The 56858-nt window shown below is 72.1% G+C and carries 53 protein-coding genes (1 of these 53 running past the window's edge); 29 read left to right on the top strand and 24 right to left on the bottom strand.

The window, feature by feature from the left end:
* Window positions 1–718: the end of an acyl-CoA synthetase gene (locus ACWD0F_RS01420; RefSeq protein ID WP_449871635.1), read on the top strand. The gene continues 878 nt to the left of window position 1, outside the view; the window shows 718 of its 1596 coding nt (coding positions 879–1596); the start codon falls outside the window, past its left edge; its stop codon occupies window positions 716–718.
* Window positions 719–768: 50 nt separating this feature from the next.
* On the opposite strand, the gene ACWD0F_RS01415 is transcribed toward ACWD0F_RS01420, so the two are convergent.
* From ACWD0F_RS01415 to ACWD0F_RS01405, 3 genes are all read right to left on the bottom strand, one after another.
* Window positions 769–6738 carry a hypothetical protein gene (locus ACWD0F_RS01415; protein ID WP_449871633.1) on the bottom strand — a complete coding sequence of 1990 codons (5970 nt, stop codon included), beginning with the start codon at window positions 6736–6738 and terminating at the stop codon, window positions 769–771.
* An 88-nt stretch (window positions 6739–6826) separates the two neighbouring features.
* The gene (locus ACWD0F_RS01410) at window positions 6827–7453 is read right to left on the bottom strand and encodes a LysE family translocator (RefSeq protein ID WP_449871631.1); all 627 of its coding nucleotides are present in this window, start codon (window positions 7451–7453) and stop codon (window positions 6827–6829) included.
* Window positions 7454–7462: 9 nt separating this feature from the next.
* Window positions 7463–8440: a LysR family transcriptional regulator gene (locus tag ACWD0F_RS01405; protein WP_449871629.1), complete on the bottom strand. Its 978-nt coding sequence runs from the start codon at window positions 8438–8440 to the stop codon at window positions 7463–7465.
* A 125-nt stretch (window positions 8441–8565) separates the two neighbouring features.
* Between ACWD0F_RS01405 and ACWD0F_RS01400 the strand changes: the two genes are divergently transcribed.
* Window positions 8566–9078, top strand: coding sequence for a cysteine dioxygenase (locus ACWD0F_RS01400; RefSeq protein ID WP_449871627.1), 513 nt, complete (start codon window positions 8566–8568; stop codon window positions 9076–9078).
* Window positions 9079–9103: 25 nt separating this feature from the next.
* Here ACWD0F_RS01400 and ACWD0F_RS01395 read toward each other — a convergent pair whose 3' ends face one another.
* Window positions 9104–9742, bottom strand: coding sequence for an alpha/beta fold hydrolase (locus ACWD0F_RS01395; protein WP_449871625.1), 639 nt, complete (start codon window positions 9740–9742; stop codon window positions 9104–9106).
* A gap of 145 nt (window positions 9743–9887) precedes the next feature.
* On the opposite strand from ACWD0F_RS01395, the gene ACWD0F_RS01390 reads away from it, so the two are divergent.
* The 3 genes from ACWD0F_RS01390 to ACWD0F_RS01380 are packed head-to-tail and all read left to right on the top strand — an operon-like array spanning window position 9888 to window position 11231.
* Window positions 9888–10403, top strand: a complete 516-nt coding sequence (locus ACWD0F_RS01390; RefSeq protein WP_449871623.1) for a pyridoxamine 5'-phosphate oxidase family protein — start codon at window positions 9888–9890, stop codon at window positions 10401–10403.
* A gap of 51 nt (window positions 10404–10454) precedes the next feature.
* On the top strand, window positions 10455–11042 hold the full coding sequence (locus ACWD0F_RS01385; protein WP_449871622.1) for an ArsR/SmtB family transcription factor: 588 nt from the start codon (window positions 10455–10457) through the stop codon (window positions 11040–11042).
* 9 nt (window positions 11043–11051) lie between these two features.
* On the top strand, window positions 11052–11231 hold the full coding sequence (locus ACWD0F_RS01380; protein ID WP_449871620.1) for a hypothetical protein: 180 nt from the start codon (window positions 11052–11054) through the stop codon (window positions 11229–11231).
* Here the strand turns inward: ACWD0F_RS01380 and ACWD0F_RS01375 are convergent.
* Window positions 11228–11668: an ester cyclase gene (locus ACWD0F_RS01375; RefSeq protein ID WP_449871618.1), complete on the bottom strand. Its 441-nt coding sequence runs from the start codon at window positions 11666–11668 to the stop codon at window positions 11228–11230. The genes ACWD0F_RS01380 and ACWD0F_RS01375 overlap by 4 nt on opposite strands.
* A gap of 44 nt (window positions 11669–11712) precedes the next feature.
* Between ACWD0F_RS01375 and ACWD0F_RS01370 the strand changes: the two genes are divergently transcribed.
* Both ACWD0F_RS01370 and ACWD0F_RS01365 read left to right on the top strand, forming a co-directional pair.
* Window positions 11713–12255 (top strand): TetR/AcrR family transcriptional regulator, encoded by a 543-nt coding sequence (locus tag ACWD0F_RS01370; protein ID WP_449871616.1) that lies wholly within the window; start codon window positions 11713–11715, stop codon window positions 12253–12255.
* Window positions 12256–12262: 7 nt separating this feature from the next.
* Window positions 12263–12745 (top strand): NUDIX domain-containing protein, encoded by a 483-nt coding sequence (locus tag ACWD0F_RS01365; protein ID WP_449871614.1) that lies wholly within the window; start codon window positions 12263–12265, stop codon window positions 12743–12745.
* Between the two features lie 93 nt (window positions 12746–12838).
* On the opposite strand, the gene ACWD0F_RS01360 is transcribed toward ACWD0F_RS01365, so the two are convergent.
* Window positions 12839–14194, bottom strand: coding sequence for a M20/M25/M40 family metallo-hydrolase (locus ACWD0F_RS01360; protein WP_449871612.1), 1356 nt, complete (start codon window positions 14192–14194; stop codon window positions 12839–12841).
* Window positions 14195–14434: 240 nt separating this feature from the next.
* On the opposite strand from ACWD0F_RS01360, the gene ACWD0F_RS01355 reads away from it, so the two are divergent.
* Both ACWD0F_RS01355 and ald read left to right on the top strand, forming a co-directional pair.
* Window positions 14435–15817, top strand: a complete 1383-nt coding sequence (locus ACWD0F_RS01355) for an aspartate aminotransferase family protein (RefSeq protein WP_449871611.1) — start codon at window positions 14435–14437, stop codon at window positions 15815–15817.
* Between the two features lie 48 nt (window positions 15818–15865).
* Entirely contained in the window at window positions 15866–16975 is a 1110-nt protein-coding gene (gene ald / locus ACWD0F_RS01350; RefSeq protein ID WP_449871609.1) for an alanine dehydrogenase, read from the top strand.
* Window positions 16976–17028: 53 nt separating this feature from the next.
* Here ald and ACWD0F_RS01345 read toward each other — a convergent pair whose 3' ends face one another.
* The 5 genes from ACWD0F_RS01345 to ACWD0F_RS01325 form a co-directional block, all read right to left on the bottom strand.
* On the bottom strand, window positions 17029–18414 hold the full coding sequence (locus ACWD0F_RS01345) for an SEL1-like repeat protein (RefSeq protein WP_449871607.1): 1386 nt from the start codon (window positions 18412–18414) through the stop codon (window positions 17029–17031).
* Window positions 18415–18469: 55 nt separating this feature from the next.
* A complete protein-coding gene (locus ACWD0F_RS01340) occupies window positions 18470–19312 on the bottom strand; it encodes an urease accessory protein UreH domain-containing protein (protein WP_449871605.1) in 843 nt (280 codons plus the stop codon).
* A gap of 47 nt (window positions 19313–19359) precedes the next feature.
* Window positions 19360–19560 carry a hypothetical protein gene (locus ACWD0F_RS01335; protein ID WP_449871603.1) on the bottom strand — a complete coding sequence of 67 codons (201 nt, stop codon included), beginning with the start codon at window positions 19558–19560 and terminating at the stop codon, window positions 19360–19362.
* Between the two features lie 129 nt (window positions 19561–19689).
* Window positions 19690–20163 (bottom strand): Clp protease N-terminal domain-containing protein, encoded by a 474-nt coding sequence (locus ACWD0F_RS01330; RefSeq protein WP_449871601.1) that lies wholly within the window; start codon window positions 20161–20163, stop codon window positions 19690–19692.
* The gene (locus tag ACWD0F_RS01325; RefSeq protein ID WP_449871599.1) at window positions 20160–20363 is read right to left on the bottom strand and encodes a hypothetical protein; all 204 of its coding nucleotides are present in this window, start codon (window positions 20361–20363) and stop codon (window positions 20160–20162) included. Before ACWD0F_RS01325 ends, ACWD0F_RS01330 begins: the two co-directional genes overlap by 4 nt.
* Window positions 20364–20414: 51 nt before the next feature.
* Between ACWD0F_RS01325 and ACWD0F_RS01320 the strand changes: the two genes are divergently transcribed.
* Entirely contained in the window at window positions 20415–21866 is a 1452-nt protein-coding gene (locus ACWD0F_RS01320; protein WP_449871597.1) for an FAD-dependent monooxygenase, read from the top strand.
* Here the strand turns inward: ACWD0F_RS01320 and ACWD0F_RS01315 are convergent.
* Together ACWD0F_RS01315 and ACWD0F_RS01310 are read right to left on the bottom strand one after the other, a co-directional pair.
* A complete protein-coding gene (locus ACWD0F_RS01315) occupies window positions 21847–22494 on the bottom strand; it encodes a response regulator transcription factor (protein ID WP_449871595.1) in 648 nt (215 codons plus the stop codon). The genes ACWD0F_RS01320 and ACWD0F_RS01315 overlap by 20 nt on opposite strands.
* Complete coding sequence (locus ACWD0F_RS01310) at window positions 22491–23603, bottom strand: sensor histidine kinase (RefSeq protein ID WP_449871593.1); 1113 nt, start codon at window positions 23601–23603, stop codon at window positions 22491–22493. Before ACWD0F_RS01310 ends, ACWD0F_RS01315 begins: the two co-directional genes overlap by 4 nt.
* 95 nt (window positions 23604–23698) lie before the next feature.
* On the opposite strand from ACWD0F_RS01310, the gene ACWD0F_RS01305 reads away from it, so the two are divergent.
* Window positions 23699–25426 (top strand): gamma-glutamyltransferase family protein, encoded by a 1728-nt coding sequence (locus ACWD0F_RS01305; RefSeq protein ID WP_449871591.1) that lies wholly within the window; start codon window positions 23699–23701, stop codon window positions 25424–25426.
* Here the strand turns inward: ACWD0F_RS01305 and ACWD0F_RS01300 are convergent.
* Both ACWD0F_RS01300 and ACWD0F_RS01295 read right to left on the bottom strand, forming a co-directional pair.
* Window positions 25420–26868: a flavin-containing monooxygenase gene (locus tag ACWD0F_RS01300; RefSeq protein WP_449871589.1), complete on the bottom strand. Its 1449-nt coding sequence runs from the start codon at window positions 26866–26868 to the stop codon at window positions 25420–25422. The genes ACWD0F_RS01305 and ACWD0F_RS01300 overlap by 7 nt on opposite strands.
* Window positions 26869–27008: 140 nt before the next feature.
* Entirely contained in the window at window positions 27009–27185 is a 177-nt protein-coding gene (locus tag ACWD0F_RS01295; RefSeq protein ID WP_449871587.1) for a hypothetical protein, read from the bottom strand.
* Between the two features lie 105 nt (window positions 27186–27290).
* Between ACWD0F_RS01295 and ACWD0F_RS01290 the strand changes: the two genes are divergently transcribed.
* Window positions 27291–28073, top strand: coding sequence for an SURF1 family protein (locus tag ACWD0F_RS01290; RefSeq protein ID WP_449871585.1), 783 nt, complete (start codon window positions 27291–27293; stop codon window positions 28071–28073).
* A 4-nt stretch (window positions 28074–28077) separates the two neighbouring features.
* Window positions 28078–28392 carry a DUF3817 domain-containing protein gene (locus ACWD0F_RS01285; protein WP_449871584.1) on the top strand — a complete coding sequence of 105 codons (315 nt, stop codon included), beginning with the start codon at window positions 28078–28080 and terminating at the stop codon, window positions 28390–28392.
* A gap of 22 nt (window positions 28393–28414) precedes the next feature.
* Here the strand turns inward: ACWD0F_RS01285 and ACWD0F_RS01280 are convergent, their stop codons facing one another.
* From ACWD0F_RS01280 to ACWD0F_RS01270, 3 genes are all read right to left on the bottom strand, one after another.
* Window positions 28415–28606, bottom strand: a complete 192-nt coding sequence (locus ACWD0F_RS01280; protein WP_449871582.1) for a hypothetical protein — start codon at window positions 28604–28606, stop codon at window positions 28415–28417.
* A 104-nt stretch (window positions 28607–28710) separates the two neighbouring features.
* Window positions 28711–29781, bottom strand: a complete 1071-nt coding sequence (locus ACWD0F_RS01275) for a protein kinase domain-containing protein (protein WP_449871580.1) — start codon at window positions 29779–29781, stop codon at window positions 28711–28713.
* Between the two features lie 40 nt (window positions 29782–29821).
* Entirely contained in the window at window positions 29822–30676 is an 855-nt protein-coding gene (locus tag ACWD0F_RS01270; RefSeq protein WP_449871578.1) for an arylamine N-acetyltransferase family protein, read from the bottom strand.
* 72 nt (window positions 30677–30748) lie between these two features.
* Between ACWD0F_RS01270 and ACWD0F_RS01265 the strand changes: the two genes are divergently transcribed.
* The 6 genes from ACWD0F_RS01265 (at window position 30749) to ACWD0F_RS01240 (ending at window position 39335) form a co-directional block, all read left to right on the top strand.
* Window positions 30749–31432: a response regulator transcription factor gene (locus ACWD0F_RS01265; protein ID WP_449871576.1), complete on the top strand. Its 684-nt coding sequence runs from the start codon at window positions 30749–30751 to the stop codon at window positions 31430–31432.
* A gap of 58 nt (window positions 31433–31490) precedes the next feature.
* Window positions 31491–34967 carry a DUF4153 domain-containing protein gene (locus tag ACWD0F_RS01260; protein WP_449871574.1) on the top strand — a complete coding sequence of 1159 codons (3477 nt, stop codon included), beginning with the start codon at window positions 31491–31493 and terminating at the stop codon, window positions 34965–34967.
* Between the two features lie 8 nt (window positions 34968–34975).
* Window positions 34976–36547, top strand: coding sequence for an N-acyl-D-amino-acid deacylase family protein (locus ACWD0F_RS01255; protein WP_449871573.1), 1572 nt, complete (start codon window positions 34976–34978; stop codon window positions 36545–36547).
* Window positions 36548–36668: 121 nt separating this feature from the next.
* The gene (locus ACWD0F_RS01250; protein ID WP_449871571.1) at window positions 36669–37739 is read left to right on the top strand and encodes an alanine racemase; all 1071 of its coding nucleotides are present in this window, start codon (window positions 36669–36671) and stop codon (window positions 37737–37739) included.
* A gap of 9 nt (window positions 37740–37748) precedes the next feature.
* Window positions 37749–38129, top strand: a complete 381-nt coding sequence (locus ACWD0F_RS01245; RefSeq protein ID WP_449871569.1) for a RidA family protein — start codon at window positions 37749–37751, stop codon at window positions 38127–38129.
* A gap of 9 nt (window positions 38130–38138) precedes the next feature.
* Complete coding sequence (locus tag ACWD0F_RS01240; RefSeq protein ID WP_449871567.1) at window positions 38139–39335, top strand: hypothetical protein; 1197 nt, start codon at window positions 38139–38141, stop codon at window positions 39333–39335.
* Window positions 39336–39447: 112 nt separating this feature from the next.
* On the opposite strand, the gene ACWD0F_RS01235 is transcribed toward ACWD0F_RS01240, so the two are convergent.
* Complete coding sequence (locus ACWD0F_RS01235; RefSeq protein WP_449871565.1) at window positions 39448–39987, bottom strand: TetR/AcrR family transcriptional regulator; 540 nt, start codon at window positions 39985–39987, stop codon at window positions 39448–39450.
* 5 nt (window positions 39988–39992) lie between these two features.
* Window positions 39993–40607: a LysE family translocator gene (locus ACWD0F_RS01230; protein WP_449871563.1), complete on the bottom strand. Its 615-nt coding sequence runs from the start codon at window positions 40605–40607 to the stop codon at window positions 39993–39995.
* 102 nt (window positions 40608–40709) lie between these two features.
* On the opposite strand from ACWD0F_RS01230, the gene ACWD0F_RS01225 reads away from it, so the two are divergent.
* A complete protein-coding gene (locus ACWD0F_RS01225) occupies window positions 40710–43466 on the top strand; it encodes a helix-turn-helix transcriptional regulator (RefSeq protein WP_449871561.1) in 2757 nt (918 codons plus the stop codon).
* A gap of 105 nt (window positions 43467–43571) precedes the next feature.
* Here the strand turns inward: ACWD0F_RS01225 and ACWD0F_RS01220 are convergent, their stop codons facing one another.
* Window positions 43572–44942, bottom strand: coding sequence for a hypothetical protein (locus ACWD0F_RS01220; RefSeq protein WP_449871559.1), 1371 nt, complete (start codon window positions 44940–44942; stop codon window positions 43572–43574).
* Between the two features lie 139 nt (window positions 44943–45081).
* Window positions 45082–46017 carry an AraC family transcriptional regulator gene (locus ACWD0F_RS01215; protein WP_449871557.1) on the bottom strand — a complete coding sequence of 312 codons (936 nt, stop codon included), beginning with the start codon at window positions 46015–46017 and terminating at the stop codon, window positions 45082–45084.
* A 118-nt stretch (window positions 46018–46135) separates the two neighbouring features.
* Here ACWD0F_RS01215 and ACWD0F_RS01210 point away from each other — a divergent pair, with 118 nt between their 5' ends.
* From ACWD0F_RS01210 to ACWD0F_RS01170, 9 genes are all read left to right on the top strand, one after another.
* The gene (locus ACWD0F_RS01210; RefSeq protein ID WP_449871555.1) at window positions 46136–46693 is read left to right on the top strand and encodes an NADPH-dependent FMN reductase; all 558 of its coding nucleotides are present in this window, start codon (window positions 46136–46138) and stop codon (window positions 46691–46693) included.
* Between the two features lie 125 nt (window positions 46694–46818).
* Window positions 46819–47751 (top strand): hypothetical protein, encoded by a 933-nt coding sequence (locus ACWD0F_RS01205; protein WP_449871553.1) that lies wholly within the window; start codon window positions 46819–46821, stop codon window positions 47749–47751.
* A 121-nt stretch (window positions 47752–47872) separates the two neighbouring features.
* Window positions 47873–50020, top strand: a complete 2148-nt coding sequence (locus tag ACWD0F_RS01200; RefSeq protein WP_449871552.1) for a hypothetical protein — start codon at window positions 47873–47875, stop codon at window positions 50018–50020.
* Window positions 50021–50035: 15 nt separating this feature from the next.
* Window positions 50036–50377 carry a hypothetical protein gene (locus tag ACWD0F_RS01195; protein WP_449871551.1) on the top strand — a complete coding sequence of 114 codons (342 nt, stop codon included), beginning with the start codon at window positions 50036–50038 and terminating at the stop codon, window positions 50375–50377.
* Between the two features lie 189 nt (window positions 50378–50566).
* Window positions 50567–51472, top strand: a complete 906-nt coding sequence (locus ACWD0F_RS01190; protein ID WP_449871549.1) for a hypothetical protein — start codon at window positions 50567–50569, stop codon at window positions 51470–51472.
* The gene (locus ACWD0F_RS01185) at window positions 51469–52041 is read left to right on the top strand and encodes an AAA family ATPase (RefSeq protein ID WP_449871547.1); all 573 of its coding nucleotides are present in this window, start codon (window positions 51469–51471) and stop codon (window positions 52039–52041) included. Before ACWD0F_RS01190 ends, ACWD0F_RS01185 begins: the two co-directional genes overlap by 4 nt.
* Window positions 52042–52056: 15 nt before the next feature.
* Entirely contained in the window at window positions 52057–53523 is a 1467-nt protein-coding gene (locus ACWD0F_RS01180; RefSeq protein ID WP_449871545.1) for an ASCH domain-containing protein, read from the top strand.
* 152 nt (window positions 53524–53675) lie between these two features.
* A complete protein-coding gene (locus tag ACWD0F_RS01175; RefSeq protein WP_449871543.1) occupies window positions 53676–54281 on the top strand; it encodes an Rv1733c family protein in 606 nt (201 codons plus the stop codon).
* Window positions 54282–54351: 70 nt separating this feature from the next.
* Window positions 54352–54891 (top strand): hypothetical protein, encoded by a 540-nt coding sequence (locus tag ACWD0F_RS01170; protein ID WP_449871541.1) that lies wholly within the window; start codon window positions 54352–54354, stop codon window positions 54889–54891.
* Window positions 54892–55021: 130 nt separating this feature from the next.
* Here the strand turns inward: ACWD0F_RS01170 and ACWD0F_RS01165 are convergent, their stop codons facing one another.
* Both ACWD0F_RS01165 and ACWD0F_RS01160 read right to left on the bottom strand, forming a co-directional pair.
* Window positions 55022–55996 (bottom strand): FAD-dependent monooxygenase, encoded by a 975-nt coding sequence (locus ACWD0F_RS01165; protein WP_449871539.1) that lies wholly within the window; start codon window positions 55994–55996, stop codon window positions 55022–55024.
* A gap of 76 nt (window positions 55997–56072) precedes the next feature.
* Window positions 56073–56576 (bottom strand): MarR family winged helix-turn-helix transcriptional regulator, encoded by a 504-nt coding sequence (locus ACWD0F_RS01160; protein WP_449871537.1) that lies wholly within the window; start codon window positions 56574–56576, stop codon window positions 56073–56075.
* Window positions 56577–56858 lie beyond the last annotated feature (282 nt).

The raw sequence follows: 56858 nt of genomic DNA, 5'->3' as shown, positions 1-56858 counted from the left end.
CAGCTCGACCGGGGCGATCCTGTCCGGCGCGGTCCGCGACCGCCTCCAGGAGTTACTGCCGAACGTGATGATCCTCGACAACTTCGGCTCCACCGAATCCGGCTACACCGCCTCGGGCGTGGCCGGGTCCTCGCCGGAGAAGGGCCTGCGCTACCAGCCGAACTCCGTGGTCAACCTGGCCGTCCTCGACGAGACGAACCGGCCCGTAGAGCCCGGCTCCGGGCAGCTCGGGACGGTCGCCAGGTCGGGGCGGGTGGCGTTCGGCTACTACAACGACCCGGAGAAGACGGCCAGAACGTTCGTCACCGACGCGGACGGCAAGCGGTGGCTGCTCACCGGCGACCTCGCGAGCGTGGACCTCGACGGGACCGTGAACGTGTTCGGCAGAGGGTCGCAGTGCATCAACACCGGCGGGGAGAAGGTGTTCCCCGAAGAGGTCGAGGCGGTGCTCAAGGGGCATCCCGGGGTGTTCGACGCGGTCGTGACCGGGGTGCCGGACGAACATTGGGGCAGCAGGGTCGCGGCCGTGGTCGAGCCGCGGCCGGAGGTCCCGGTGACGGCGGCGGAGCTGGACGCGCACTGCAGGACGTTGTTGTCGGGGTACAAGGTGCCCAGGTCGTACGCGTTCGTGGCGCAGATGGTGCGCTCGCCGGCCGGCAAGGCCGACTACCGGTGGGCGCGGCGGACGGTGGAGGAGAACGACGCCCGCGACTCCTGACTTCGGCCGCTGACGCTTTCAGCGGCTCCTGACTTCTGCGCCTGACGCTTTCAGCGGCTGACGAGCACGCGAAGCTCGTCCTCGACGAGCTTCGCGTCGTCGTTCCTGCCCGCCTTCTCCAGCAGCTTCAGCCTGCTCCGCAGCACGTCGCGGAGCAGGTCAGCCAGGCCCTCGTCCGGCTTCCCTGCCACCAGCTCCCGCAGCAGGCCGGCCGCGACCCGCAACGCGGCGTCGGCCGCGTCGCCCCGGCCCAGCTCCTGCTGGCAGAAGCCGAGCCGGGCGTGCGCCACCGCCCTGGAGAGCACGTCGCGCGTCACCTGCGTGCCCCGGTGGAAGACGAGGCCGGCCTCCAGCGCCCGGCCCGCCTCCATGAGCGCGTCGCCCAGCATCAGCATCGCCCTGGACAGCAGCCCGGACAGCGGCGGGTTCCCCGGCGCGTAACGCTCCAGCGCCGCGACCGCCTCGCGCAGCGGCCGGACCGCGTCCGCCGACAGGTCGCGCATCCGCAGCGCGGCGGCCAGCGTGAGGCTCGCCCCCGCGCGGCTGGTGTGCAGGGCCTCGGCGTCCATGCCGGTGGTCATGAGGTCGTCGTAGATCCCGATGGCCTCTCGCGCCCGCGCCTCGGCCTCCGTCCCGCCGTCCAGCCGCAGCAGGGGCAGCAACTCCGAGCTCTGCGCGAGCGAGTCCGCCAGGATCGCCCGGTACGTCAGATCGTCCGGCGACCGCCTGGCCAGCGGGATCAGCTCCTCCACCAGCTCGTGGGCCGCCGCCAGCTCGCCGAGCATCATGTGGCACCTGGCCAGGCGCTGCACCGCCAGCGCGTGCTTGACGGTGGCCGCGGGATGGCCGGTGGTGGCGATCCTGGCGTACTCGGCGGCCTCCTCCGGGCGCCCGGCGGCCAGCAGATCGTCGGCGATCACCGCGGCGACCTCGGCGGCGGCCTCCGGCCTGGGCAGCCGCGTGTAGATCTGGAGGGCCTCCACCAGGTGCGCCAGCGCCTCCTGCCCGCGCCCGAACGTCCGCAGCACCTGCCCACGGATCTGGATCGCCTGGGCCCGCACGGCCGGCAGCTCCTGTCCGCGCTCCCTGGCCCGCTCCAGCTCGGCCAGCGACCAGGTCACCGCCTCCAGCGCGGCCTGCGGGCGGTCCAGCAGCGCCAGACCGGCGCCGAGCTGGGCGTAGGTGAGGGCGGCGACGGCGGGGTCGTCCAGCTCGTCGCACAGGTCGGCGGCCCGCTCGCAGTGCGCCAGCGCCTCGACGGGGCGGCCGTGGTCCAGCAGCTCGACCGCGTACAGGCTGAGCGCGCCCGCCAGCTCGCGGCCGCTCTCCTCGTCGCCGAGCAGGTCGATGGCCTGCTCCAGCACGGCCGGCCCGGCATGCTCGCCTCGGCCGGTGATGGCGCCTTCGGCTCGGCCGGTGGCCCGCTCGGTGCCGGCGTGATCGAGTCTGGCCAGGGTGGCGAGTGCGCGGCCGAGCCGGCTCCGGTAGGCGCCGGAGTAGGCGGCCAGGCCCCGGTAGACGCGCACGGCCAGCCTGGCGCCCTGGACGGCGCTCCTGGTGTCGCCCGCCTGCGCGGCCGTGGTGCTGAAGCGGGCCAGGCAGCGGCCGTACCGGTCGTGCAGGTCGGGGTCGCCGCTCACCGGCGCCTGCCGTTCGAGGGCCTTGGTGAACGAGATGAGCGGCGGCAGCAGCGCGGCGGGATCCGCGTCGCCGGACATGCCGCCCAGATAGGCGGACAGCTCCTCGATGAGCGTTCTGAGCACCTCAGGACCGGGAAGGGGGCGCAGCTCCAGAATCCGGGCGTGCAGGGCGGCACCGGCGGCCGGGCCCTCGTCCAGCACGCGCAGCCTGGCCAGCCGGACCAGGGCCAGCAGGTGCACGTTCACCAGGTCGGGCGGCGCGGGGCCGTACGCGGCGAGCAGCGCGGTGCCCTCGGTCAGCTTCGCCCTGGCGGCGTCGTCGTCGTGCGACTCGGCCAGGCACAGGCCGCTGAGCTCCAGGCAGGTGGCGGTGAGCAGCCGCGTAAGCTCGGGCGGTTCCCGTGACAACACGTCGAGGGCCCGGGCGGCGGACTTGGCGGCGCCCGCCACGTTCTTGCCCGCGAAGCGGATGCCGCCCTGGAGGCGCAGCGCTCCGGCGAGGACCAGGGGAGCGGCCAGCCGCTCCGACACCAGCGCGGCGCAGAGCTCGACCAGCCGGTCGGCGGACGCCGCCGCGTCGGAGGGGCAGCCGGAGCCGGACAGCGCGAGGGTCTCCAGGATGAGCAGCTCGGCCAGCTCCAGGCCGGAGGCGGGGCTCGGCTCGTACGACTCGATGGCGGTGAGCAGGTGGGGCACCGCCTCCTTGTGGCGGCCGAGCCCGACGAGCGTGCGCCCGAGCGCCCCCGCGACCAGGCCGACGGCGACCGCGTGCGACCGGTCCGGCACGGCGTGCCGCTGGAGCAGCTCGGCCGCCCGCATCGCCAGCGCGAACCCGTCCCCGGCCCGGCCCGCGTCCGCCCAGGCGCGGGCGAGCAGGGCCTGGGCGGACAGGTAGGCGTGCAGGTCCGCCAGGGGTGGCTCGCCGGTGCTCTCGACCATCTGGCGGCGCTCGGCCAGCACCTGCTCCGCGTCGGCGGCGGCCCGCTCGGGACGCGGGGCGGCCAGCGCCAGCATCCAGTGGCGTTCCCGGCTCCGCTCCGCGGGCTGCTGAGATCTGCCGAGCCAGGCGCGAACCTCGGCGCGATGCCGCTCGTAGGAGCCGTCCCGCACGCTGAGGACGTCGTACAGCTCGGCGGCGATCTCCAGGTGCGCCAGGGCGTCGGCGGGCCTGTCCAGCTCGTGCAGGCAGAGGCCGAGCAGGCGTCTGGCCCGCGCCTGCGGCTCGGCGGCCACGCTCATGGCCTCCTGGAGCGGTTCGAGCGCCGCCGCCGGCCGGTCGTCGATCAGCAGCAGCTCACCCAGGTCGAGCAGGCCGGCCGCCAGGCGGGCGCGGTGCGCGCCGGGATCGAGGGTGACCAGGGCGCGCAGGTTCCGTACGGCCTCGGCGCCGGCACGGGTGGCGGCGTCGAGGTCGTCCAGGCGGCTGTGCAGGCGGGAGAGCAGGGCGGCGGCGTCGGCGAGCATGGACCGCAGCCCTGGCTCCTCCGGCGCGAGCGCGCGCAGGCGCGTGACCGCCGCGGCGGCCGGGACCAGCGCGTCGGCCGTCCTGCCCTGCCGGTCCAGCTCGGCGGCGAGCAGGTGCAGGCGGTGGGCCAGGTCACGGTCGGTCGGGGCCGCCCACTGCACCGCCGTCGCGACGGCGGTGGCCAGGCAGGCGCCCAGCTCCTGCGGCGTCCCGGCCTCCGGCTCCTCGAACGGCGCCAGCGGCGCGGGCATCGCCCTGGCCGTCGTGGTGGTGGCGACGGGCGGTGTGGGGGCCACCGACAGGACGTCTGCCAGGTCCGCCGCGAACCCGGCGTCACCGCCGGCCGCCTCGAACACCTCGACGGCCTCGTGCAGCCGCCCCGTCTCCAGCAGCGCGCACGCCAGGTTGTGATGCGCCCGCGCGGCCCGCTCCGCGTGCCCGGCGTCGTCCTCGGCCAGGATCCGGAACCTGGCCGCCGCCTCCTGCGCCGGCTTGAGCGCGGTGACCGGCTCGCCCGCCAGCAGCAGGCAGGCGCCCAGGTGGTACAGCGCCTCCGCCCGCCCGGCCGCCTCCTCGTACGGGGGCGCGGCGGCGAAGATCTCGACGGCCTCGGCGGCCGCGACGACGGCCTCGCCCACCCTGCCCACGGCCGCCAACCGGCCCGACAACGCCGAGAGCGCCGCCGCCAGCGCGTTCCGCCGCCCGCCGTCCCTCAGGTGCCGCACGGCCAGCTCGCCCAGCGTCACGTCGAGCGCCCGCAGCCCCAGGCGGGTGTCCCGGCGCACCGGCAGCGCCGCCACGGCCGCCGCGATCCGCCGGTCGTCGGCGAACAGGCTCACCACCCCGTTCAGCATGTCGCCGAGCCGCGTCGCGGGCGCCGCCACGGCCTGCGCCACCAGGCCGGCGATCCGCGTGACGACCAGCGACCGCAGCGCCGACCTGACCCGCTCGGCGCCGGCGGACAGCCGCAGGACGTCGAGCAGGCGCACGAGGTGCCGCGTCGTGCGGGCCTCATGGTCGTATACGGCGAGTACGAGCGCGTCCAGGCCCTCCGTTCCGGCGAGGAGCCGCTCGGCCACGGGATCGGGCCCGAGGGGCGTCAGCCGCTCCCCGCCTGCGAACACCCGGCCCAGCCAGGCGGCCACGTCCAGGACCCGGCCGCTCGGACCGGGGAGTGAGCCGGTGGCGTCCGGCAGGTCGATGCGGAGGCCGGGCACGGCCGTCAGGAGGAAGGGCAGCTCGTCGGGTGCGGGCGCGGTGAGGGTGAGGACCGCCACCGCCTGGCGGGCCGTCACGTCGTCCACCCGTTCGCGGCCGTCCACCCGTTCGCGGCCGTCCACCCGTTCCCGGCCGTCCGGCCGTTCGCGGTCGTCCACCCGTTCCCGGCCGTCCGGCCAGGCCCGCGCCCACCGGTCCCACTCGCCGGCGAGGAAGCGTTCCACCGGATCGCCGCCGGGTCCCGTGGTCTCGTCGCGCAGCCGCAGCAAGGCCGCCAGGTGGACGCGGAGCGGCAGGCCGTACTCGGGGTCGTTGAGCGGCGGCGGCGCGGGGAGCGCGGCCCGGCTGGGGGCGAACGCCTTCATGGCGGCCCGCGCGTGCTCGGTGCGCTCGGCGAGGGTGAGGGGATGGGCGTTGAGCTGGATGGTGGTGGTCGTGGTGAGCCGCCGCAACCAGCCGCCGGCCGCCGTGTCGAGGCGCCGCCACCACTCGGTGTCGCCGGGCTCACGGGCCAGCAGCAGGAGGCGTACGCGCGGGTTGTGCCGGTGCTTGGCCAGCCGCCGTATCAGGTCGCCGAGCAGCGGCGCGGACGGCTCGGGACGGTCGACGACCAGCAGGGCCGGGCCCGGCACGTCAAAGATAGCCGCGCGGTCGGCCAGCGGCCCGCAGACCGCGTCCAGCGACAGGAACCCCGTCGCCCACCCGGCCGCCGCCAGCTCCGCGCACAGCTCGCCCGCCAGCCGGGCCCGGCCGGTGCCGCTGCGGCCCGTCAGCATGGCGATCGACAGCGGGGCCGGCTCGGCGGCCCATCTGCGCAGCTCCGCCAGCTCCTCCGCCCGTCCCAGGAACGGCACCACCGCGTGCCGGGGCATCAGCAGCGTCCAGTCGGGACAGTCCGGCGGTAACTTCTCGCGGGCCGGGAAGGACAAGGACGTCAGGAGCGTCGACGGGTCGCCCTCGGCCACGGTTTCGAGGGTTCCCGGTGGCACGCCCGCCAGCTCGCGGAAACGTTCGTCGCCCAGCAGAGCGGTGACGGGGACGGCTTCCAGGCGGCGCTGGGCGTAACCGGCCGGGCCGGCGGCGATGACGCCGATGAGCTGCCCGGCGGGCTCGGCGAGCAGGGCGGCGCCCGACATGCCGTGCCAGAGGGAGATGGGGATCGAGCCGAGCTCCGGCGCGAGGACGGTCACCGCGAGCGTCTTCGACACCGCGCCGGTGGGCGGGCCGACCAGGCAGGCCAGCGTACGCGCGTCCCTGAACCCGGGCCGCTGCCCCGCCCGCGGAAAGCCCCGGGCCACGCAGCGGATGCCGGCCGCCGCGCCCAGGCTGGCGTCCGTGTCCGCGTCCGGGTCGGTGTCCGCGTCCGGGTCGGTGTCCGCGTCCGGGTCGGTGTCCGCGACCCTGGCCCAGCGGACGTGATCCACGCCGGGCAGGCCCGCCCACGGGGACCCGGCGACCCGCAGCAGCACCGCGCCCGTGCCGCCGCGCCCGCGCCACACCTGCTCGGCCTCCGTCCAGTGGGCCGACCCCGGCGCGCGGACCTGGCACGGCGCGCTGGGATCGACCACGTCCCCGGAGGTCAGCACCAGGTCGGCGCCGATCACATGACCAGAGCCCGTCACGCCGACGAGGTCGTCGTGACCGGAGAAAACCTCGACGACCCGTTCGAGCCTGAGGCGATGCGGTGGCGCGTCCATGGGTCCGCCTAGTAGCAGCTACGTCCCGACGTGTCGTCCCCTCGATCAGCTCTCACTATCGCACTCTGGGCAAGAATTTTCCGGCTTGTCAGGCCTTCTCGGTCGTGAGCCAGGCAGCCAGTCCGAGGTACACGACCCCGCTGCCGACGTCGAGGCGGCGACGGGCGAGGGCGGAGCCGCGGATCCGGCCGGCCAGGGCGGAGGCGAGCATCGCGTACGTGCCGTCGGAGGCCATCCCGAGCACGATCCAGATCAGCCCGAGCAGCAGGACCTGCGGCCCCACGGCACCGGCGGCGGGGTCGGTGAACTGGGGCAGGAACGCCAGGAAGAAGATGGCGGTCTTGGGGTTCAGCACGTTGACCACGAACCCCTGCCAGAACAGCCGGCGCTTCGACTCCACGCGCAGCTCGATCGTCTCGGCGGCGTTCTCGCGCCGGATCAGCTTGCGGACCCCGAGCCAGACGAGGTAGGCCACGCCCACGTACTTGACCACGGTGAACGCCGTGGCCGAGGCCGCCAGCAGCGCGCTGATACCCAGCGCCGCGGCGACGACGTGGACGATGGACCCCGTGTGCACGCCGAGCACGGAGATCAGGCCCGCGGAGCGGCCCTGTGTGGCGCTGCGGGTGACGATGTAGAGGACGGCCGGCCCGGGGACGAGGAGCAGTCCGAGCGTGGCCGCACAGAAGAGGGCAACTGTTGAGATGTCCGGCATGGGGCCATGCTAGACACTTTCTTCCAGCGTCTCCTCCGCGTTCTCAGCCTCTCCGGCGCGGTGCGTTCCGGGCGCTTCCGTGAGGGCGATTAGTGTTTCGGGCGCTTCCGTGCGGGTGTGCAGCGTTCCGAGCGCTTCCGTGAGGGCGCGCAGCAGTGCCTCGGTCGCCGGCGGGTGGGGCGGCTCGCCGTAGACGGCCGCGTACACGTGCCGGGTCGATCCGGGCACCACGGCCACCTCGACCGCCGGGTTGCGGTGCGCGCGCAGCGCGAGCCCCGGCAGTAACGTCAACCCCAGACCCGCCGCCACCAGCGCCTGCACGGCCACGATGTCATCGCTGGTGAACGAGATCCGCGGCTCGAACCCGGCCTTCTCGCAGATGTCCAGCAGGTGGCTGCGGCACCGGTCGCACCCGGCGATCCAGGCGGACCCGGCGTGGTCGGCCAGCGCGCCGGACGGAGTCGCGGACACCAGATAGCTGGGGTCGTCGAGCAGATGGATCATGTCGATGCCGCCGTCCTCGGGCGCTGTGTCGTCGTACCGGAACATCACCGCCACGTCCACCCGCCCGGCCCGCAGCAGCCTGAGCGCCTCGGGCGGCTCCGTCTCGGTGAGCTGCAGGCGCAGCCCGGGATGCGCCTCGGCCAGTCGCGTGGCCGCCTGAGGGACGAACGTGCCCAGCGCGGAGGGGAAGGCCGCCAGCCGCACACTTCCGGAACGCAGCCCCACGTGCGCGGCGAGCTCCTCGGCGGTGGCGTCGAGGCGGACGATGATCTCCGCGGCCCGCTCGGCGAGCAGCCTGCCCGCCTCCGTGAGCCTGATGCCGCGCCCGGCGCGCTGGATGAGCCGGGCGCCGGTCTCGGCCTCCAGCCGGGCCAGGTGGTGGCTGACCGACGGCTGGGAATAGTGCAGCTCCTTGGCCGCCGCGGTCAGCGAGCCCTTGCGGGCGACCGCGACGAGCACACGCAGGCGGGTGACGTCCAGCATTCATCAATCCCGTCTATAGGTTGCTCACAAAACTTCTGTTGGACCTATCGGTCGGAACATAGCACTGTAGAAGGGGAAGGACGATTGTCTGCATTCCCGAGGGGGACACCGTGAATATGGCCACCATGACCGCCAGGCCGGGCCTCGACACCCTCGTCTCCGGCGTCTCGGGGATCGTCGCCCGGCGGCTCGGGCGCAGCGAGACCGCGTACGCCGTCGCCGGCCTGCTCCGCGACCGGCTGCCCGGCCTCGGCCTGCTGACCTCGCGGGAAAGAGCGGGCTCACCCGACGGGTACGTCTCCCACCTCCTGCACGCCCAGGAGGACTTCTCGATCGTGGCGGTCGTGTGGCGGCCTGGACAGGACACGGTGATCCACGACCACGTGTCGTGGTGCACGTTCGGGATCCTCAGCGGGGTCGAGCACGAGACCCTCTACCGTGACCTGGGCGACCACCTGGTGGAGATCGGCCGGGCCGACAACCTGCCGGGCGAGGTGAGCGGGTTCGCCCCGCCCGGGGACATCCACAAGGTGTGCAACACGAGCGCCGAGGTCGGCGTGTCGCTGCACGTCTACGGCGCGGACGTCCGCAGGCTCGGCAGCAGCGTGCGCCGCGTCTACGACCTGCCGGTCAGATAGCGCGCGTCAATGACCCCGCGCGCGGCTACGACCTGCCGGTCAGATAGTCGGCCAGTTCGCGCGGCCTGGACAGCATGACCATGTGACCGCCGTCGATCTCGTCGGGCGTGATGCCGAGCCGGTCGCGGACGACCTGCCGCATGAACGCGGGCCGGAAGAACCGGTCGTCGCGGCAGAGCAGGAAATCGGTCGGCACGTCCGGCCACCCGTCCAGGGGCCACGGCTCCTCGTCGGCCTTACCCACCTGGGCGCGACCCCTGCTCAGGCCCTCCTTCGCCAGGTCCTCGGGCGCGTCGTGCATGAAGGTCGCGATCAGGTCGTCCATGTCGGCCCCGGGGAAGCCGGTGCCCCGCCACCACTCCGACGGCCGCTCGCCCGGGACCGGGATCATGGCCGTGACCAGCACCAGGCGCTCGGCCGGCACGCGGGCGCAGACGAGCGGGCCGACGAACCCGCCCCACGAGTGCGCCACCACGACCAGGTCACGGCGCTCCCCGACGGCCTCGACGACCGTGCCGGCGTAGTCGTCCAGGCCGGAGGACTCGTCCTCGATCGGCAGGTCCACCGCCACCACGTCGTGCCCCCGGCCGCGGAGCTCCGCGGCCACCAGGTGCCAGTCCCACGCGGAGCTGCCACCACCGTGGATCAGCGCGTACGTCGCCATGCACTCGTCTCCTCCGCCTACGGGGTCACGAACGGCTCATGGCGCAACCCTATGACCCATGGCATAGGGGTCCCGCGATGAGTTCGGGACGCCGGGCAAGTCTCCTCATGCGCAACCCGATCCGTACGACATGTGAGGAGCGACCATGGAACCGACCGCTGAGCTGGACGCCCGCTTCAGCGCCGACGATGCCCGCCCGACGCCCTGGGCCGAGGCACGCGACCAGCTCGAAGGGGCGCAGACGTACTGGCTGAGCACCGTACGCCCCGACGGTCGCCCGCACGTCACCCCGCTGCTCGCGGTCTGGCAGGACGACGCCCTCCACTTCTGCACGGGCGCGGACGAGCAGAAGGGCCGGAACCTGGAGGCCAACCGCCAGGTGGCGCTGACCACGGGCGCGAGCGCGCTGCACGAGGGCCTTGACCTGGTGGTCGAGGGCGTGGCCGAGCGTGTCACGGACGCCATAGAGCTCGAACGGCTCGCCGGCGCCTGGGAGGCCAAGTACGGCGCCGAGTGGCACTTCGAGGTCGGCGACGGCGTGTTCGTGAACGGGGCGGGCGGGCCTGCCCTGGTCTTCGAGGTGGCGCCGGTCAAGGTCCTGGGCTTCCGCAAGGGCGTGTACGGCCAGACCCGCTGGAGCTTCCAGCAGGTGCGCAGATAAATTTGCGCAACTTATATTGCGCAAATTTTCTTTCGCTTATAGGCTTGCCGTATGCCCGCCGACAGGACGAACCGCGTCAAGGACCTCGACACGCTCAAAGCGCTCGGGCACCCGCTGCGCATCAAGATCTACCGCGCCCTCTTCGTGGCGGGCACGGCCACCGCCTCCCAGCTCGCTGACCAGGTCGACGAGGCCGTCTCCCTGGTCAGCTATCACCTCCGCAAGCTCGCCACGCACGGCATCATCGAGGAGGCGCCGACAGACCGGGGCGACGCCAGGGAGCGCTGGTGGCAGCCGACCGCCACCGTCATCAGCACCAGGGACGAGGACTGGCGCGACGCGCCCGAGCGCACCGCCGTGCACACCGCGGTGTCGCGGGTCTACGCCCGCCAGCGCAGCGAGATGTACGAGAGCTATCTCGACGCGAAGCCCGGCTGGGACGAGGACTGGCGCAACGCGGCCTTCAGCTCCGAATACCTGGTCTCGCTGACGGCTGACGAGCTGAAGGTCTTCGGCCAGGAGCTCGACGAGCTGGTCACGAAGTGGCGGGCGCATGGCAACGCGGCCAAGGAAGCGGGTGACGCGGAGGGCCGCGAAAACGTCGCCGTGCACACGTACGGCTTCCCGTTCCGAATCTGAGGAGGGCTGATGTACCCCGACTTATACCTGTACGTCGAGCGAGGCCGAGCCCGCGAGCTGCGAGCCGAGGCCGAGCGCTACCGCCTGTCCCGGCCGGCCCACGCCGGCGCCTGGCGGACCCGCCTCGGCTGGGCCATGGTGGAGGCGGGCCTCCGGCTCGTGCTCCGCCGCCGCGTCGTGCACTATTAGTCCGGTTCGAGCTGGTGGCGCATGGCGACGGCGTCGCGGATGGCCCAGTGCTCGACGATCCGCCCGTCCCGTACGCGGATCATGTCCATGCTGCGCACCTCGTAGCGGCGGCCTGAGGCGGTGTGGGTGCCCCGGCTGAGGTAGACGTTGGCCGACAGGTCGTCGGTCGCGACGTTCTGCTCCACGGTGACGGACACGTCGTGGAACCCGGTCTCCCCGGAGGACATGCGCTCCCACTTGGCACGCCACGCCGCGCGCCCGTGGTGATCGCCGTCCGTGCCGCCTCGGTGGTCGATGACGTCGGGATCGATGAGCGCGAGGGCCGCGTCCATCCGCCCGGTCGCCAGCATCTCCGGATAGAGCTCCCGGATCCGCTGATGTACCTCGCCGGCGGTCGCCTTGTCCGCTCTAAGTGGGGAACTCCCCGTTTCTGTCATGCGGCTACACTAAACGGGGATATCCCCACTTGGCAAGGAGGCCGATGAGCACGCGTCCTCAGCGGGCGGATGCGCAGCGCAATCGCGACCTGCTGCTGGCGGCGGCGGCGCAGGTCTTCGCCGAACGCGGCACCGACGCGCCGCTCGACGACGTCGCCAGACGCGCCGGGGTCGGCAACGCCACCCTGTACCGCCACTTCCCGACCCGCTCCGACCTCCTGGTGGCCGTCTACGCCGACGAGGTCGCCCAGCTCTGCGCCGCCGGCGCCACGTTGCTGGCCGCCGGGCCGCCGGGGGAGGCGCTGCACGAGTGGTTGCGGCGGTTCGTCCACCACGTGACGGCCAAGCGCGACCTGGCCAGGGCCGTCACCGAGGACCGCGAGCGCACGGCCCCGCTGGCGGACTGGCACGACTCCATGCTCACGACCGCCGAGGCGCTGCTGGACGCGGCCAGGCGCGCGGGCGCCGTCCGCCCCGACCTCGACGTCCGCGACCTCCTGACCCTCGTCAACGGCATCGCCCTGGCCACCACGGATCCGGCCCAGGCCGAACGTCTCCTGACCTACATCGACTGGCGAGCGAGCTGATCACGTCATGCCGGCACGGAAGCAGAGCACGCGATTCCGGCGGATGGTGCTACGCCTGCTCACCCGGGTGTGGCGGCTGCTGGGCGGCCGAGTGCGGTGGCGGCTGGTCTGGCTGAAGCACGCCACGTTCATGGTCGGCGTCACCGGCGTCGTGCGTGACGACGCGGGCCGCGTGCTGCTGCTCAGGCACCGCCTGTGGCCCGAGGGCCGGCAGTGGGGATGCCCCACGGGCTTCGCGAACAGGGCCGAGACGTTCGAGGGCACCGTCGAGCGCGAGGTGATGGAGGAGACCGGGCTGACCGTGCGGGCCGGGCGGCTGCTCCGGCTGAAGAGCGGGTTCACCTTGCGGCTGGAGGTGGCCTACGAGGCCGTCCTGACGGGTGGCACGATGCGGATCGACCCCGTGGAGATCCTCGAAGCGCGGTGGTTCGCCCCCGACCGGCTCCCGGAGGGCCTGATGGACTCACACCGGCAACTTCTCGAACTGTGAAGGCCGGCGCGCGGCGCACCCGGTGAAGGACGGCCCGTGGCGCATCTTCCCGTGCCGGAGGGCGCGCGACGCGCGCCCTCCGCAGGAGGACCGCTAAATGCCGAGGGCGGAAGGCAGGCTCAGCTCGCGCAGGAACAGGGCCTCGGTGGTGGCCACCCGCCGCAGCTCCTCCAGGTCCACCCGCTCGTTCGGCGCGTGGATGGCCGCGTCCTCGTCCTCGGCCCCGAACAGCAGGATCTCCGCCGCGGGGAACTGCTTCAGCAACGTGTTCACCAGCGGAATCGACCCGCCGGCCCCCACATCCCTGGGCGGCCGGCCGAAGGCGCGCTCCATGGCCCTGTTGAGGGCGGCGCGGGCCTTGCCGCCCGAGTCGGCCTGGAAGCCGGAGCCCACGGTGAAGTCCCCGAACGACACCTGCACACCCCAAGGCGCCACCTGCCGCAGGAACTCCACCACGGCGTTGACCGTCGTCTTCGGGTCCCCGGCCGGAGGCACGCGCACCGTCACCCGCGCACGGGCGACCGGCTGGACCGCGTTGATGGCCCCCGACACGGACGGCACGTCCAGTCCGGTGACCGTGATCGCGTAGGAGGACCACAACCGGTCGGCCAGCGATCCCGATCCCACCAGGGAGACCCCGTCGAGCACGCCCGCCGTCTTCCTGAACTCCTCCTCCGACGCCCCCTGCCCGAGGAACGAACCCCTGGGCAGCCCCGGCACGCGGATGTCGCCGTTCTCGTCGTGCAGTGAGGTCAGCATGCGCATCAGCGCCGCCAGCGCGTCAGGGGCGGCGCCGCCGAACGAGCCGCTGTGCACGGCCTCCCGCAGGGTGCGGACCTCGATGGTGAACGCGGCCATGCCGCGCAGCGAGGTCGTGACGGCAGGGTCGCCGACGCGCGGGTTGCCGGTGTCGGCCACCACGATGGCGTCGGCCCGCAGCAGGTCCGGGTTGCGCTCGACGAACGCCTCCAGGCGCTCGCCCGCGTACTCCTCCTGGCCCTCGATGATGACCTTGATGCCCACGGGGAACCGGCCCTGGAAGGCGCGCAGCGCGGTGATGTGCGAAATGATGCCCGACTTGTCGTCCGCGCAGCCCCGCCCGTAAAGCTGCCCGTCGATCAGAGTCGGCTCGAACGGCGGCGTGCGCCACGAGTTCGGGTCGCCGGCCGGCTGCACGTCGTAGTGCGCGTACAGCAACACCGTCGGCGCGCCGGGAGGCGCGGGGGCCTCGCCGTAGACGGCCGGGAAGCTGCCCTCGACGGCGACCTGCTGGACGTGCGGCAGGCCGACGGAGCGCAGCAGCTCCTCCGTCGCCGCGGCGGCGGCGAACACGGGCTCCTGCGGGTGCCCGGGGAAGGCCACGGAGGGGATGGCGGCGAGCCGCTTCAGCTCCTCGATCGCCTGTGGCATCGAGGCGGCGACAGCGCTCTCAATCTGGTCAGGAGTCACGGACGGTCCCCCGGGATCGTTCTCTACGGAAGTTGACATTTTGCCTTCATTGCACCACACCGGGTTCCGGTCTGCGGAAACGGGCATGATGCGCGTGTCAATCTACCTGCGGATTTCGTTGCGGTTACATAGCGCTGCTGCGGATCTCGATTTTCTTGCACAATGTTGCGACCGATTCGCTTGGCAAAGCGCAGGTGAACGGGCAGACTGTGGGGAGTTCAGACACGAGGGAAGATAACCATGACGCAGCCGGAAATCGACGTCCTGAAGGCCGCGCAGGACAACCTGTGGTTGCACTTCACCAGGCACAGCGCCTACGAGGAAGCCGAGATCCCCACCATCGTGCGCGGTGAGGGGTCCTACATCTACGACATCCACGGCAAGCGTTACCTGGACGGGCTGGCGGGGCTCTTCGTGGTCCAGGTCGGCCACGGACGCCAGGAGCTGGCCGAGGCCGCCGCGAAGCAGGCCCAGGAGCTGGCGTTCTTCCCGCTCTGGTCGTACGCGCACCCGAAGGCAGCCGAGCTGGCCCAGCGCCTGGCCGCGTACGCCCCCGGCGACCTGAACCGCGTCTTCTTCACCACCGGCGGCGGCGAGGCGGTGGAGAGCGCGTGGAAGCTGGCCAAGCAGTATTACAAGCTGGTCGGCAAGCCACTCAAGCACAAGGTCATCAGCCGGCAGATCGCCTACCACGGCACCCCGCAGGGCGCCCTGTCGATCACCGGCATCCCGGCGTTCAAGCAGATGTTCGAGCCGCTCGTGCCCGGCTCCATCCGCGTGCCCAACACCAACCACTACCGCGCCGACGAGATCTCCGGCGTCAAGGGCATGACGCCCGAGCAGTTCGGCATCTGGGCCGCCGACCGGGTGGCCCAGGCCATCGAGATGGAGGGCCCCGACACGGTGGCCGCCGTCTTCGTCGAGCCCGTGCAGAACGCGGGCGGTTGTTTCCCGCCCGTGCCCGGCTACTTCCAGCGCCTGCGCGAGATCTGCGACGAGTACGACGTGCTGCTCGTCTCCGACGAGGTCATCTGCGCCTTCGGCCGGCTGGGCACCATGTTCGGCGGCCAGAAGTTCGACTACGTGCCCGACATCATCACCTGCGCCAAGGGCATGACCAGCGGCTACTCGCCCATCGGCGCCATGATCGCGCACGAGCGGCTGTTCGAGCCGTTCAAGAACGGCGACACCATGTTCGCGCACGGCTACACCTTCGGCGGCCACCCGGTCTCCGCGGCCGTCGCGCTGGCCAACCTCGACATCTTCGAGCGTGAAGACCTGCTCGGCCACGTCGCCAAGAACGAGCCGCTGTTCCAGGCCACCCTCGACGACCTTCGTGACCTGCCGATCGTCGGCGACGTGCGCGGCTCCGGCTACTTCTGGGGCATCGAGCTGGTCAAGGACAAGGTGACCAAGGAGACGTTCAACGCCGACGAGTCGGAGCGGCTGCTGCGCGGCTATCTGTCGAAGGCGCTGTTCGACGCGGGCCTCTACTGCCGGGCCGACGATCGGGGCGACCCCGTCATCCAGCTCGCGCCGCCGCTGATCGCGGGGCAGGCGGAGTTCGACGAGATCGGCCAAATCCTGCGTGGCGTGCTCGCCGAGGCGTGGGCTCGTCTGTAACCCCCTCACCGGCACGACGAAGTGCCGGTTGCCGAAAGGATCGACCAGATGAAGATCGGCGTCCCCGCCGAGGTCAAGAACCACGAGTATCGTGTCGCCGCCACCCCGGCGGGCGTGCACGAGCTGGTGCGTCACGGCCATGACGTGCTCGTCCAGCGGAGCGCGGGCCTCGGCTCGCAGATCACGGACGAGGAATACCTTTCAGCGGGCGCGAAGATCCTCGACACTGCCGACGCCGTGTGGAGCGAGTCGGACATGGTGCTCAAGGTGAAGGAGCCGATCGCCGAGGAGTACCACCGGCTGCGCGAGGGCCTGGTCCTGTTCACCTACCTGCACCTGGCGGCCTCCCGCCCGTGCACGGACGCGCTGCTCGCGGCGAAGACCACCGGCATCGCGTACGAGACCGTCCAGGTGGGCAACGCCCTGCCGCTGCTCGCCCCGATGTCCGAGGTCGCCGGGCGGCTCGCGCCGCAGGTGGGCGCGTACAACCTGATGCGGTTCAACGGCGGTCGCGGCATCCTGCCGGGCGGCGTCCCCGGCGTGGCCCCGGCGAAGGTCGTCGTGATCGGCGGCGGCGTCTCCGGGCTGAACGCCGCGCAGATCGCTGTTGGCATGGGCGCCGACGTCACCGTCCTCGACACCAACATCGACCGGCTGCGTTTCATCGACGCGATCTACCAGGGCCGGCTCAAGACGCTGGTCTCGACGTCGTACGCGATCGAGCAGGAGGTCCTCCAGGCCGACCTGGTCATCGGCGCGGTGCTGATCCCCGGCGCCAAGGCTCCGACGCTGGTCTCCAACGACCTGGTCGCGCGGATGAAGCCGGGCTCGGTGCTCGTCGACATCGCCATCGACCAGGGCGGCTGCTTCGAGGACTCGCGCCCGACCACGCACGCCGAGCCGACGTACAAGGTGCACGAGTCGGTCTTCTACTGCGTGGCCAACATGCCGGGCTCGGTGGCCAACACCTCCACCTACGCCCTGACGAACGCCACCCTGCCGTACGCCGTCAAGCTGGCCAACCTCGGCTGGCGCGAGGCGCTGAAGGCCGACCCGGCGCTCGCCGCCGGGCTCAACACGCACGACGGCCTGCTGACCAACGCGCCGGTCGCCGAGGCACTCGGCCTGCCGGTCACGCCGGTGTCCGAGCTGGTCTAGCCCGACTGGAGGGCACGGCGCTGCGGTCGTGCCCTCCATGTCGTCTGCCGGCGTCAGTGCACGCCGAGTCTGCGGCGCAGCTCGCGGGCGGTGGTCAGGACGTACTGGATCTCGCCCGAGCTGGGCCACGGGCCGCTGCCGGGGCGCAGCAGCGTGCCGCGCACCGCCGCCAGGTGCTCGATCGCGCTCGCGTGCACCCCGCTGCGCACCACCAGCCAGCCGACCACGTCGGAGTGGTCGTGCAGCGGCCTGGTCACCAGATCCCACGTGGCCAGCACCTCGGCGAGGTCGGCCACGGACAGGGAGACGTCGCCCCGGCGCCCGGTCGCGGCCGCGGCCAGCTCCGCCCTGGCGATCAGCTCCGGCTCGGCCTGGCGGCTCCAGGCCGGCGGCGGCGGGTCGGCCAGCCACTCCTGCGCCTCGCCCAGCTCGCCGGCCACCGACAACAACCCGCCCAGCTCGACCGCGGCCCGGTGGTGCCCGGCCCGCGCGGCCTGCCGGAACCAGTGTTGCCCGCCCGCCATGTCGCCGAACTCCGCGATCAGCAGCAGCCCGTAGTTGAAGGCCGACTCGGGGTCCCCACCGGCCGCCGCCCGGCCGAACCAGTGGCCGGCCGCCGCGCAGTCGCCCAGCTCCACGCAGACGAAGGCGGCCATCCGCTGGCCGTCCACCCGCCCGGCGTTCGCCGCCCGCTCGAACCAGGCGCGGGCCGTGCGCAGGTCGCCCCTGCTCAGCGCGACGCCGCCGAGCTGGAAGGCGGCTCCCGGATGCTCGCTCCTGGCGGCCAGCCGGTAGTAGGCCTCCGCGCCTTCGGGGTCGCGGCCGGCGTGCAGGTAGAGGCCCATGCAGTAGGCCGAGTCCGCGTGACCGCCCCTGGCCGCGTACTCCCACCAGCGCGCGGTCTCCGCGTCGTCGCCCGAGGAGTAGGCCAGGATGCCCAGGTCGTAGGCCGAGGCCATGTCGCCGTCGCCGGCCGCCCTGCGGTGCCACTCGCGGGCCGCCACCAGCTCGCCCGCGTCCTCGCAGAGCAGCGCCAGCCGGCGCGTGGCCGTCCGCGACCCGGCCAGGGCCGCGCTCTCGAACCACCGTCTGGCCGCCTCGACGTCGCCGCGCTGCTCCAGCAGGAGCGTCGCCAGGTTGGCCGCCGCCTCGGCGTCGCCGGTGGCGGCGGCGATCTCGTACCAGGCCACGGCGTCCTCCAGGCTGCCGTGTTTCTCGTGCCAGACCCCCAGGTTGTACGCGCTGTCGACGTTTCCGCCCGCGGCCGCCCGCTCCCACCAGAGCTTGGCGGACCCGCGGTCGCCGTGCTGGGCGTAGAGCTTGCCGAGCCGGTGCGCGGCGTGCGCGTCGCCCGCCTGCGCGGCGGCCATCAGCTCGGACTCGTCCCCCACGCGTGGCGCGGGAACGGACGGAACCGCCACCTCTCCATGCCAGGCCATGGCGACCAGACTCGCATGTGATCGCCCGATCGCGAACAGTAATCGCCGCAAGGCGCTACGAGAAGTTGATGAACCCGGTGTACATGCCCATCCCGCAGACGTAGCGCAGGGACCCGGGCCGCTGCGGCGGCAGCCGCACGGTGGCCGGCAGGGCGACGTCGTGGTCGCCGATGGAGACGGTGCCCGTGCAGCCCCGGTCGGCCACCTTGAAGATCACTTCGACGGGTACGCCCGCGCGCGCCGTCACCATGGCGGGCCGGTAACCCTCGCGGGTCGCCCAGACGACGACGGTCGTGGCCCTGGATCCGGACCCGGCCGCCGGGGCGGAGACGAGGGGGGAGAGCCAGCCGCCCAGGTTGATCCCGGCGCCGGCGGTCCAGAGCCCGGCGGCGATCGCCGCGATCCCGGCGAGCCTGGCCAGGCGGGTGCGCGAGACCCGCCGCAACACGTAGCCGAGGAGCGCGAACGCCGGAGCCGTGCCGAGCACGAACCCCGTCATGGCCGCGGCCCCCGACAGCGGGGAGCCGCTGGAGATCGCGACCATCTCCACGCCGAGCGTCACGCCGCAGGGCACCAGGACGGTGGCCGCGCCCAGCAGCGGCGCCTGGTAGCGCGAGACCTCGCGCTCGGGCGGCGTGGCGCAGTGGCCGCGCCGCAGCAGCCGGATCGCGAAGACGATCACCGTGACGCCCGCCGCGACCAGCAGCACCGCGCGGGCCCGCGGCGGCAGGCTGACGGCCGAGCCGAGCAGCCCGAGCAGTGCCCCCGCCACGGTGTACGAGGCCAGCCGCCCGGCCAGGAACCACCCCACCAGCACGGGATCGCGGCCATGGCAGTGGCCGACCAGACCCATCAACAGCCCGCCCTGCGCGGCGGCGCACGAGGCGGTGCCCGCCACCAGCCCGGCGGCGACTCCACCGGCGAGCAGGGTGGCGGCCTGGGCGCTCAGTGGACGAGTGCCAGGGTGTCCAGGGATCCGCTCTTGGCGGCCTCCACGATGGAGCTGAACTGGTCGAGGCTCATCTCCACCCGCTGCCCGAAGTCGTCGGTGATGACCACCTGGCGCTCCTCGGGCGCGTTCTGATCGACGAACAGTTCGGGGCAGCCACAACTGCACTGGCCGCAGAATCTGGCGATGGACCGCATTCTTGTCCCCACTCTCTATGAAGCTGTATACGAAACGTAACGCGGCTCCCTGGATGCGGCCAGTGACAGTTATTGCACTTTTAGTGACGTTTAGGGTGGGCTGCCCCGGAGCACAGACCCCTTTTCGGGTCAGGCCGCCATGCGGTCGCGCACGGCCGTCCGGTCGATGCCGAGCTGGTCGATCAGCTGGGCCACCGGGTCTTGGCGGCTCTGGGCGAGCAGGGCGAGCACCAGGTGCCGGGGCGCCTCCACGGGCCGGGTCTTCGCCGTCGTGGCTTTGATGGCCTGGTTGACGACCGCGCGCGCGCTCGACGTGAACGCGGTGCCGGGGATGCGCGGATGCTTGCGCGGCGGGCGCTTCGGCATCTCACCGACCTCCAAGCCGAGCATGCGCAGCGCCGCCCGGTCGAGCTCGTCCAGCGCCGCCCGCGCGGCGGCCACGTCCACACCCAGCGCCCGCGCGGAGTCGCCGTGGTGCAGGGCGCCGAGCAGCAGGTGCTCGGTGCCCAGCCGCCGGTCTCCGCGCAGTCGCGCCTCCTCCAGCGCGGCTTTGACGACCACCGCGAACGCGCTCTTCTCCCAGCCGAACATCTCGCGCCTCACTTCCCGTATTTCGCGTGCACCGATTGCCGCGACATGCCGAGCGCGTCGCCGATCTGCTCCCAGGTCCAGCCCTGCTCCCTGGCCGTCGCCACCGACACCGCCTCGACCTGCTCGGCCAGCCGGTGCAGTGCGCCGACCGCCCGCAGGCCCATGGCCGGGTCGTTCGACCTGATTCGCTCAGACAGCTCTCTCACGTCCACGGTGTCAGGCTAGCTTGACAGCGGCAGATGTGTCAATCTAGCCTGACAGGCATGGAAGACGTGGTGATCGTGGGGGCCGGCCCCGTGGGACTCATGCTCGCGTGCGAGCTGGGTCTGGCGGGGGTCCGCCCCATCGTGCTGGAGAAGAGATCGACGCCCAGCGAGATGCCCAAGGCCAACGGCCTGGGCGGGCAGATCGTCGAGTTGCTCGACCACCGTGGGCTGCTGGAGCGCTTCAGTGCGGGCAGCGGGTTCTCGGGGCGCGCCCCGGGGTTCCCGTTCGGCTCGGTGGCGCTGCGGTTCGACGGGCTGGACGACATGGCGCTGCGGCTCCTGCTGATCCAGCAGCCGCGACTGGAGCGGCTGCTGGCCGAGCGGGCGGCGGAGCTCGGAGCCGAGATCAGACGCGGATGTGAGGTGACCGCCCTGGCCCAGGACGAGAACGGGGTGACGCTCACCCTCGCGAACCCCCGGCCCGGCGACGGCCGTGGCGAGGTTCGGGCCCGCTATGTCGTGGGTTGTGATGGTGGGCGTAGCCGGGTGCGGGAGCTGGCCGGCATCGCGTTTCCCGGCACCACCGACGACGAGGTGATGCGGCTGGGCCACTTCAAAGCGGAAGGGACCGTGAGCCCGTTCGAGTCCCCGCTGCCGGAGGATCTGCGGCCCGGCTGGAACCGGACCCCGCACGGCCGCCTGCTGCTCACCTCGCTCCACCAAGGCGTGCTCATCGCCGGCGTGCGGGAGAAGGGCGAGGCGCAGGAGGGTCCGGTGACGGCGGCGGACTTCGGGGCCGCGGTGCGCCGCGTGCTCGGCAGGGACCTGCAGCTGGGCGAGCCGATCTGGTTGTCGAGCACGGCCGCGCAGGCGCGGCTGGCCGAGCGGTACCGGGCCGGGCGGGTCTTCCTGGCGGGGGACGCCGCACACCTGTTCCCGGCGGGCGGCTCGTCGCTCAACGTCGGGATGACGGACGCGGCCAACCTCGGCTGGAAGCTGGCCGCCGGGCTCCGGGGACTGGCGCCGGACGGGCTGCTGGACACCTACGAGTCCGAGCGGTGGCCGGTGGGCGAGCGCACGCTCATGCAGACCCGGGCGCAGGCGGCGATCGATCGGGTGGACGGCGCGGACGGCGAGGCGTTGCGCGCGCTGCTGACGGAGGTGTTCGCCTACGAGCAGCCCGCCCGCCACCTGGCCGCGCTGCTACGCGACGCCGACATCCGCTACGCCGGAGGGGCGGGGCATCCGCTGGTCGGGCGGTTCCTGCCCGAGCTGCCGCCGGCCGGCGGGCGGCGGGTGGCCGGGCTGCTGCGGGAAGGCCGCCCCGTGCTGCTCGACTTCGGCGGCGGGGCCGTGCTCGACGACGACTGGATCGACGTGGTCGCAGTCCACTCCGAGGACCCGCCCGCCGACGCGCTGCTGATCCGCCCCGACGGGTACATCGCCTGGGCGGGCACGGAGGGCCTGGCGGACGCGGCGCGGAAGTGGTTCAGAGCCAGCCCGGTTTGACCAGACCCGACTCGTACGCGATCACGACGAGCTGGGCCCGGTCGCGGGCGTGCAGCTTCATCATGGCCCGGCTGACATGGGTCTTGGCCGTGGCCGGCGACATGAACAGCTTGGCCGCGATCTCGTCGTTGGTCATGCCGGTGCCGACCAGGGCCAGCACCTCCCGTTCGCGCTCGGTGAGCAGGTCCAGGCCGTCGGTGGCGATCGGCGCCTTGGCGCGGGTGGCGTACTCGGCGATCAGGCGGCGGGTGACGCTGGGCGACAGCAGCGCCTCGCCCGCCGCCACCACCCGGACCGCCTGGATCAGCTCGGCCGGCTCGGTGTCCTTGACCAGGAAGCCGCTGGCGCCGCCGCGCAGCGCCTCGAAGACGTACTCGTCCAGCTCGAACGTCGTCAGGATGATGATGAGCGGCCCCGGCGGCATCTGCCGGGTGGCGGTCAGGCCGTCGGTGCCGGGCATGCGGATGTCCATCAGCACCACGTCGGGCCGGTGCTCGCCCGCCAGGCGCACGGCCTCGGCTCCGTCGGAGGCCTCGGCCACCACGGTCATGTCCGGCTGGGCGTTGAGCAGCGCCTTGAAGCCCGCCCGGACCAGCGCCTGGTCGTCGGCCAGCAGCACGTTGATCATGAGGTCTCCTCGGGTAGGGGCAGCTTGGCCTCGACCTGGAAGCCGGCGCCCCCGGGTCGCGGACCGGCGATCAGGGTGCCGCCCAGCGCGGTGGCCCGCTCGCGCATGCCGGGGATGCCGTTGCCGCTGCCGGACTCCGACAGGACGGAGGCCGTGGTCGCGCCCGTGTCGGCCACCCGGACGGCCAGCTCGGCCGCGCCGTACTCCAGGCGCACGCTCACCTGCGAGCCGGGCGCGTGCCTGGCGGCGTTGGTCAGCGACTCCTGCACGATCCGGTACGCGGCCCGCTCCACCTGGGACGGCAGCGGGCGGGAGCCGACCCGCTTCATGGTCACCGCCAGGCCGGACCGCTCGACCAGGTCGTCGAGCCGGTCGAGCCCGGCGGTGGGCGAGCGGGGGGCGCCTTCGCGCAGCACGTTCAGGACGGAGCGCATCTCACCCAGAACCTCCTTGGACGCCGTCTTGATGGCGGCCAGAGCGGATCTGGCCTGGTCGGGGTCGGCGTCGATGAGGTGCAGCGCGGTGGACGCCTGGACGTGGATGAGCGAGATGTTGTGCGCGAGCACGTCGTGCAGCTCCTGGGCCATGGTCAGGCGCTCCTCGCTGGCCTGCCGCCTGGCCTCCTCCTCGGCGATCCGGTCCCGCTCGGCCCGCCGCTCCTTGACGATCCTGATCAGCTCGGCCACCACCATGAGCAGCAGGATGAAGGTGAGGATCCACACGCTGTGGAAGAGGTCGCGGTTGCCGACCAGCCAGGCGTAGCCGAGGAACGACACCAACGTCATCCCCGCCATGCTCCAGGCCATCAGCCGCCTGCCCCGGGTGACCAGGAGGTACAGCAGGACACCGGGGCTGATGAAGCTCGGGCCGTAGGCGTACCCGGCGACCAGGAACAGGTCGCAGGCGGCCAGCGCGGCGGCGGTCGTGAGCAGCGGGAAGCGGCGGTGCAGGAGGATCGCCAGCGGCCCGGCCAGCAGCAGCGCGTACGCGTAGGGGTCGAGCGGCTCCCGGGTCGCCTGCTGTCCCCAGGAGGCGCCCTTGCCGAGGACGAACTGGGCGGCGGCCACGATGAGGGCGAGATAGGGGTCGAAACCGTACTTACGGCGCACACCCCCCACGCTAGATGACCCCTCTGACCAGCGCATCCTCCCTGCGTGTGAGGGGGCCCTACCGCGCGGGGCGTAGCTGGGCCAAGGTGGACACCATGCGCCGAGTGATCGTTCCCGCAGCAGCAGTCCTCATCTCACTCGTGCCGGCGCCCCCCGCGCTGGCCGATCCGCCGCAGAAAGTGCCGGTCGCCGAGGGGTACGGCGGCGCCGTGGCCACCGTCGACCTCGACGCCAGCAAGGCCGCCGTCTCCGTGCTCAGAAAAGGCGGCAACGCCATGGACGCCGCCGTCGCCGCGGGCGCGGTGCTCGGCGTCACCGAGCCGTACTCGGCGGGCCTGGCCGGCGGCGGCTTCATGGTCTACTACGACGCCAGGCAGCGTAAGGTCTTCACGATCGACGGCCGGGAGACCGCCCCGCAGGCCATGACGTCGACCACGCTCGAAGGCATCCCGTTCGAGGAGGGCGTCACCAGCGGCCTGTCGGCGGGCGTGCCGGGCACGGTCGCGAACTGGGATCTGGCCCTGCGCAGATTCGGCACGATCTCGCTCGAACGGGCCTTAGAGCCCGCGATCGGCGTCGCGTCCAAGGGCTTCGTCGTGGACCAGACGTTCTACGACCAGACCGCCGCCAATGCCGCCCGCTTCAAGGACGTCGCCACCACGGCCAAGCTCTACCTGCCGAACGGAGCCCCGCCGCCCGTCGGCTCGGTCTTCAAGAACCCCGAGCTCGCCGCCACCTATCGCGAGCTGGGCAGACGCGGCCCGAGCTGGCTGTACGGCGGGCAACTCGGCAAGGAGATCGTGGCCACCGTCAAGCGGCCCCCGCTCACCCCCGGCGCCACCCGCAACGTCCGGCCGGGCCTGATGGAGCTGTCCGACCTGCGCGCCTACCGCGCCCTCCTGCGCGAGCCCACCAAGGTCTCCTACAACGGCATGGACGTCTACGGCATGGCGCCGCCGTCCTCCGGCGGCTCGACGGTCGGGGAGGCGCTCAACATCCTCGAAGCCGTGCCCGAGGTCGGCCTGCACGAATACCTGGAGGCGTCCAGGTTGTCCTTCGCCGACCGCGGCAAATACGTCGGCGACCTCCCCGGCGTGCCCCTGCGCGAACTGCTCTCGGACGGCTTCGCCAAGGAGCGCGCCTGCCTGATCGGCGACAGGGCGCTGACCAGCCCGGTCGCCCCCGGCAGCCCGGACGGCTCGTACGAGTCCTGTCCCCAGCCAACCGGCAGCGCCACCCCGATCGCGGACGAGGGCCCGGAGACCACCCACCTGGTCGTCGCCGACCGCTGGGGCAACGTGGTCGCCTACAACCTGACCATCGAGTCCACCGGCGGCAACGGCATCGTGGTGCCGGGCCGTGGCGTGCTGCTCAACAACGAGCTGACCGACTTCACCTTCGGCCCCGCGCCCGGCGACCCGAATCTGCCGGCCCCGGGCAAGCGGCCGCGCTCGTCGATGGCGCCGACGCTGGTGTTCGACCACGGCCGGCCGGTGCTGGCCGCGGGCTCGCCGGGCGGCTCGACCATCATCACGACCGTGCTGCAGATCCTGGTCAACCGCTACGAGTTCGGCATGAGCCTGCCCGACGCGCTGGCCGCGCCGCGCGCCACCCAGCGCAACACCGCGCAGACGCAGGCGGAGCAGGCGTTCCTCGACGAATACCGGGCCGAGCTGGAGGCCAAGGGCCACGTCTTCGTGCTCAACCCGGAGATCGGCGCCGCCACGGCGCTGGAGTTCCGCGGGCGGGGCCGGATCCAGGCCGTGGCCGAGCCGTCCCGGCGCGGCGGCGGCAGCGCGCTGGTGGTGACGCCCGCTCAGTAGATCAGCTCGTACGCGCCGGGTTTCACCTTCCTGGTACGCGCCCAGTACTCGAAGGTAAAGCCCGGCCAGATCGTCCGGTTCACTCCGTGCTCGTCCAGATACCAGGACGTGCAGCCGCCGGCGTTCCAGACCAGCGGGTCGAGCCGTTCGCGCAGTCCGCGGTTGTAGGCCCGCTGCGCGGACGGCCGGACGTCCAGGGCCCTGGCCTGGGTCCTGGAGAGCAGGCGCAGGCATTCCAGGACATAGTGGATCTGCGACTCGATCATGAAGACGACCGAGTTGTGGCCGAGGCCGGTGTTGGGGCCGAGCAGGAAGAACAGGTTCGGGAAGCCCGAGGTGGTGATCCCGTGGTAGGCCTCGATGCCGTCCTGCCAGGCGTCCTGGATCTTCAGGCCGTTCCTGCCGGTGATCCGCTGGTCGGTGAGCGCGTCCACGACCTTGAAGCCGGTGCCGTAGACGATCACGTCGGCCTCGTGCTCGACGCCGGCGGCGTCGGCGATCGAGTGCTCCCTGATCTCCGTGACGCCGTCGGTGACAAGTGTGACGTCGTCCCTGGTCAGGGCCGGATAGTAGTCGCTGGAGATGAGGATGCGCTTGCAGCCGATCAGATAGCCGGGGGTCAGGCGGCGGCGCAGCTCCGGGTCGGGGACCTGCGCCTCCAGGTGCCTGAGCGCCAGCTTCTCGTGCACCTTCATCAGGCGCGGGTCCACGGCGAAGCCGAGCGCCCGGCTCTCCAGCGCCCAGTAGACGCCGTAGCGCGCGGCCCTGGCCAGGCCCGGCAGGCGCAGGGCGCGCCGCGCGCGGGGCGGGATGGCGAAGTCCGGCTTGGGGTGCAGCCACGGGGCGGTGCGCTGGAAGACGGTCAGCTTGCTCGCGACGGGCGCGATCCGGGGGACGAACTGCACGGCGGAGGCGCCGGTGCCGATGACGGCGACGCGCTTGCCGGTCAGGTCGATCGAGTGGTCCCACTCGGCGGAGTGGAAGGCGGGCCCACGAAACACCTCACGTCCCGAAATATTGGGGAATGACGGGATATGGAGGGCGCCGATCGCCGACACCACCGCGTGCGCGCGCAGCGTCTCGCCGTCGTCCGTGCTGATCGACCAGTCCCGGGCGGCGTCGTCGTACTCCAGGGCGGTGACGCGCTTGCCGTGGCGGAGGTGGGGCGTGATGCCGTACGTGTCCGCGCACCTGCGCAGGTAGTCCCGGATCTCCTGCTGCGGGGCGAACATCCGGGACCAGCCGGGATTGAGCTCGAACGAGAAGGAGTACATGTGCGACGGCACGTCGCAGGCGCAGCCGGGATAGGTGTTGTCGCGCCAGGTGCCGCCGGGCTCGCCGGCCTTCTCCAGGACGGCGAAGTCGTGATAGCCGGCCTGCTTGAGCTTGATGGCCATGCCGATCCCGGCGAAGCCGGCCCCGATGATCACTAATCCTGGCACTGGACCTCCCGGAGGCCGCTTATTGGACACTTCATCCAATGTATGGAGCGCCGCTTGATCGAGTCCAGGTGATGAGAATCACAACCCGGGAACGCCGAAAACCCGCCACGGCCTCCGCGGCGGGTGTCCTGCCTGCCGGGCTAACGCAGGAGGAGGAAAGCCGCGACGCCGATGATCACGATCGCCACGACGATCGCGATGATGGGCACCAGGGGTGACTTCTTGGGCTTGGCCGTGGCCTCCTGCTCGCGCGCGTCGGCGAACGCGCGGAAGGCCTGGGTGTTGCCCGCAGGGTCGATGTGCTGCTGGTCAGACATGGCCAGCAGCCTAGCGTGATCGCCTGCGTCGTTTGCGGAGTTTGCCGTGATCTGTAGCTAAGGGCTGATTAGGGGACCGGCCCACCTGGCGGATAGTTTTGACGCATGCTCAGGACCCTGTTCTCGCCCCGCATCGTGGGGCTGCACCTGCTGACGATCGGGGTCCTCGTCGCGTTCATCTTCCTCGGGCGCTGGCAGCTCGGCGTCTTCCAGGATTCGGGCAAGCCGCAGTCCTCCTCCGACCCCGCGCCCGTCGCGGTCGCCACGCTGGCCCGGCCGGGCTCGCAGATGGCCGCCGACGCCGTGGCCCGCCGGGTCACCGCGGCCGGCGTCTACGAGGCGGGGCGTCAGCTGCTGGTCGCCGACCGGCGGGCCGACGTCGACGCCCCCGGCGGCAACGTCTCGCGTGACCATGGCTACTGGGTGCTGACGCCGCTCAGGCTCGACGACGGCACGCTGATGCCGGTCGTGCGGGGCTGGGTGGCCAGGAGCGACGACGCGGCGGTGGCGGCCGTGCCGGAGGGCCGGGTCACGGTGGCCGGGCGGCTCCGTCCCCAGGAGGGCACCGACAGCGTGCAGCGGCGCGCGGAGGGGCTGCCCGCCGGCCAGGTGCAGACCGTGTCCACCGGTGAGCTGATCAACCTGTGGACGGGCCAGAAGGTGCGCACCGGCTATGTCGTGGCGCAGCCGCCGTCCGGCTCGCTCGCGCAGGTCAAGAGCGCTCCACCCGCGGTGGGTGGCACGCTGACCTGGCGTAATCTGGCTTATGCGGCAAATTGGTGGATCTTTGCTGGATTCGCCGTTTTCATGTGGTTCCACTTCGTCCGCGACGCCGTGCGGGCGGATCGGGACCGTGGCAAGTCCCCTGAGATGGCTCTGGAAGGTTGACATCGTGGAATCGGCACTGAAGCCCTTCCGGGCGCTCGCCTACGTCGTGGGCGTCATGCTGCTCGTGCTCTGCGTCGCCATGGTGCTGCGCTACGGCTTCGGCGAGGCGTCCCTGTCGAAGATCATCGCGCCCATCCACGGCGGGCTCTACATGATCTACCTGATCACGGTGATGAATCTGGGCATGAAGGCACGCTGGTCGTGGCCGTACATGCTCGGTGTCATGCTCGGCGGCACGGTGCCGTTCCTGTCGTTCTACATCGAGCGCAGGGTGACCCAGCGCGTGCAGGGCGCCCTGCCCACCGCGGCGGAGGCCTGACCGCAGGCCCCCGCCGCCGGGGTCAACGGCCGAGGCCGCGCCTGCGGGATCTCTTGAGCCGCTCGCGCTGCGACGGGTCGAGCATCAGGTAACCGACCACGGGGGCGGCGACCACGCCGAGAAAGACCAGCAGCGCGAACCACCCAGGGAGAAAGATCCACGAGAGCAGGACCGCGGCGCCGGCGCCAATGGCGTACTTCTGAATTGGCGACATCCTCTACTTCCTCCGAACGCGGAGCGCGCGCCCCGCCTCTCCCACATTCTGCTTCTCCTGTGCAACGGATGGAGCCATGGCTTGGTTCCGTGTCGCGATGTATCTCAAATGTTGCGTGTGCCGCTGATCGTTTCGAGGTCGCGGCGGAGCTCGTCCAGAGTGGGACGTTCCATCGGATCGCCCGACAACAACCGGAACAACACGGGAGCCAGCGCTCCCGCGCGGGACAACGACGCGCCGGGCGCGGGCGGCACGCCCTCGACGGCGGCGAAGAGCGTCGCGCCTAGCGACCACAGGTCGGCGGCCACCGTGCGGGCGCCCTCGGGCGCCGTGTAGGCCGGGAGCGTTCCCGAGCCGAGCAGCGGGATCAGCCGGGCCCGGCCCGCCGGGTCGATCAGGACGTTGCCCGGGTGCACCCCGCCGTGGAAGCCGCTCCCGGCCCGCAGCCGGTCGAGCACGGCCAGCCCGACCTCGGCGACCTCGGCGGGCGGCAGCGGGCCCGACTCCGCGACCAGCGCGTCCAGCGGGCGGCCCGTCGACAGGTGTTCGAGCGTCTCGCGCACCACCTCGGCCGGCGGCGGCCCCGCCGGGTGCAGCATCGCCCTGATCAGCGACCTGAGCGGGTCCGCGCCCGCGGCGGGCAGCTGCCCCGGCGGGCGGCCCTCGACCGCGAAGTGCAGCGTGGCGGCCAGCGACCACAGGTCGGCGGAGGGCAGCACGCTCAGGCTCGGGAACCCGAACCCGGTCAGCACGGCCCGGCCGGTCGGGGTGAGCAGCACCTTGCCGGGGTCGATGCGCCCGTGCACGATGCCCGCGGCGTGCGCGGCGCTCAGCGCCGCCAGGACGCAGACGCCCACCCTGGCCGCCTGGGTGATCGGGAGCGGGCGGCGCGAGCGTACGGTCTGCTCCAGCGACGCCCCCGAGACGAACTCCATGACCAGCCATGGCACGCCGTCCTCGACCACCACGTCCAGCACCCGCACGATGCAGGGATGCCGCAGCCCGGCGGCCCGGCGCGCCTCGTCCAGCGCGACGTCGCGTAACTCGGCCGGAACCCGCAACTCCCTGACCGCGACGTCGCGGTGCTCCGGCTCGTCGAAGGCCAGGCGCACGGAGCCCGCGCCCAGGGGGTTGAGCAGCCGGTAGCGACCCGCGAGCTTCCTGGTCTCTGCCATGTCGAAGTGCACGATAGCGCCCGCGTGCGTGCTTAGGCCATCACGCCGAGTCGCCGGCCAGCCAGGCTTCGTGCGCTTCGTGCACCTTGCGCCAGAGCTGCTCCTTCTCCTCGGCGTTCACGTCGTCCAGCGGCAGCCCGAAGACGTCCGCCAGCGCCGCGTAGTAGTCGCCCGCCGTCGCCAGGGTGACGGAACTGGCGCGGTGCCCGACGCGGCCGAGGACGGGCCCGCGCAGCAGGTCCACGCCGGACGCGTCGCGCCGCGCGACCGTGGCCACCCGGACGAAGCCGGACGTCGGCGCGGTGGTCAGGTGCCGGTGCATGTCGGTGAAGGCGGACATGCCGGTGGGTTCGAGGCCGAAGTCCATGCCCTCGAACGAGCCGCTCGGGTCGTGCTCGAACCGCCAGCCGCCGGGCGCCACCTCCGACGGGCGCAGGACGTAGGTGAAAGGGCCCTGCTCGTACGTGCCGGCCACCAGCGGCAGCGGCTCGTGCAGTGCGTCGCCGAGCCCGAGGTCGGCCAGCCACTCACCACCCGGGTTGCCGTCCGTGGGCAGGCCGCGCACGGTCAGCACCAGGTGGTTGGCGGTGATGGCGGGCGCGCTCCGCCGGTTCTGCACGCCGCCGACGTGCCGGGTCACGTCGTAGCCGAGCGCGCCGATCAGCTCGGAGAAGGCGCCGTTGAGGTGATAGCAGTAGCCGCCGCGGCCCCCGATGATGCGCTCGGCCGACTCGACGGGATCGACGGTGGTGGGACGGCCCAGCCAGATCTCCAGCGCCTCGTACGGGATCTTCTCGATGTGCGCGACGTGCAGCTCACGCAGGGCCTCGGCGCTGGTGGGAGCGCCCAGCAGGTGGGACAGGCCGAGGCGGCGGAGGTATCCGGCAGTGTTCACCTGCCAAGTCTGCACCGTATGTGCACGAATAAAGGAGTGTCGTCTGCACAGTGCGCTTCTAGGCTTTCGTACGTGGCAGAGCAGCGACGCATCCTCGTGGTCGAGGACGACAAGACGATCGCGCTGGCCGTACGGAACAGGCTGGCCGCCGAGGGCTTCGATGTCCGGGTGGCCGGCGACGGGCAGGACGCCCTCGTCCAGTACGGCAAGGCGGATCCGGATTTGGTGGTCCTCGACCGGCTGCTGCCGGGGCTGGACGGGCTGGAGGTGTGCCGCAGGATGCAGGCCGCCAGGCCGGTGCCCGTCCTCATGCTGACCGCGCTCGGCGACGAGACCGACGTGCTGGTCGGGCTCGGGGTCGGGGCGGACGACTACCTGGCCAAGCCGTTCAGCATGCGGGAGCTGGTGGCCAGGATCCACGCGCTGTTGCGGCGGGTCGATCGGGCGGCCCAGCTCGCGATGGAGGACACCGTGATCAGGGTGGGCGAGGTGGAGATCGACACGGCGGCGCGCCGGGTGTTCGTGCGGGGGGCGGAGGCGCAGCTCACCAGGACCGAGTTCGACCTGTTACGGCGGCTGGCGGAGCGTCCTGGGCAGGTGTTCGAGCGCGATCGGCTGTTGTCGGACGTGTGGGGGTTCTCCGAGGCCGCGGCGACGAGGACGGTGGACAGCCACGTCCGGGCGCTGCGCCGCAAGCTCGGCTCCGACGTGGTGCGCACGGTGCACGGCGTCGGCTACGCCCTGGTGCGGCGATGAGCCCGGCTGCGGTGCGCGAGGTGCGGCCGAGCCCGGTCGCGTGGGCGCGGGTGCTCTCGTGAGGCCGCTCGACTTCCTCGGCCGGATCAAGGTCAAGCTGGGCATCGTCATCGTGCTCGCCGTGGGGACGGCGTTCGCGGTGAACGAGGTCGGCATCAACTCCGGCGCCTCGCGCGAGCTGCGCATCGCGGTCGCGGTGATCCTGGCGTTGATCATGGTGCAGCTGCTGGCCATGGGGATGACGAAGCCGCTGCGCCAGATGGCCAGCGCCGCCCAGACGATCGCCAAGGGCCGCTACACCCTGCGCGTCCGGGCCACCTCGCGCGACGAGGTGGGGGAGCTGGCCAGGGCGTTCAACGCGATGGCCGCCGACCTCGGCGAGGTGGACCGCCAGCGGCGCGAGCTCGTCGCGAACGTCAGCCACGAGCTGCGCACCCCCATCACCGGCCTGCGCGCGGTGCTGGAGAACGTCGTGGACGGCGTCTCCGCCCCCGACCCCGTCACCATGCGGACCGCACTCGCCCAGACCGAGCGCCTCGGCCGCCTCGTCGCCCAGCTCCTCGACCTGTCACGGCTGGACTCCGGCGTACGCCTGATCGAGCCGGAGGCCGTCGCGCTGGAGCCGCTGATCGAGCAGGCGGTCCGCGAGGCGTCGATGGTCCGCGAGGACGTGACGATCAACGCGTCGGCCCCCGCCTACCTGGCCGTGCGCGCCGACCCCGACCTGCTCGCGCAGGTCCTGGCGAACCTTCTCGACAACGCGGTACGGCACAGCCCGCCCTCCGGGGTGGTCACCGTGCGCGCCACGGCCTCGGGGGACGACGGCGTGCGGGTGGCCGTCACCGACCTGGGGCCGGGGATCCCGGTCTCGGCCAGGGGGCGCGTGTTCGAGCGCTTCTCCCGGCTGGACACGGGGCGGACGGCCGACTCCGGGGGCGCCGGGCTGGGGCTGGCCATCGTGAAGGAGATCGTCGAGCTGCACGGGGGTTCCATTCGCATCGACGAGTGTGCGGGGTGCCGCATGGTCGTCGAACTACCAGGGAGGACGACGATGGCGGACGCGCCGTTAGAGGGCGAGCGGAGCACGGTGGATGAGGGGCGGCTGGAGCCTTCGCCGGTTGCGGACCGCTCCGAAGCCTTCGGTGAGAGCGCTGCTGTTGCGGCGAGGGCCGCGAAGGCGGCCGACCGCACGCCGGTCGACACCCCCGCAGGAGCGGGACTCGCGTCCGGCGATCTCGTGTCCGGGCCTCGCGTGTCCGGGGATCGCGTCTCTGAGGATCGCGTGTCCGGGGATCTGGTGTCTGGGGGCCTCGTGTCTGCGGGGCACTCGAACGTCGCGGGCGATGCCAGGCCGGGCGTCGGTGTCGCGGTGGGCGCCACCTCCGGCGCCGGCGTCGCGGCGGGTGGATCCGTGGCCGGTGGTGCCGGGATGAGTGGTGCCGGGGTGGGTTGGGCCGGGCCGAACCCGGCGGGTGGGTACGGCCCGAACCCGGCGGGTGGGTACGGGCCGCTCGCGCCGCCCGCGGGCGGCGGGCTGGGCAGGATGGTCGGCGGCGGCGTCATCGGCCTGCTGGTGGGCTTCCTGGTGGGCATGTTCGGCGCGGTGTTCGTCAGCGTGACCTTGGGCGACGGCCTGGCGCTCATCACCCTGATCATGTGCACGGCCGTGATCGGCGCGATCGGAGCGTCCATGGGCGCCGGGTCAGGACGCAGGGCGGCGGCGGCCTATCAGATGGCCCAGATGGCCCAGGGCCCTCACGCGGTGCCCGGGACCCAAGCGACGGCAGGAACACACGTGACAGACATGACACCCAGGACCGACATGACTCCCGGGACGCCGGTGCCTTCCGGATCGCCGGTGACTTCCGGGACGCACGTGACACCCGGGACGCACATGACGCCCGAAACACCCGGGACATATGTGGCATCGGCGACCCAGGTAGCGTCCGGGATGCATGTGGCATCATCCGCGTCTCAGGGAGCGTATGGGACTCACATGACGGCGGGGGCGCAGGGCGCGCAGGGGCCGGGGTCGTACCGGAGTCAGACGCCGCCGCCGTACGTGCCGCCGCCGCTCTTCCCCAGGCCCGAGCTGCCCGATCCGCCCCGCTGGCTGCTGCCGGGGGCGGCGGGGGCCGGCGTGGTCGCCGCGGTGGCGTTGCCCGAGGCGCAGGTCGGGCTGGGGATCGTGCTGGTCGCGATGGTGCTCGGCGCGGCGGCAGTGCCCGCCGTGACGCGGCGGATGACGCCGTGGACGGTGGTGTTCGGGGCGACCGCGTACCTGCTGATCTCGATGGCGGCGGTCCGCGACGCCGACTGGCTGGTCGCGATCCTGCTCGTGGCGGGGGCCGCGCTGGGCGCGCTGGCGGTCTCGGGAGCGGGCGCTGGGTGGCTGGGCGTGATCAGGGGCGGCGCGTCCGTGCTGCTCGCGCTGGGGCCGGTGCCGTACTTCCTGGCCAAGCCGCTGAAGCGGCTGACGGCCCGGCGGCGCGTCATGCCGATGCTGGCGGCGCTGGGTATCACGGGGGTGCTGCTGCTGGTGTTCGGGCTGCTGTTCGCCTCCGCGGACGCGGTGTTCGCCTCCTACGTGGAGCGGCTGACCACCACGCCGGCCTGGGCGGAGTCGGTTCCCGCGCGGATCTTCCTGTTCGCGCTGGGCGGCGTGCTGCTGGCGGCCGTGGTGCTGGTCGCACTCCGGCCCGTGGTCGACCCCGTGGGGCCGGGGGCGAAGTTCGCCGTCAGCAGGAGCGTCTGGATGTTGCCGCTCACGGCGGTGAACCTGCTGTTCGCCTCGTTCGTGGCGGTGCAGATCACGGCGCTGTTCGGTGGCAACACCTTGGTGCTGAAGACGGCCGGGCTGACCTACGCCGAGTACGCCAGGCAGGGGTTCTTCCAGCTCGTGGTGGTCAGCGTGTTCGTCATGGGGATCGTGGCGGTCGCGGGCGGGCTGCTGCGGGTCGAGCGGCGCGAGCGGTGGTTGCTGGCCGGGCTGCTCGGGGTGCTGTGCGGGCTGACGATGGTGGTGCTGGCCTCGGCGTTGCACCGCATGAACCTCTACACCGAAGCCTACGGACTGTCCCGTCTGCGCCTGTCCGTGCAGGCCACGGTCTGGTGGCTGGGCGCGCTGTTCGCGCTGGTGCTGATCGCGGGAGCGGTACGGCTCACCGGCCGCCGCTCCGGCTGGCTACCGCGGACGATCGTGCTGGTCACCGGGATCGGCCTGGCCACGTTCGCCTTCGTCAACCCCGACCTGCAGGTCGCGCAGACGCAGGTGGAGGTGCGCGGCATCACCAAGATGGACTCCGACTACCTGGGCGACCTGGGCGCCGAGGCAGTGCCCGCGCTGGACCGGCTGCCCGAGCCGCAGCGCAGTTGTGTGCTCGCCGACGTGGTCAGGGCCAACGGGCTGGACCGGCCCGATCCGTGGAACGGCTGGAACCTGGCCCGCGCCCAGGCGCGCGACCTGCTGGCCGAGCGGCCCGTGGTGAAGGCGGTGAGCTGCGACCCGGTGTTCTCGCGTAGCACCTCTGATTGAATCTCGGGGTGAGCTACGACGTGATCATCAGCGGCGGTTGGGTGCTCGACGGGACGGGCGCCCCGCCGTACCGGGCGGACGTGGCGATCGGCGGTGACAGGATCGCGGCGGTCGGGAGGCTGGACGGGGCGTCGGCGCAGACCGTGATCGACGCCACCGGGCGGTATGTCGCGCCGGGCTTCGTCGACTGCCATGCCCACGGTGACGCCGCCGTTTTCGAGCCCGGCGTGCAGCTCGCGGCGCTGCGGCAGGGGGTGACCACGTTCGTGCTGGGGCAGGATGGTCTGTCTTTCGCGCCCGGTTCGGCGGAGACCGTCGCCTATGCCTCCCGCTACTTCGCCGCCGTGAACGGGCCGCTGCCCGGGGGAGCGTCGTCCGGGGGAGCGCTGTCCGGCCTGGGGTTGACCGAGGGGCCGTTGACGGTCGGCGAGTTGCTCGACGAGTACGACCGCGCGACCGCGCTGAACACCGTCTACCTGCTGCCCCACGGCACCATCCGCTACGACGTCATGGGGCCCTCGCCCGATCCGGCCTCGCCCGGCGACCTGGCCGCGATGGTGCGGCACATCGAGCGGGGGCTGTCGGAGGGGGCGGCCGGGTTGTCGAGCGGGCTCGAATACCTGCCGGGCCGCTACGCCTCCGCCGAGGAGCTGGCCGCGCTCTGCGAGCCGCTCGGCGCCCTCCCGTACGTCACCCACATGCGTGCCTACGGCGTGCGGGCCGGGCTGGGCATGGCGGAGGTCGTGGACATCGCGGGGCGCTCCGGCGCCGCCGTACACGTCTCGCATCTGCACGGACCCGCGCCCGTGCTGCTGCCGCTGGTCGAGGAGGCGCTCGGCAAGGGGGTGGACCTGACCTTCGACACCTACCCCTACCTGCGCGGCAACACGATCCTGGCGATGGTCGTGCTGCCGCCGTCCGTGCCGGGCGCCGAGACCGACCTCGCGCTGGAGATGATCGCCTCGCCGGAGCTGGACGACTGGTGGCCCACGCTGGCCGACACGTGGCCCCGGCTGACCGTCTCGCACGCACCCGGGCTGGAGTGGGCCGAAGGGCTGACCATGGTGGCGGCGGCCGAGCGGGCGGGAGTGATGCCGGCCGAGTTCTGCCGCCTCCTGTTGACGGAGACGCGGCTGGAGGCCGGGGTGGTGTCCGCCCGGCCCGACGAGGGGCCGGAGGGGGAGGAGTCCGTACGCCGGATGTTGCGGCACCCCTCGCACACCGGCGGCTCCGACGGGATCTATGTGGGCGGTCATCCGCATCCGCGCGGGTTCGGGGCGTTCGCCAGGTTCCTTGGCCGGCATGTGCGGGAGCTGGCGGACTGGACGTGGGAGCAGGCCGTGGTGCACCTGGCTTCGCATCCGGCCCGTCGCTTCGGGCTGGCGGACCGGGGGCTGGTGCGGGGTGGGTTCGCGGCGGACTTGGTGGTGTTCGATCCGGCTGTGGTGGGGGATCGGGCGACGTACGCGGCGCCGCGCACGCTGGCGGCCGGTGTGGACGACGTGATCGTGTCCGGGGTGCGCGTGCTGGCCGGTGGCGAGCTCACCGGAGCCACACCGGGTCGCGCCCTGCGACCGTGACGCCGGGGCGCGCCTGGCGACCGTGAGGGCGGGGGGCGCTGCGACCGTGAGGCCGGGGGGCGCTGTGGCCTTGGGGTTCGTGCGGACTGGGATAGGGTCGGACGCGGACGAAAGGGGTGCCGTGATCCTCGGCCAGTCGGTCTTCGACGGCGGGCTCAACTTTCCGCTGATGGTGGTGCACCGTGACGCGCTGCGGCACAACGTCGCGACGATGGCCGCGTTCGCCCGCGATCACGGGATGGAGCTGGCACCGCACGCCAAGACCCACATGTCCGCTGAGATCGCCACCTGCCAGCTCGAAGCGGGCGCCTGGGGGCTGACCGTGGCGACGCCGCGGCAGGCCGAGACGGTCCGGGGCTTCGGGACCGGGCGCATCATGGTGGCCAACCAGGTGGTCGATCCCGCCGGGCTCGACTGGGCCGCGGGCGAGCTGGCGCGAGATCCGGCGTTCGAGCTGCTGAGCTTCGTCGACTCCGAGGCCGGGGTGGACATTCTCGCCCGGCACGCCGCGTCCCGGCCGTTCCGGGTGCTGGTGGAGCTCGGGCACGAAGGCGGGCGGGCCGGGTGCAGGACGCTCGACGAGCTGCTGAAGGTCGCGTCCTACACGCAGGCGGCGCCCGGTGTCGAGCTGGCGGGGGTGGCCGGATACGAGGGGTCGCTCAAGACGGCCGACGAGGTCCGGGCCTATCTGGGCTCGTTGCAGGAGGCCGTCGAGCACGTCCGGGTCAGGAACCCGATCCTGTCCGTGGGCGGGAGCCAGTGGTTCGACGTGATCGGGCGCGAGCTGGCCGCCACCCAGGCCAGGATCCTGCTGCGCAGCGGCGCGTACGTCAGCCACGACGACGGCTACTACCGGGAGCGCACGCCGTTCAACCGGATCGAGGGCGAGCTGCGGCCGGCCCTGGAGGTGTGGGCGCACGTGTTGTCCACGCCCGAGCCCGGGCTGGCGATCGTGGGGCTGGGCAAGCGGGACGCGCCCTACGACGAGGGGCTGCCCGTTCCGCGCGACGGCGGCGTCACCATCGTCAAACTGCAGGACCAGCACGCCGTGGTGCGCGCCGACGGGCTCAAGCCAGGCGACCTGCTGGCTTTCGGCATCTCCCATCCGTGCACCGCGTTCGACAAGTGGCGTGTGCTGCCCCTGGTGGACCGGGATTACCGTGTCGTAGGCACGATAAACACCAACTTCTAGGGAGATCTCGTGAAAAAGGAGCTCAAGACCACGGAAGGTGCTGCCCCGATCGGCGCCTACTCGCAGGGCCTCGTGGTCGGCGACTTCGTCTTCACCTCCGGCATGGGCCCGGTCGACCCGCACACCGGTGAGATCACCGGCGACGACGTGGCCGCCCAGACGCACCAGGTCATGCGCAACCTCGGCGCCGTCCTGGCCGCTCACGGCCTCGGCTTCGACGACGTGGTCAAGTCCACGGTCCACCTGCAGCACCTCAAGCGCGACTTCGCCGCCTACAACGAGGTGTACAAAAGCTATTTCAGCCAGCCCTTCCCGGTGCGCACCACCGTGGGGTCCGAGCTGATGAACATCCTGGTGGAGATCGACTTCGTCGCGCACAAGAGCGCTTAAGGTCAGCATGTGGACAGTTCGGTGTACGTCTTCGTCGAGGACCTGCGCGGCGAGGGCGTCGAGCGGGTGCTCGACAGGATCAGCGCGTACGGCGTGGCCGGCATCACCGTCGGAGCCGTGCACCACGCCTCCCGCGACGTCACCCCGCACGGACTGTCCCGGCTCACCGTCCGGCACGACGGGGCGCACTTCGTGCCGCCGGCCGACCTGTTCGCGGGCTCCCGGCTGGCTCCGGCGCCCGGCTACGTGGACGCCTTCGACGGGCTTCGGGACGCCTGTGCGAAACGGTCGTTGAAGCTCCACGGATGGACGGTCTTCCTGCGCAACGCCACGATCGGCGCCGATCATCCGGATGTGACCGTACGCGACTGCTTCGGCGGCCGCGGCTCACTCGCCGACCTGTGCCCCGCCCACCCCGACGTGCGCGCCTACGCCGTCGCGCTGGCCCGGGCGGTGGCCCGGCTCGGGGTCGACAGCGTGGTGGCGGAGTCGCTGCACTTCAGGCCGCTCAAGCCGCAACGTTCGTTCGTGCCGCTGGGACCGATGGACGCCTACCTGTTCGGGCTCTGCTTCTGCGACTACTGCATGCGCCGCGCCACCGACCTGGGCGTGCACGCGGAGGTGGCGCGCGACGAGTGCGCCAGGATCGTCGGAGGCGTGTTCGACGGCGACCCGCCCGCGCAGGGCGAGGTGACCAGGGCGGCGCTGACCGCCTACGCCGGGCCCGACGTCGTCGCCTACGCCCGCGCGCGCTCCGAGACCGTCACCACGCTGGTGTCGGAGGTGGCGTCCGCGGTCGCCGACGAGGGCTCCAAGCTGGTGTTCATCGACTCGACCGGGGCCGTCAAGGGCTACGTGGACGGGCTGCCCACGCCCGGCCTGGCGGCGCACGACGCCTGGCAGTTCGGCGTCGATCTGGTGGCGCTGGGGGATCTCGTGCCCGCGTTCGGCGTGCTGGCCTACGCGCGGGACGCGGCGCGGGTGGCCGACGACGTGGGGGCCTACCTGCGGTCCGTGGGCAAGGATCGCGAGGTGCGGGCGGTGTTGCGGCCCGGCCATCCCGACAGCGACTCCACCGACCGGCTGGTGGCCAAGGCCCGCGCGGCGAAGGCGGCGGGGGCGGTCGCGGTGGACTTCTACGCGTACGGGCTGATGCCCCATCCGGTGCTGGACCGCATCCCGGCCGCACTGGCCGAGGCCCTTTGACCCAGGCCCTTTCGCTGGGGCCCTTTGCCCCAGGTCCTTAGGCTGGGGCCCCTTGACCCAGGCCCTTTGGCCGGGGCCTCTCGGCCGGGTTCGCCGACCGGTGGCGGGTGGTTCAGACGCCGTCGAGGATGGCCGAGACCGCCTCGCCGGCGAAGTCGTCCGTCAGGTGCAGGTCCCTGAAGACCGCTCTCATCCACACGGCTCCGGCCAGCAGGTCGACGATCAGCATCGGATCGACCGACTTCGCCAGCTCGCCCCGGCGTACCGCCCGATCGAAGATCTCGCGCTCCTTGGCGAAGCGGTCGGCGAAGAACCGGCGCACGTCCAGCTCGGGGTGCCGGACGGCGGCGCCGAGCGCGGCGACCGCGATGTCGCTGCCGGGCGGCTCGGTGAGGAGCCGCTTGATGCCCTCGACCAGCGTCACCAGGTCTCCGCGCAGGCTGCCCGTGTCAGGCGCCTCGAACCCCAGCACGTCGGCCTCCACCAGGGCCGCCCCGAGCAGGGCGGCCTTCGACGGCCACCACCGGTAGATCGTCGTCTTGTTGACGCCCGAGCGCTCGGCCACCCCCTCGACCGTCAGCCCGTCGTAGCCCTTCTCCGCGACCAGCCGCAACGTCGCATCGAAGATCTCCTGCTGCTTCCTCGGTGCCATAGGGGTCATTTTCTCCCAGCGAACGCCGTGGCCACGCCCAGGGCGAGGTAGACGACGCCGCTGACGTGCCGGAGGGTCCTGGCCCGGCTGTTGAGGCGGTTGCCGAGGGCGCCGGCCGCGCACGCGTACAGGATGTCGGAGATCGTGCCGAGGAGCAGCAGCGTGAACCCGAACACGACGACCTGGAGCGCGGGCGAGCCCGCGTCCGGGTCGACGAACTGCGGCAGGAGCGCCAGGAAGAACAGCGCGGTCTTGGGATTGAGCAGGTTGACCAGCACACCTTCGAGGAACACCCTGCGCAGCGGTTGCGGCGCGGGGGCGGCGCTCTCCTCGGGCCTGCCGGTGAACGAGCGGATCCCCAGGTAGACGAGGTAGGCGACGCCGGTCCACTTGACCACGGCGAACAGCGCGGCCGACTGCGAGATCACGTAGGTCAGGCCGGCGGCGGCGGCCGCGATGTGCACGAGCGTGCCCGCCTCCACGCCCAGCGCGCTGGCCAGGCCCGCCATCCTGCCCTGCGCGAGCCCTCGGGCGGTGATGTAGAGGTGGTTGGGGCCGGGGATGAGCACCACGGTGATCGAGGCGGTCAGGAAGAAGAGGAAAGTCGTTGGAGAGATCACGAAATACCAGCGTAAAATGAACTTGGTCTTGCGACGAAGGCCAATTTCCGGCCCGTTTTCCGGACCAATAAAATGTCGGAAGGGCGTGGCATAGTTTCTGGCGTGAACGGTCTCCTCGTCGGGCGCTCTGCTGAGCTGACCAGACTCGTGCGGGTGCTGCAGTCCGCCGCCGACGGCACGGCCGGCGTGGCGCTCGTCGGCGGTGACGCGGGCATCGGCAAGACCCGGCTGAGCACCGAGCTGGTCACGGAGGCCCGTGAGCGCGGCTTCAACGTGCTCGTCGGCCAGTGCGCCGAGCTCGGTGACGCGCTGCCCTACCTGCCCTTGGCCGACGCGCTGCGCGGCGCCGAGCCCGCCGTCCGCACGGCCGCCGCCGCCCATCCCCTGCTGGGTCAGCTCCTGCCCGGCTCGGAGAGCGCGCCCTCGACCGGGCTCACGCAGCAGCGGCTCTTCGGCTCGCTGCTCGGGCTGCTGGCCGACGTGCAGCCGGTGCTGTTCGTGATCGAGGATCTGCACTGGGCGGATCGTTCCACGCGCGACCTGCTGGTCTTCCTCAGCCGCATGGTGCAGAGCGAGCGGGTCTGCGTCGTGGGCACCTACCGCACCGACGACCTGCACCGCCGCCATCCGCTGCGCTCGGTGCTGGCCGAGCTGAAGCGCCTGCCCTCGGTGACGCACGTGGAGCTGGGGCCGCTCGGCGTCGGCGAGATGTCCGACTACGTCACCACGCTGGGCGAGGTCGACGCCCAGGAGCTGGGCCTGATCGTCACCCGCGCCGACGGCAACCCGTTCTACGCCGAGGAGCTCTTCGCGGCCTTGGCCGAGGGCGACAGCCTGCCCGACGGCCTGGCCAGCCTGCTGATGTCGCGCGTCGAGGTCCTGTCGGAGGCCGGGCAACGGGTGTTGCGGGCCGCCGCCGTGGCCGGGCGCCGGGTGGAGGACGAGCTGCTGCGGGAGGTGTCGGGGCTGCCGCTGACGGAGTTCGAGGAGGCGGCCAGGGAGATCGTCTCGCGCGGCCTGCTCAAGGTGCACGGCTTCGGCTACCAGTTCCGCCACGCGCTGCTGCAGGAGGCCGTCTACACCGACCTGCTGCCCGGCGAGCGCACCCGGCTGCACGCCGCCTTCGCCCGGCTGCTGACCTCCCCGGCCGAGCTGGCCCATCATCACCTCGCCGGTCACGACCTGGCGGGAGCGCTGGCCGCCTCCGCCGAGGCGGGGCGCGTGGCCGAGCGGCTGGGCGCGCCCGCCGAGGCCCACAGCCACTACGACCAGGCCCTGAGCCTGTGGGAGCGGGTGCCGGACGCGGCGGGGCTGGCCGGGGAGAGCCGGGGGCGGCTGGCGTTCCGCAGCGCCGTCATGGCGGCCGACAGCGGCGACAACCACCGCGCGATCGTCCAGCTCCGTGCGCTGCCCCCGACGTCCGAGGTCAGCGAGCGGCTGGCCTACTACCTCTACGAGATCGACGACCAGAAGGGCGCCGTCGTGGCGGCCGAGCGGGCCGTCGAGAGCGCCGAGGACCAGGCCGCGCTCGCCCGCGCCCTGGCCACCTACGCCCGCACGCTGCTCTGGAGCGCCCGGCACCACGAGGCGGAGGCCCTCACCATCCGGGCGTTCGAGACCGCCCGCGCCGCCGGGGCCAAGGACGCCGAGGTGGGCGCCCTGCTCACCCGGGCCACCTATGTCGAGCACCACGGCGACGTGACCAGGGCCCACGAGCTGGTCGAGACGGCCTCCGCCGAGAGCACCGGCGACCTGGCCATGGACCTGCGCGCCCGCTTCCACCACGCCCGCATCCACTACGAGCAGGGGCTGCTGGCGCAGGCGGCCGACGTGACCGACGACGGCATCCGCATGGCCATGGAGACCGGCCTCAAGTGGAGCACCTACGGCACCGACCTGCGTTTCCTGCGTTTCCTCATCCACTACGTGAGCGGTGAGTGGGATCAGGCGGAGGCGGTCGCGGCCGGCTTCCCCGCCCGGGTGGGCACGGCGCCGGAGGCGACCCTGTCGTCGTTCGCGCTCTTCATCGAGGTGGGGCGTGACCTGCCGGCCGTCGAGGGCCGGCTGAGCTGGTTGCAGCCCTTCTGGTCCGACGAGCTGGTCGTCTACATGTCCAGAGGGCTGGCCGCCGAGCACGCGCTGTGGCACGGCGACCCGGCCGCGGCGCTCGACCACGTACGCGGCGCGCTGGCGCCGCTGGTCGAGGGCGACGCGGGCACGGTGCGGCTGGCCGCCATCGGGCTGTGGGCCATGGCCGAGCTCGGCACCACCGAGGGCGCCGACGAGCTGCGCGCCCGTGCCAGGTTCGCCGTCGACTCCGGTCCGACCGGTGAGCGCGGCCATCTGGGGCCCGAGGGGGCGGCCTGGGCGGCGCGGGTGGAGGCCGAGTGGCACCGCGTGCACGGGCGGCTCGACGTGGGGTTGTGGCGGGCGGTCGTGACCGCGTTCGACTTCGGCTTCGTCTACGAGACGGCGCGGGCGCGGTGGCGGCTGGCCGAGGCGCTGCTCGCCGGGGGCGACCGGGAGGCGGCGCAGGCGGAGTGGGCGCAGGCTCGGGAGACCGCGGGCAAGCTCCGGGCGGTGCCGCTGGAGAACGCGCTGCTGGAGTTCGGGCGGCGGGCTCGGTTCGGGGGCGGCGGGCACCGGGATGGCACGCAGAAGGATGGCGGGCTGACGGCGCGGGAGGTCGAGGTGTTGCGGCTGGTCGCCGAGGGGCTGACCAACCGGGAGGTCGCGGAGCGGTTGTTCATCGCGCAGAAGACGGTCAGCGTGCACGTGTCCAACATCCTGGGCAAGCTGGAGGTGTCCACCCGGACGCAGGCGGCCGCGGCCGGGCGGGAGCGCGGCCTGCTGTCCTAGCCGGCCCGTTCAAGGCGCGGGCTGCTGGCCTGGCCGGTCTGTCCAGGGCGCGGGCTGCCGGTCCGGTCGGCCTGTCCGACGCTGTGCCTTTGGGTGGGCAGCGTGTCAGCTCGTGATGGTCAGGTCTCGCAGCAGGAAGTAGCTCGCGTGGTCGGCCTGCAGGTACGCGTGGAAGTTCGTGGCCTCGGTTTTGGCCGTCTTGTCCGCGGTGACGATCGTGACGACCACGTACTTCTTGGACGCGCCCGACTGCATCTTGCCGTACACGTACGTGCTCAGGGCCTTGTCCTTCTTCCACTTCACGCCGTCGGAGCCGCGCGCGAGGCTGGTGGCGGCGGTCTTGGCGGCCTGTTCGCTCGGGAAGGACATCATGATCTGGATCGCCTTGAGGTGGCCGCTGTAGGCCGTGTAGGCGAGCTGGATGGCGCGCTGGCAGTCGTTCTTGGCCAGCACGCCCGTGCCGTCCACCGGGTCGCAGGTGTCGTACGTCCAGCCGCCGACCTTGTTCGCCCGGTACTTCACGTCTCCGAGGCCGAAGTTCCAGTCCTCGAACTCCCCGGCGGTGAGCGGCGAGCCGGGGTCGGCGTGCTTCGTGGTCGGCTCGGGGTCGGTCGGGGTGGTGGTCGGCTCCGACGAAGCGGACGGTGTCGGGGCGCTTGATGGCTCGTTCGACTGCTGCGGTGTCGTGGGGGCGGGGGTCGGCGGCTGGGCGATCGTCGCCGAGGTCTGCTGCGGAAGGTACAGGAAGACGTACGCCCCGATGCCGCCGGCCAGGAGCAGCGCCGTCAGGCCGACGACCAGGCCGATGACCAGGGCGTTGTTGTTCTTGCGCGCGGGCGGGCGGGGGTATGGCGGGGCTGACGGGTAGGCGTGGGGCGGTGCGGAAGGTCCCGGGGGCCCGGGAGGAACGGGCGGGCTGTAGGACGGCTGCTGACCCGGCTGTGGCCCGTAGCCGGCCTGACCAGGCAGCGGGCCGTAGCCCGGTTGGCCTGGCTGCGGACCGTAGCTGGGCTGTCCAGATGGCGGGCCCCAACTGGGCTGGCCAGACGGTGGTCCGTAGCTCGTCGGTCCCGGTGGTGGCCCATAGCCGGGTCCTCCCATGGGCGGTCCGTAGCCGGTCTGTGCCGGAGAGGGCCCATGGGCGGACTGGTCGCGCGGCGCTTCGTGGCCGGTCCGGCCGAGTGGCGGCTCGTGGTCACCGTCGCCCTGGTCAGGTGGCGACTGGCTGTGGTCGCCGTCGCGCTGGTCAGGCGGCTGGCTATGGTCGGCGTCGCGCCGGCCGGGCGGTTGGTCGTAGGAGTCGGTGCGCCCGCCGGGCGGCCGGCCGTGGTCGGGGGACTGGCCGTAGTCGCTGGGGCGGGGAGCGTACGGCTCGGGTGGCGGCTGGCTGCCCTGGCCGGGCTGGGCATGTCCCTGAGGCGTGCCGGGGTGCGAGCCATGGTGGTGCTGAGGAGGGCCGTACCCCTGCGGCGGCATTCCCTGCCCCTGTTCGCCCCATGGTCCTGGTGCGTCGGGCTGGGGTGGTGGAGGCTGAGGAGGGTATGCCATAACCCCATTGTGGGGTAGCTGGATATCTTGTGCCCCAACCACCCCACAAAACGCACGTATGACCGGTCTAGGCGGTCATGTCGCAGGACTGGCGGCGGTACCGGCCGGGGGCGACGCCGTACTCCCGCTTGAAGGCGTTGCCGAACGCGAACTCGGAGCCGTACCCGACCCGCGCGGCCACCTCGGCCACCGAGGCGTCGGACTCGCGCAACAACCGGGCCGCCGAGGCCAGTCGCCACCAGGTCAGGTAGGCGAGCGGCGGCTGGCCGAGCAGGCCGGTGAAGCGGCGGGCGAAGCCGGCGCGGGACAGGCCGGCCTGGGACCCGAGCGACTCGACCGTCCAGCGGCGGGCCGGGGTGCGGTGGATGGCGTCGAGCGCGCGGCTGATGGCCGGATCGGCCAGGGCGGCGGCCCAGCCCGAGTGCTCGCAGGTCCCGTTGCCGGTGTCGAACCAGGCGCGCAGGATGTAGAGCTGGAGCATGTCCAGCAGGGAGGTCACGATGGTGTCGGCGCCCAGGCGGGGGTTGTCGATCTCGCCGCCCAGCAGCTCCACGGAGGCCCGCAGCTCGGGGTGGTGACCGAGGGTCGTGGGCAGGTGGATCACGCTGGGCAGATTGGTGAGGATCGGGTGGGCCCTGCCGGGGTCGAGCTGGTAGCCGCAGCAGAGGGTGATCGTCTCGGCCCCCTCCCCGGTGAAGGCGCCGGAGGCGAACAGCTCGGCGTCCTCGAACGGGTTGCAGGGGGAGTCGGCCAGGGGCGTGGCCGGGTCGTCGACCAGGTGGTAGCCGTCGCCGTGCGGCAGGAACACCACGTCGCCCACGCTCAGCGGGACGGGAGCGCCGTCGGCGGGCAGAAGCCAGCAGGAGCCGCGCAGGACGACCTGGATGGCGGCGGAGCCGGGCACCGGCGGAAAGGCTTGCGACCACGGGGCTCGGAACGAGATTCGGGCGGACACCGGCCGGCCGGTACGCATCAACGCGACGACGTCGCTCAGGACATCCACGGAGAAGAGTCTATATGAGGAGACTCTTGCGTATAAATCGTAGACATTGACGCATTGGTTATCTCACCGAAGGTTCCTACGGTTGGTTCCGTACTTCTTCTCCGAGAGGACCAATGACATGATCAAGGTTGGCATCATTCTGGGCAGCACCCGTCCGGGTCGTAACGGTGAGGCCGTGGCCCAGTGGGTTCACGATCTGGCGGCCAAGCGCGGCGACGCCGAGTACGAACTGGTGGACCTGAAGGACTACGCCCTGCCGCACCTGGACGAGCCGAAGATCCCGGCCATGGGCGACTACGCGCACGACCACACCAAGAAGTGGTCGGCCAAGATCTCCTCCCTCGACGCGTTCGTGTTCGTGACGCCCGAGTACAACCACTCCATCCCGGGCGCGCTCAAGGACGCCGTCGACTTCCTGTACACCGAGTGGAACAACAAGGCGGCCGGCTTCGTCGGCTACGGGGTGGACGGCGCGGTGCGGGCGGTCGAGCACCTGCGGCACGTCCTCGCCACCGCCAGCGTGGCCACCGTGGCGCACCAGGTGACGCTCTCGATCTTCACCGACTTCGAGAACGGCGCCGACTTCAAGCCGGCCGCCGCCCACGAGGACAAGCTGGGCCTCGTCCTCGACCAGGTCGTCGCCTGGGGCGGCGCCATGGGCACGCTCAGGGTGTGACGGCGTGGTGGCGCGCGTGATCCGCCGGGTCGCGGCCGTTGTGGTCGCCCTCATCATGGCGTCGGCCGGGCTCGCCCCGGCCGCCCTGGCCCGGCCCGCCGACATCCTGACCCTGCTCCAGGCCGGTGCCGGCCGACTGGACGAAGGACACGTTCTGGCAGGGGGCCGCCGACCAGCACCGGATCGTCACGGCGCTGAAGCGGATCTACGACCGTAAGTGGATCGGCACCGGCGGCAGCAAGGGCGGTCAGGCTTCCGTCATCCACCGGCGGGACTACCCGGACGACGTGGCCGGCACCGTCGCCTACGTGGCACCCAACGACATCGACGACGAGGAGGACAGCGCGTACGACCGGTTCCTGGAGACCGTGGGCAACGATCCCGCGTGCCGGACCCACGTCAAGGGCCTGGTCAGGGAGATCCTCGAACGGCGCCCGGCCATGGTGCGGCTGCTGGAGACCGCCGCGACCGCGCACGGCTGGACGTTCGACGTCGTCGGCGGTGTCGACCGGGCCTTCGAGTACTCCGTGATGGACTACGAGACCGGGTTCTGGAGCTACAACGACGAGGCGGACTGCGTGCGCCTGCCGCCGCTGGACGCCTCCGACGAGGTGCTGTTCGCCAGTTTCGACCGGGTCCTGGGTTTCCCGTTCTTCGCCGACCAGGCGCTCGCGCCGTTCGTCTCCGTCTTCTATCAGGCGGGCACCGAGATGGGCTGGCCCACGCCGTCGTACCCGCACCTGCGGCCGCTCCTGCGGTACGCGGACGGCTACGGCCCCCGGTCCTACGTGCCGCGCGACCTCCCCATGACGCTGGACCAGAGCGTGTTGCGGGACGTCGACAGGTGGGTGCGGACCCGGGGCGAGCGGCTGATGTTCGTCAACGGCGGCAACGACCCGATGACCGCGGAGCCGTACCGACTCGGGCCGGGCAGCCGTGACTCGGCCGTCTACACCGCGCCGGGCGTCAAGCACGCCTTCCTCGGCGAGGTGATCGGCAAGCTGCCACCGGGGCAGAGAGACCGGGCCGTCGCCGATCTGCGGCGCTGGGCCGGATGAGCTGAAGGCGCGACGTGGCCACCAGGCCCGTCGCGCCTTTTGCGTATTTCTCCCTATACGGGGGCCCGCTTCGAGAGCACGATCCTGAGCAACGGGACAGCTCTGGCAGGAGGGAGCAGCCGTGCCGGTGGCCTGGGGAGCCGTACGAGGACGGGTCGTCTTCGACAGCTCCCACCACCTCATGTTCGTGGAGCGGAAGCAGTCCGGGTTCTCCTGGACCGGCACCCGTTCCCTGCTGGTGACCGACCGGCCCGCCGTCTACGTGCACGACACCGGCGGCCTCGGCACCCCGGTCGTCGCGGTCCTCGACCCCGCGGCCGATCCCGACGTCACGATCGAGCTGGTCGACAAGAGCACCCGGCTGGTCGCCGACCTCCGGCTGCCGAACGGCCGGTCGGTCGAGCTGACCTCGGGCGAGCTGCCGGGCCCCGCGCTGGAGGCGCTGACCGGCCTGCGCGGCCGGCTGATGCCCGGCGCCGAGGCGACGGACTTCATCTCTCCCTGCGCGGTCTCCGTCACCCCGCACTACGAGAACGAGCCCGAGCCCGCGCCCGACGACGACGAGGACACCTCGGTGGCGACAGAGCTCGCGGCTTACGTCGTGGTCGCGGGCGGGCGGCTGCAGTTGCGCAACCGCGGCACGATCTCGTTGGAATGGCCCGTGAACCGGGTCACCGTGACTCCCGCCGGGCCGAGCGCCGTCTTGCTGCGGGGTGGCGCCCTGCTCGGCGGGCTCTTCCTGACCGGTGCGACCCTGCACCTGGTCACGCCTCTGGTACGGCGGGCCTTCCTGGCCGCCATGCGGTCCGCGGCCCCGGGACCGAGCGCCGTCGGCACCTCGGCGCCGGTGTCGCTGCGCGGTCTCGACGGGGGCCCGCGCACGGCGGACTGCGTGCTCACCGAGCACGCCCTGGAGTTCCAGTCGCCGGACACCCAGCGCGTGCTCGCGCACTTCGACCTGGGCGATCCGGCGTTGCGGATCGCCGGGACCGCCGAGCGGTTCGTGGTGTTCAGTCCCGCGCACGGGCCGGTGACCGTGCAGTGCGCGTCCGAGGTGTTCGGTCGGCGGCTGCACGAGAACGCGTGGTTGCGGGCCGCCGCCGACCGGACCCTCACGTCGGGGGTGCTGCCGGCCGAGCTGGCCGACGGGCGGCCGGTGGCGTGCGCGTTCGCGCCCGACGGCATGCGGGTCAAGGGCTCCGGGGTGAACCTGCGGATCCCGTACCAGGACATCACGAGCGTCGAAGGCGAGCCCGGCCTGCCGCGGGCGGCGATGCGGCTGACGACCGGGCGCAGCGACCTGCGGCTGGTCGCCCAGCAGGAGCTCGTCCAGGCCCTGCACACCGAGCTCAGGGCGTGGAGCAACGTGCGCGCCGGCGCGGGGCGGATCCCGGACATGTTGCGGGCCGCCGTCGGGTTGGAGGAGGACTACCTGCTCTACACGGTGTTCGGGCCGTTCTACGAACTGCACGCGGCGCTGCTCGGCGACGCGGAGGGCGGCCTGGCCACGCCCCTCACGCTGCCCGGCACCACGGAGGAGCGCACGCGCGTCGCGGCCGTCCTGCAGGTCGGCCTGGGGGAGTTGCAGGCTCACCTCGACCAGGTCGGGTACGTGCTGCCCGCCTTCCTGCGGCACCGCGACGCGCAACTCCTCGCGCCGGTGACGGGCGGGACCGAGCCGGACTGGCTGAAGGCGGGCGAGGCCCGGCTGCGTGCCGCCTTCGTCCCGGTCCAGCGGGCCGCCGCGGAGACCGGGCAGCTCGCCGCGCTGCTCGCCCGGGTGATGGACCTCGACCCGGACGCGCTGCCGAAGGTCAGCTACGCCGGGGCGGCGCTCTCCTTCGGGGCCGCGGCGCTGCTGAACCCGGTGTTCGCGGTGTCGGGGATCTCACAGGCGTACTCGTCACGCGCGCAGGGGGAGCAGCGCAAGGCGCAGGTCACCGCGCAGTCCGAGCGCGGCTGGACGCTCGTCCTCGACCGCTGGAACGCCCTCGTCGGCACCTCGCTGCCGGTCCTCGGGTACGTCGTGACGGAGAACGTGTTCGCCCTGCGCTGGGAGGCCGCCCGCCGCATCGGCCAGGAGTTGCGCACCGCCCCGGAGGCCGCCAGGACGCCGGTGCTCAGAGCGGTGGCCCGCCGCCTGGCCACGCTGGACGTGATGCGCCGCTATCCGGGCGGCGCGGGGGTGCGGCTGCGGCGCGGCGAGATCGCCGACCACCTGCGGGCCGCCCGCGAGACCGTCCGCACCCCCCGATTCCTCGACTTCTGACAAGGATCCAGCGTCATGTCCCTTTTCACCAGCCAGTTCGACCAGGCTCGCGAGGCGGCGCGGGAGTACGCGGGAGACGCCTCGGAGACCCGCTTCTGGATCCCGGCCGCCGCCGCGGTGGCGGGTGCCGCCGCCCTGACCGCCGTGGACGCCGCGGCCACGGAGGGTCCGGCGGAATGGGGCGCCGGCTGGGACGACGGCTGGCACGCCGTCGCGGCGCCACCCGAGGACGCCGGCGCCGCCGTGGACGACGGGGGCGCGTGGTCGCATCGCGGCGACTACACCGACGCCTCGGTCGGCGGCGACGGCGACTTCTTCTACTTCATCGACGGCGACAGCAGCCTGACCATCGGTTGACCGAACCCCGACGCACCACCTGATCGTTCGAACTGCTCGACCGCGCACAGCGCAAATCCACTTGCGAACTGCTGGCCGAGCCGCTGTTCGCGCCGAATTTCTCGCGCAGTTCGGCAGCTCTGGGCGTTTTCTGGGCGAGGAGGTGGGCATTTTATGGGCATGAGTGGGAGGCTCGATGCCATGACGCCCTTGGGCACTCTTACCGATGAGACGCTGACCAACGACGTGCGGGCGCTACTGCGCGCTGGACTGCCGATCCTCCTGCAGCAGTGCGGTCCCGCGCTGCTGGAGCTGTCCGGCGTGCGGGCCGGCGCCGACGATTCGGCCGGACGGGTGCGTGCGCTGGACGCTTCGCTGCGAGAGCAGCTCGACCGGCTGGAGCACCGCGATCTAGCCGCCGCGGCACGGTTGTTGTTCGGGGCCGACGCTTCGACCACTGGTGCCACACTGACCGCCAGGCGGGCGGCGGCCGCAGCCGCCGCCGGGTACGAGGTGCACCACTTCCGCAAGCGCATTGAGCCCAAGCTGGCCGGCTTGGTGGCGTGGCAGCTACGCCGGGCCAGCGAGGAAGCGGCCTCGCGCGCCGTCCCGCCCCAACTTCGGACAGGGGCCGGGCGGCCGGTGCTGCCGGCCGACGTGTTCGCCTGGGAGTCCGCCGAGCACCAGCAGGCTCTGGCCACGCTCTGGGGAACGGCCTACCTGCTCCGTGCCGAACTGCTGACCGTCGCCCGGCTGGTGAGCATGGACGCCTCCGGTGCCGAACTTGTCCAGGCGTGCGGCGTGGCGTTGTGGCGGCACGCGGCGGTCTTGCGCGCCGCGCGCACCTATCGCGCCGCCTACGGCTCAGTGCTGCTGCCCGCGGGCGCGGAACCAGGCAGCGACGTGGGTCCCGACCAGATCGCCGCCTCGGCGGGCTGGACACCCCCGCTCACTCCGACCCAGGACCTGCTGCTCGCCGAACTCGCCGACCCCGGCCAGGGGCTCGCCGACTTCACCGCCCGGCTGGACGCGGCCGCAGGCGGAAGTGCGCTCGCCGCCGCCTGGCAGCGCACGCTGACCGGCCGCGACGGCGGCCCCGCAGAGGAGACCCCATGAGTCTTGATCAACTACTCAATCCGAACACTTCGCCCCGCCGCTACGTCGTCACCGGCGGCCCCTCTGCGGGAAAAGAGGCGATTTTCACCGAGCTGGCCGCTCGCGGCATCCCGCACACTGAGGGCGAACCCGCCCGGGAGATCTACCGTAAGCACCGCGACCGGCTCGGCCGTCACTTGCAAGTCGGCGACCGGCGCGCCTACTCCCGCGACGTGCTGGAGGCGTTCGTCGCCGAATACTGCGACCACACCGCGGGCCTGCGCTTCTACAACCGCGGCATCCCCGACGGCTACGGCTGGGACGCCTTCTTCGGCTTGGGCCCCTATACCGAGCTGGAGCAGGCCGCGCGCGTCTACCGCTACGACGCGGTGTTCATCCTGGACGCCCTGGACGACTTCAACTCAGCCGATGACCTGGTCTGGGCCAAGGAACGCGAGATCCGCCGCGTTCACGAACTCATCATCCAGGGCTACTACGACGCCGGATACCGGCCCATCTTCGTGCCCGCCGACGACGCCGGCCGCCGGGTCGACTTCATCCTCGCTCAACTCCCCGTCCCCGTCATGTGACCCGAGAGGCCACTGATGAACCGCGGCGACAGCCGAGCCGGCACCGGTGTACCGATCATCAGCCCGAACAACGTCCTGGCCAACGCCATGCTCCGCAGCGTCGACATGGTCCGTCCACGCCTGCAGGCCACCAACCCCGACCGGGTCGCCTTCTGTGTCGGCACCCAGATCAACGGCGCCCCGCACCTGGGCACCTCCCTCGTGCACACAGCGGCCTTCCTGCTGGCCAAGGCGACCAAGCGCACCTTCAACGTGGACGCCATCGTCCGCTTCGGCGCCCTGGACAACGCCCCGTACGACATCCGGCTCGACCCCGAAACCCACCACGCCTACCAGCAGACCTACCACCACGCCCTCGGCGCCGAGGGCGTGCGGGAGCTGCTGGGCAAGTACTACCACAGCCTGTTCGACTCCCTGGCCGACGCCACCGGGGTGGACTACGAGGTGGAGACCTACACCGCCCAGCAGAACGATCCCGCCTTCCGGCATGAGTTCCTGGCCACGCTCGGCCGGCTGGAGCAGATCCGCTGGCCGCTGGCCCCCTCCCACGGCCAGGTGCACCTGCGCCTGCCTTGTCCCGACTGCGGCTGGGCGGAGAAGCGCGCTGAGCGGACCAAGTTGGTGCGGGCGGGCTCGGGCGGCGCCGACTTCGCCGTGGTGTGCACCGACCACGGCCCCTACCAGGTGAGCGTGACCGCCGACACGGGCGCCTACCTGGACCTGGCCACGCTGTATCGCAACCTGGTCAAGGAGCGCATGGCCATGCGCGACCCGGTCACGCTGTCGGTCATGGTCAAAGGTGGCGACTGGGCGTATGGCTGCCAGTTGGTGGACGAGGCCTTCGCGCTGCTGCCCGGCCTAGCCCCGCCGCCACGCATCTTCACCCCGATGGTGCTTACTGACACCGGCGCCAAACTGTCCAAATCGCTCATCCGCGACGGCAAGGTGCCGCCACCGCCCGGCACTCGTGACTGGATGCTCGACATCACCACCTGGCCCGGCGACGTCGACTCCTTCGTCGACGCCATGGTCTGGCTCGTCGGCCGCATGCTCGCCGATCCCAAGCATTTCTACCGCAGCTATACAACCCAAGAATTGGACCGCATCATGACCGCCCGCCCCGCGAGCTCCACGGGCGTGCGCGCCCGCGAGATGAACCTCTACCGCCGCTACTTCGACCTGGTCGCAGGAGGCCGCAAGACCATCGAGGTCCGCGTCCAGTACCCGAACCTGCGCAACCTCAAGGCCGGCGACCACATCCGCTTCGTCTGCGGGCGCGACGACGCCCTCACCCGCGTCAAACGCGTGGCCCGCTATGCCAGCTTCGAGGAAATGCTGGAGGTTGAAGGCGCGGCCAACGTCAACCCCGACAGCCCCCGCGAGCAGCAATTGGCGAACATCCGCCGCATCTACGGCCCCGAGAAGGAAGCCCTCGGCGTGCTCGCCATCGAGATCGAACTCATCGAACCCAGCGTGCCTTGACCTCGGCTTGACGTGGGGAAAATCGGGTCCGGGATCGCCGTGGGGGCCGCCTTCCGCGCCTGCCGGCGGCGAAGATCGGCCGCTCCTGGGACATTGGCCGCTGCCGGGGTAGGAGTGGAGGGCGCACGGTAGTCCGCAGGGGGAGGTGCGCTATGAAACCCTTCGGTTCAGCCATCCGGTACGCACGCAGATACCGGTTGGACGGCAATCCACTGCGTCGCCGTACCGATCGTCTGGAAACCTGCGCCGTGATGCTGGCGGTGCTCCTGGTGTCGGTCAGTGTCTGGCCCGCGATCCTGGCCGGTCGGCTGGCCTACCAGGACGCGCTGGCCGACAGCCGGGTCGGGCCCGGCGCGCGGCAGCAGGTGACGGCGACGCTGATGACGGAGGTCCCGCGTGCCCGGGTGACCTTCGGCAGCGAGGCGGCCGTGCAGGCGCCACCGGTCCTGGCGCGCTGGACGGCTCCGGACGGTGTGGTGCACACCGGTTATGTGCCGGTTTCGCAGCCGGCCGCCGCAGGCTCCACGACGCGGATCTGGATCGATCCGAGCGGGATGCCCACCTCGCCGCCCACCGCCGCCTCGATGGTCACGGTCAAGGGCGTCGGCATGGGGGCCTTCGTGGTCTCGATGACGATGTTGCTGGTGTTCACGATGCTCAGGGTGTTCAGGTGGCTGGTGGACCGCCGTCGATACCGCGCCTGGGACAGGGCCTGGGAGCGGGCCGACGAGCTCTGGCACCGCCCGAGGCGGTCATGACTCAGTGAGCGTCGGCTGATCGTCGGCGAGACGTACGGGTCCCGGTGCCACCTCTGGCAGGCTGAAGGCCATGAGGTACGGGATCCGCGAGTTCGAGCTGACGCTGATGCACCGCATGCGCGACCTCAACCCCGCGCGGGTGGAGGACGCGCTCGGTGACATGGGCGCGTCGCGGGCCGAGCTGCGGGCCGCGCACACGCTGTGGACGCGGATGGCCCACGCCCCGGGGGCACCCAAGGGGATGGCGGGGTTGCGGAGGTTGATCGGCCCGCCGTCCTACCAGGGCTCGCAGCCGTTCGGCAGCCTGACCTGCCGGGTGGCCCGGTGGGCGCTGCCGTCCTGGCCGGGGCTGGAGTTCGAGATGCTGACCGGTCCGGACGGCGCGGTGTGGAACCAGTGGTTCGTCCGGCCGGGCGGGGACACCCCGCTGGGCTTCGCGGAGCTGGTCCCCTGGCGGTGCGTGGTGGCCGACGTCGGGACGAGTTTTCCGGGGGCCGTACATGGCGAGGGCGGGGCGCCGCAGCACTGGCTGGTCGATTTCGACCACGAGGGCGTGAAATATCGGGCTCGGTTCGTGTACGGCCTCTACCAGCGGCTCGATCGTGTCTGAGGCACGCCGGCGCGTGAGACGCGATCCGGCCGGCCGCGTGAAACGGGAGCCGACCCGGCGCGCGTGAGACGCGATCCGGCCGGTGTGATCAGGCCGGTGTGGTCAGGGCGGTGTGGTCAGGGTGGTGTGATCAGGGTGGGCCCAGCCACGTGGTGAGGGCTTCGCCGGCGGCGCGGGCCTGCGTGTCGTCGGTGGCCCAGGCCACGTAGCCGTCCGGGCGCACCAGCATCGCCGCGGGCAGGCCGCCGGACTGCCCGGCCAGGGTGGAGACGCGGCCGGCGTACTCCTTCTCGGTCAGGGTCGCGGCGATGCCGGCGGGCGTGGTGTCGACCATGACGAACCGTCCTGGGCGCAGCGCCTCGGCCAGCCGGACGCCGGCCGGCGTCACGTCCGGCGCGTACGTGCCGGCCAGCCGGTGCGGGTGGTCACCGCGCGCGGCGCCGTGCAGGAAGGAGATGGAGCGGTGGTAGCCGTCCCCGAACGGGATGAGCAACTGGATCCCCGCCGGAGTGGCCCGGCCGAACAGCACCTCACTGGGCGGATCGGACAGGCGCACGTCGGCCAGCAGCAGGTTGACGTCGTAGCGCTTGCCCACGAACCGGGCGCCCACCTGCTCGCGGACGACGCTGTGCGCGCCGTCGCAGCCGACGACGTAGGCGGCCCGCTCGACCCGCTCGGCACCGGCGGCACTCCGCACGCGCAGCTCCACGCCGTCGCCGTCCTGGGTGAGCCGGACGACCTCGGCATCGCGGACGAGGTCCACGCCCAGCTCGCGGCACCGGTCTTCGAGTACGCCCTCGGTGCCGCTCTGGGGCACGATGAGCATGAAGTTGAAGCGGCTGTCCAGCTTCGTGAAGTCGACGTAGACGCCCACGTTCGCCTGGGCCTTGGGCACCTTGTTGCCCCGGCGGATCACCTCCTCCGCGAGCCCCCGGGAGTCGAGGAGATCCAGGGTCCTGGCGCTCACGCCGAAGGCCCGGGTGATGTTGGGCGCGTCGGCGCGCTTCTCCAGCACCGTGCAGGGGACGCCGGCCAGGGCCAGCTCGGCGGCGAGGGCCAGGCCGGTGGGTCCTGCGCCGACGACGATCACACGCTCAGGGGCCATCAGAGGCCTCCCAGGTTGAGGGATCGTTGGGTAGTGCCACCTGAACCGCCGCCGGATCGGGGACCAGGCCCCATGGTCAGCCGATCATGCCGCCCAGGCGGCCTTCCAGCATCAGCAGCAGCTCGGCCAGCAGCTCGGCGAGTTGCCGCTCGCGTTCGTCCGGCAGACCCTCCAGCAAGGTCGTCTCGTACGCCAGTTGCTCGGGCATCAGCCGCGCGATGAAGCTCCTGCCGTGCTCGGTGAGCGACAGGTGGGCCACGCGCCGGTCCCGGTCGTCGACGCGGCGGGCGACCAGGCCGATCTCCTCCAGGCGCTTGACGCGCTTGGTCACCGCGGCGCCCGAGGCGAACGTCTCGCGGGCCAGCCTGCCCGGCGTCAGCTCACCGCCCACCCGGAGCAGGGCGCAGAGCAGGTCGAACTCCGCGCGGTTCACCCCGGAGCGGCCGAGCGGGGCGTCGGTGGCCTGCTGGAGCAGGGCGGAGCACCGGTTGAGCCGGCCGATGACGGCGATGGTGTCGAGGTCGGCGTCGGGAAGGACCTGCCGCCACTGGCGCAGCGCGATCGCCACGGCGTCCTCCACGTGCTCGGTCCCTCCTGTGTCGCGGTCTTCGATGGCTCCGATCGTACGCGCCGGCGCACCCAGGCCGGGCGGCCAGCGCGACGAGTCGGTACAGCGGGGCTGGCCGGCAAACGCGACGAGTCGGCGCACCCGGTCCGGGTGGCCAGCGCGGCGCGCCGGCGCAGCGGGCTTCAGGGTCAGGCGGTCAGGGTCAGGCGGTCAGGGTCAGGCGGTCAGGGTCAGGCGGTCAGGGTCAGGCGGTCAGGGTCAGGCGGTCAGGGTCAGGCGGTCAGGGTCAGGCGG

This window comes from Nonomuraea sp. NPDC002799, from assembly GCF_053592075.1.
This window is presented reverse-complemented; position numbering and strand designations above follow the sequence as displayed.

Excerpts from the sequence above, each read along its gene's own strand:
- ACWD0F_RS01415 (WP_449871633.1), bottom strand. The coding sequence starts at position 6,738 with ATGGACGCGCCACCGCATCGCCTCAGGCTCGAACGGGTCGTCGAGGTT.
- ACWD0F_RS01410 (WP_449871631.1), bottom strand. The coding sequence starts at position 7,453 with ATGCCGGACATCTCAACAGTTGCCCTCTTCTGTGCGGCCACGCTCGGA.
- ACWD0F_RS01405 (WP_449871629.1), bottom strand. The coding sequence starts at position 8,440 with ATGCTGGACGTCACCCGCCTGCGTGTGCTCGTCGCGGTCGCCCGCAAG.
- ACWD0F_RS01400 (WP_449871627.1), top strand. The coding sequence starts at position 8,566 with ATGACCGCCAGGCCGGGCCTCGACACCCTCGTCTCCGGCGTCTCGGGG.
- ACWD0F_RS01395 (WP_449871625.1), bottom strand. The coding sequence starts at position 9,742 with ATGGCGACGTACGCGCTGATCCACGGTGGTGGCAGCTCCGCGTGGGAC.
- ACWD0F_RS01390 (WP_449871623.1), top strand. The coding sequence starts at position 9,888 with ATGGAACCGACCGCTGAGCTGGACGCCCGCTTCAGCGCCGACGATGCC.
- ACWD0F_RS01385 (WP_449871622.1), top strand. The coding sequence starts at position 10,455 with ATGCCCGCCGACAGGACGAACCGCGTCAAGGACCTCGACACGCTCAAA.
- ACWD0F_RS01380 (WP_449871620.1), top strand. The coding sequence starts at position 11,052 with ATGTACCCCGACTTATACCTGTACGTCGAGCGAGGCCGAGCCCGCGAG.
- ACWD0F_RS01375 (WP_449871618.1), bottom strand. The coding sequence starts at position 11,668 with ATGACAGAAACGGGGAGTTCCCCACTTAGAGCGGACAAGGCGACCGCC.
- ACWD0F_RS01370 (WP_449871616.1), top strand. The coding sequence starts at position 11,713 with ATGAGCACGCGTCCTCAGCGGGCGGATGCGCAGCGCAATCGCGACCTG.
- ACWD0F_RS01365 (WP_449871614.1), top strand. The coding sequence starts at position 12,263 with ATGCCGGCACGGAAGCAGAGCACGCGATTCCGGCGGATGGTGCTACGC.
- ACWD0F_RS01355 (WP_449871611.1), top strand. The coding sequence starts at position 14,435 with ATGACGCAGCCGGAAATCGACGTCCTGAAGGCCGCGCAGGACAACCTG.
- ald (WP_449871609.1), top strand. The coding sequence starts at position 15,866 with ATGAAGATCGGCGTCCCCGCCGAGGTCAAGAACCACGAGTATCGTGTC.
- ACWD0F_RS01345 (WP_449871607.1), bottom strand. The coding sequence starts at position 18,414 with ATGGCCTGGCATGGAGAGGTGGCGGTTCCGTCCGTTCCCGCGCCACGC.
- ACWD0F_RS01335 (WP_449871603.1), bottom strand. The coding sequence starts at position 19,560 with ATGCGGTCCATCGCCAGATTCTGCGGCCAGTGCAGTTGTGGCTGCCCC.
- ACWD0F_RS01320 (WP_449871597.1), top strand. The coding sequence starts at position 20,415 with ATGGAAGACGTGGTGATCGTGGGGGCCGGCCCCGTGGGACTCATGCTC.
- ACWD0F_RS01315 (WP_449871595.1), bottom strand. The coding sequence starts at position 22,494 with ATGATCAACGTGCTGCTGGCCGACGACCAGGCGCTGGTCCGGGCGGGC.
- ACWD0F_RS01305 (WP_449871591.1), top strand. The coding sequence starts at position 23,699 with ATGCGCCGAGTGATCGTTCCCGCAGCAGCAGTCCTCATCTCACTCGTG.
- ACWD0F_RS01295 (WP_449871587.1), bottom strand. The coding sequence starts at position 27,185 with ATGTCTGACCAGCAGCACATCGACCCTGCGGGCAACACCCAGGCCTTC.
- ACWD0F_RS01290 (WP_449871585.1), top strand. The coding sequence starts at position 27,291 with ATGCTCAGGACCCTGTTCTCGCCCCGCATCGTGGGGCTGCACCTGCTG.
- ACWD0F_RS01280 (WP_449871582.1), bottom strand. The coding sequence starts at position 28,606 with ATGTCGCCAATTCAGAAGTACGCCATTGGCGCCGGCGCCGCGGTCCTG.
- ACWD0F_RS01275 (WP_449871580.1), bottom strand. The coding sequence starts at position 29,781 with ATGGCAGAGACCAGGAAGCTCGCGGGTCGCTACCGGCTGCTCAACCCC.
- ACWD0F_RS01235 (WP_449871565.1), bottom strand. The coding sequence starts at position 39,987 with ATGGCACCGAGGAAGCAGCAGGAGATCTTCGATGCGACGTTGCGGCTG.
- ACWD0F_RS01220 (WP_449871559.1), bottom strand. The coding sequence starts at position 44,942 with ATGCCGCCGCAGGGGTACGGCCCTCCTCAGCACCACCATGGCTCGCAC.
- ACWD0F_RS01210 (WP_449871555.1), top strand. The coding sequence starts at position 46,136 with ATGATCAAGGTTGGCATCATTCTGGGCAGCACCCGTCCGGGTCGTAAC.
- ACWD0F_RS01195 (WP_449871551.1), top strand. The coding sequence starts at position 50,036 with ATGTCCCTTTTCACCAGCCAGTTCGACCAGGCTCGCGAGGCGGCGCGG.
- ACWD0F_RS01185 (WP_449871547.1), top strand. The coding sequence starts at position 51,469 with ATGAGTCTTGATCAACTACTCAATCCGAACACTTCGCCCCGCCGCTAC.
- ACWD0F_RS01180 (WP_449871545.1), top strand. The coding sequence starts at position 52,057 with ATGAACCGCGGCGACAGCCGAGCCGGCACCGGTGTACCGATCATCAGC.
- ACWD0F_RS01175 (WP_449871543.1), top strand. The coding sequence starts at position 53,676 with ATGAAACCCTTCGGTTCAGCCATCCGGTACGCACGCAGATACCGGTTG.
- ACWD0F_RS01170 (WP_449871541.1), top strand. The coding sequence starts at position 54,352 with ATGAGGTACGGGATCCGCGAGTTCGAGCTGACGCTGATGCACCGCATG.
- ACWD0F_RS01165 (WP_449871539.1), bottom strand. The coding sequence starts at position 55,996 with ATGGCCCCTGAGCGTGTGATCGTCGTCGGCGCAGGACCCACCGGCCTG.